This is a genomic window from Sphingomonas sp. (assembly GCF_017745215.1).
GTDB lineage: Bacteria > Pseudomonadota > Alphaproteobacteria > Sphingomonadales > Sphingomonadaceae > Sphingomonas.
On the sequence record NZ_JAGHZV010000011.1, the window covers coordinates 1 to 55,687 of the forward strand.

The window sequence follows — 55,687 nt, forward strand, 5'->3', positions numbered from 1 at the left end:
CTTCAAGCTACTCGCGTGCTTCGCCCGGCTCTCCCTCTCCAACTCGTGTGGGGCCGTTCGCCCCAAAACCGTCATCCCGGCGAATCTGGTCCAGCTCGATGCTCTCGAACAGCGCCTGGAAATTGCCGTTGCCGAAGCCCTCGTTCCCCTTGCGCTGGATGATCTCGAAGAAGATCGGACCAAACATCGTTTCGGTAAAGATTTGAAGAAGAATGCCTTCCTCGCCGACGTTGCCGTCGATGAGGATGCGGTTCGCCTTGAGCCGGGCGAGGTCCTCGCCGTGGCCGGGCACGCGCTTGTCGACCAGCTCGTAATAGGTCTCGATCGTGTCCTGCAGCTTCACGCCGCGGGCGCGGAGCTTCTCGACCGTGCCGTAGATGTCGGGCGTGGTCAGCGCGAGGTGCTGGATGCCCTCGCCATTATATTCGCGGATGAATTCCTCGATCTGGCTCTTGTCGTCCTGGCTCTCGTTCAGCGGGATGCGGATCGCCTTGTCGGGCGCGATCATCGCCTGGCTGAACAGGCCGGTCGCCTGGCCCTTGATGTCGAAATACTTCTGCTCCTCGAAGTTGAAGAGCGTGCGGTAGAATTCGCTCCACACCCGCATCTGGCCGCGGCGGACATTGTGAGTGAGGTGGTCGAGCAGGTCGAGCCCGACGTTGTTCGCCGCCTCGGCTTCCCGCCAGCCTGGGAATTCGGCCCAGTCGGCGTAGAGGTCGATACCGTCCTCGATGAAATAGAGGTAGCTGCCGCCGATGCCCATGATGACGGTGTCGTCCTCGTCGGTGGGCTTGGCGCCGTGCTCGAGCGCCCAGGCCATCGCCTTGGCGGGATCGGCGACGCGGAAGGCCATCGCGCTCGCCGAGGCGCCATGCTCGCCGCGGAAGCTGGCGACGCGGCCGGCCTCGTCGCGGTTGAGCATCAGGTTGATGCGGCCCTGCTTGTAGCGCGTGACGTTCTTGGTCGGATGCCGGTGCGTCGGCACGAAGCCCAATTGCTCGAACTGCTTTCCCATCGCCTCGGGATCGGGCGACGTGAATTCGACGAACTCGAAGCCGTTCAGACCCAGGGGGTTGGCGGCGGGGCGGGCGAGCGTGGCGCTGTCGGTCATGAGGCGCGCCGATAGCGGAAATCGGCATATAGTGTCAAATGATACTAGGTTGCCGGAGCAGAAGTTGGGACGGATTGTTCGGTCGGACAATCGTTCCGTTCCATTGTGGACAAGTCCGACAAAATATGACCATAGTCAGTCATGACGTCGGTCGGCCTCCGCGAGCGCAAACGCGCCGGCACGCGCACGCGGATCCTCGATTCGGCGTGCGATCTCTTTTCGCTCAGGGGTGTGGACGCCGTGACGGTCGACGAGATCGCCACCGCGGCGGACGTGGGGAAGGGCACGGTCTACAATTATTTCGCGGCCAAGGAGGACATCGTCGTCGCCTATCTGGTCGCGCTCGACCGGCTGGCGCTCGACCGGATCGCGGCGCTGCCCCGGCCGGGGATGAGCGTCGCCGAGGCACTGGACGCTGCGGCGTGGAGCCTGCTCGAGGAGAAGCCGCCCTATGCCGGCTTCGTGCGGATCGCGCTGGCGCAGCGCTTCCTGTCGGAACAACCGTCCTTCGAGCTCGCCGAGTTCGACGCTGAATTGGACGATGTGCTCGAGGCGCTGTTCGAGCGCGTGATGGCGCGGCCCGGCATGCGGCGCTCGACGCCGATCCGCGAGCTGGTGCTGTCGTTTCGCACGATGCTGCTCGGGCTGATGTCGCTCTGGGCGACCGAGGGGCCGCCCTATATCGGCGCGCGAATGCTCACGCGCCGACACATGGCGCTGCTCGCCAAAGGGCTGGAGCTGTAGGAAGCTCGGATCGAGTTTGACCGAACCCCACCGTCATCCCGGCGAAAGCCGGGAACCAGGGTTGCAGAGGACGTCGCTCGTGGCCCTGGGTCCCGGCTTTCTCCGGGATGACGATTCGATGGGATGACGGTTGAAAGCGCGGCCTAGGATCCACGCTCCGGCGCCTTCCCGCCGCACGCCACCGAATAGCCGCTCATGGTCGGCTCGTCGGGGCCGCCGAGCGTGGTGATCGACATCGCGGCGAGGCGATCCGCCGCGATCCAGGTGAAGCCGCATTCGCCATAGCCGGTGCCGGCGCAGCTGTCGGTTTCGGGGAAGCGCTTGCGCAAGTCCCCGCCGAAGTCGACCTCCGCCTTGCTCGGCAGCGGCGACCAGCCCGCGGCCGCCAGCGTGCGGCGGGCCTCGGGATAGGTCTGGCTGAGGATCGCGGTAGGCACGCGGTACTTGCCGCCGCACACCAGGTCGTCGCCAGTGACGCGGTCGAAGCTGAGGTTGGCGCCGCTGAGGTTCACCTGGCCCTGCGCCACCGGATCGGGGCTCCAGACGCGCAGATGGTCGCCCACCTGCTCGACCGAGTCGATCGCGACCCCGTCCTTGCCCTTGGCGAAGAGCACGCCGACCAGCCTGTCGCCCTCGAAGAAGGCGAGGTTGGCGTCGATGCCCTTGCAGCGGCCGCTGGTCATCGCTTCGAGCCCGCGGACGACGAGCACCACCTGGAACTGGCGGAAAGTCGCTTCCTGCGTCACGTGCCAGCCCTTCCCGGAGGCGAGCTTGCCGGCGGCGGACTTGGGCGCGATGAAGCGCTCATCGCACCAGCTCTGGTCCGCCGGAAGCGGCTTGACGCTGGGCAGTTCGGCCAGCCGTACCAGGCTGGCGCCGGTGACGTTGGAGCGCAGCGCATAGCCCGCGCCCGATTGCGCCGGCTTCGAGGTCGAGCCCTTGCCCTGGTCCGGACCCGAGGAACAGGCAGCGATCGCCAGGGCCAGGAACGGTGCGGCTCGCTTCATCGTCCTATAGTCCTTCGCCGCCCACCCAATGCGCGTTCGAGAGCCGGCGGGCGAGGCTCCAGGTCTGGGTGCGGATGTCGGGCACCGCGACGATCTCCCAGAAGGCGCCGCGGGTCATCGGCCCAAGTGCATAGAGCTCGGGATTGATCCGGCCGTCCGCCGCGATCGTCTGCGCCTGGTTGTCGACATCGATGCCGAGATGCGCCGCGTCGGGCCGCAGCATCCCGCGCTCGGCGAGGCGGCGGAGCAGCGGCTCGGTGGTGCGCATCAAGTCGCCCTGGGGGCCGGTGCAGTTGACGATGCGCTGGACCGCCATCGTCTCGGCCGCAGCGGCACCGCGCGGGCGCCAGTTCAGCCGGATGTCGGCGTCGCGCTCGGTGAAGCCCAAAGTCTTGCCGGCGATCACGCTGAGCTGGCCTGAGTCGATCAGCCGCTGGAGCCGGTTGAACACCTCGGGCGCGAGGCGGTGGCGGTGGACGTCCCACCAGGGGCGCAGGTGCCGCAGGAAGCGCGCGCGCTCGGCCTCGGTGGCGTTGCCCCACATCGCCTGGGTGAAGGGGCGGAACTCGTCGACGGCGTTGCGCCAGCCGATCGTCTCGGCGCGGCGGCGCAGGTTGCGGACGAGTTCGGATGCGACGGTGGCGGGACGTTCCTCGAGCTTCTTCCACTCGGTCGCGGGCTCGTGCATCCGCGGGAGCAGCCCGCGGCGCGAGAGCGCGACCATCCTGCCCCGGAAGCCCCGCGCCTCGAGCATCAGCGCGACGTCGACCATGGTGAGGCCGGTGCCGATGATCAGCACCGTATCGTCGTCGCCGAGACCTTGCGAGACGTCGGGCGCCCAGGGATCGCCCTTGTAGCGCGGCGATGCGAGCATCGCGGCGTCGAGCCCGGGCGGGTCGTGCGGCGGGAGATTGCCCACCGCGAGCACCGCGGCGTCGGCGTGGAGCGTGCGGTCGCCGAGGTCGAGCGTGACGCCGCCATTGGTGTGGAGATCGCGGACTTCGCCTTGCACCAGCGTCAGCCGGTCGCCCGAGTTGCGGAGCGCCGCCTGGAGCAGCTCGCGGAGATATTCGCCGTAGACCAGCCGCGGCACGAAGGCCTTGGCCGCGTCGACCATCCCGCGCCCCTCGAGCCAGCGGACGAAATGGCCGGGATCGTCGGGGAAGGCGCTCATGTTGCCGGCGCGCACGTTGAGGACATGGCTCGGGTGCGCGGCGCCATAGGCGAGGCCGATGCCGGGCTGCGATCCGCGCTCGATCAGCGTCGCGCGCGGGCCCTGGTGGCGGAGGAGGTTGATCGCCTGGAGCGTGCCGGAGAAGCCCGCGCCCACGATCGCGACGTGGTTGATCATCGCTGGCCTGTCAGATTTCGTATTCGAGCTGCCACTCGGGCTCTTCATAGGCCGGCTTGCGCTCGGTGAAGGCCGGCTGGCGCGCGAGCATCTCGCCGTAGAGCTGCTTCACCCGATCGCTCGCGGTGCGCATGAAGACCGTGGGCAGGACGGCATGGACGATGCAGGCGAGCCCCCCGACCACCATGATCGCGCCGAAGCGCGCGGCGGTATGGGCATGCTCGGCATAGCTTTCGCCGACGCTCCGGGGATGGGCGAGGAAATAGCGCTCGATCATGCGCCCTTCCTACCCAGCATGTTGCAGCGCCGCAACGGCTCTGGCTTGGCAAAGCGGCTCGGGCGTGGTTTTGTGAGCGGTAACAAGAACACAGGGGAGGGGACCCATGGCCACGGCCGCCGACGAGCAGCCCACGCATCATCGCGCCACCACCAACGAGAAGATGGTGATCGCCGCTTCCTCGCTGGGGACGGTGTTCGAATGGTATGATTTCTATCTCTACGGCCTGCTCGCGACGACGATCTCGACGCAGTTCTTCTCGGGGGTGAACGAGACGACGGGGTTCATCTTCGCGCTCGCCGCCTTCGCCGCGGGGTTCGCGGTGCGGCCGTTCGGCGCGCTTGTCTTCGGGCGGATCGGCGACCTCGTCGGGCGCAAATACACCTTCCTGGTGACGATGAGCATCATGGGCCTCTCCACCTTCGCGGTGGGCCTGCTGCCGAGCTTCGCGTCGGTGGGCGTGGCGGCGCCGATCGCGCTGGTGAGCCTCCGCGTGCTCCAGGGCCTCGCGCTCGGCGGGCAATATGGCGGCGCGGCGACCTATGTCGCGGAGCATGCGCCGAACCACAAGCGCGGGCTCTACACCGCCTGGATCCAGACCACCGCGACGCTGGGCCTGTTCGCGTCGCTGCTGGTGGTGATCGGCACGCGCAGCGCGATCGGCCAGGCTGCGTTCGACAGCTGGGGCTGGCGCGTGCCCTTCCTCGCCTCGGCGGTGCTGCTGCTGGTGTCGCTGTGGATCCGCCTCCAGCTCAACGAGAGCCCGGTCTACCAGCGGATGAAGGCGCAGGGGGCCACGTCGAAGGCGCCGCTCACCGAGGCGTTCCTGCGCTGGGGCAATTTCAAATATGTCCTGATCGCGCTGTTCGGCGCGGTCGCGGGCCAGGCGGTGGTCTGGTACACCGGCCAGTTCCAGGCGATGTTTTTCCTCGAGAAGCAGCTCAAGGTCGACAATGCGACGACCTGGACGCTGATCGCGACGGCGCTGGCGATCGGCACGCCCTTCTTCATCTTCTTCGGCTGGCTGTCGGATCGGATCGGGCGCAAGCCGATCATCCTCACCGGCTGCGCGCTGGCGGCGGTGGCCTATTTCCCGCTGTTCGCGATGCTGACCCAGGCGGCGAACCCGGCGCTGGCCGAGGCGCAGGCGAGGGCCCCGGTGAAGGTGATCACCACCGAGGCGAGCTGCTCCTTCCTGTTCGACCCCGTCGGCAAGAACAAGTTCGACACCACCGGATGCGACGTGGCGCGCGCGTTCCTTGCAAAGGCGGGCGTGCCCTATACTCGCCTCGAGCAGGCGGCGAGCGCGGCCGCCCCCAAGGATTCGGTGACGGTCGAAGTCGGCGGCAAGCAGATCCTCCCGCCCGACAGCTTCGCGCTCGAGGACCCGGCGCACCGCAAGGAACTGATCGGGCTGTTCGAGGGCGAGATGAAGGGCGCGCTTTCCGCCGCCGGCTATCCCGCCAAGGCCGACCCGGCGCGGATCGACCGGCCGCGGGTGATCGCGATCCTGGTCGCGCTCGTGCTGCTGGTGACGATGGTCTACGGCCCGATCGCGGCAATGCTGGTCGAGCTCTTCCCGAGCCGGATCCGCTACACCTCGATGTCCTTGCCCTATCACATCGGCAACGGCTGGTTCGGCGGTTTCCTGCCGGCGACGGCCTTCGCGATGGTGGCGGCAAGCGGAGATATCTATTTCGGGCTCTGGTACCCCGTGGTGATCGCCGCGGCGACGGCGGTGATCGGGCTGCTGTTCCTGCCAGAGACGCGGAAATGGAATATCGACGATTGAGGTTTCCCCGCCGCGTTCCGGCAAGCACCGGGACGCGGCGGGGAGCGCGAACGATCGATCATCTCGACGCTTGACCCGCCCCGCGGCTTTCCCTAACGGGCGGCTCCACGCTTCGGCATTGGCCCCTTCGTCTAGCGGTTAGGACGCGGCCCTTTCACGGCTGAAACACGGGTTCGATTCCCGTAGGGGTCACCAACGTCAAGTGGAAAATGGCGGAAATCCGCCGTTTGGGACGATTTGAATAAAGTCGTCCCCACTGTTGGTCCCACATTTTTTGGCAGCTTCAGTGACATGAACTGACATGCCATTGGACCGCGTTGCGATTCTCTTCCCGAAAGCTGGATATACATATCGACTGCTTTCGGGCCGCAAACTGAAAGATCGGTTTCAGCGGTAAATCGCGTGAAACGGACATTGGTCCCCGATGATGGACCAGTCGAACTCAGTCTCTTCGATTAGAGAGGCGGTAGGTCCCGCTGGTCTCCGCTGAAGTCCAATAGATACCCGTTATTTCGTCTTGCAACGTCGGATCTAGATCGAGAATTGCCGCGCCTCTGTAGCTCTTACTCGCTGCGCCGGGTCCCGGGTTGGTGGTGACCAGGAATATATAGTGTAGTTGCGGCAATCCCGACTCCGGATCCTTTTTCGGCGCCGTGGAAAGCGTTACGGATCGTGAGCCTGGCGCGATCACCGTCATGCTAACCTTCAGGAAATCCTGTTTAACGATCGCTTTGGCCGCGATCTTGCGCCCCTGGCCCTGCGCGCCGCCCAGCGCAATCTCCATATCCCATTGGCCATGTATATCCGGATAGAGCCATGCATTGAGCTTGGGTATGCGGCGCCAGAACCATCGCCATCCAACGGTGAACCAAAAGAAGAGGATGAGCTGCAAAAAGCTCGATCCCCCGAACGCGAAGGTTGCCGCCGGCCACAGCCCTATTTCCTTGCCGCCAAAGCTGACCAGCGCCGCGAATAACAGCAAGGCCAGGCTAGCATAGATCACCGCGATCCAGCAGATTACGATACGGACGGGCAAAAGGCCGATCACCGCGTGGATCCGAACCAGATCTCGTGGCCGCGCTCGAAGATCGCTATGCCGAAGTCTCGGCTGGCAATCCCGGTCGCGCGCACCCCCGGCAATGCCGAACCGAACAGGGCAGCGACATAACGCCCGCCAAAATGCCGGCTGCGGTCCAGCACGATGCCCCGCACGATCGGCGGCGAGAAATATTGCGCGATGGCAAGCGGATTCAATGCACTCGATAGGACGTGGAAACCGTCATGATAGGGGCCAGCCTGTTGCGATATCGCTGCCAGGAAGCCGCCGAGCTGGTCGCCGGTGGCCAGTTGGGGCGTGCTGTCGCGCAGCGGCAGGATAGGCAGGCGCTCCGGCGCGTCGCAAATGATCAGGCCGATCCCGGAAAACCCATCGCCGGCCCGGCTCGCCACGTCCGCGAGCAGTCCGGCGAGCGCGCCGACCAAGCCGACAGGGGGGGGCTGCGTGTTCATGCTGTTTCCAGGCTCTTATCCCCATTGATCGGCCTCTCCCAGAAGGACCGCCAGGGCGTCACGCGAGTGAGGCGGACATTGGCCGCCGTATTCATGCCGCGCCGCCACATGCGATCGTTCCACATGCGTCCATGCAGCACATTGGGATCTTCTCGGTCACGCACGATCCAGGCAGCACCTTTGAAGCAGTTGGTATCGCTCGGTGTATCGGTCTCGTTCTGTTGCTCGAAAATATAGGCGAGGCCGTGCTTGCCCTGCCGGCCGCGGAACGGCTCGACGACGATCGTGTCCGACTGCTTGATCGGCCCGTCGCCGTCCGGGTTCCAGACCTCCATGTCCATGCTGACCCACCCTTGCGTGATCTTCGCCCGTAACCGGCTGGTCTGGAGGGGCGGCAGAACATCAGACGGGCACAGGCGCATGTCGAGTGTGACCGTGGAATCCATTGCAGCGTCAAGGATCGCCTCGATCCGCGAGAAATTGGACTCGAGCTCGACGATCCACTCGCCCGACAAATCCGGATAGAACCAGCGGTTGAGCGGCGGCACGAGCTTCCAAAGCAGCTTCCAGGCGGGGGTCAGGAAGAAAAGCGCTACCACGCCCTGAATGACGAGCACTACCCAGCTGTTGGTCGGCGACAGCCCGATTGCCTTCAGGCTGGGAGAAACAGCGTTCAAACCTATCAACAGGAAAATCGCCAGCCAGGCGACCGGCACTGCCAAAAAAGTAGGGGGGAGCATCTTGAACATATGATGAACGAGCCTACGTCATTCAGGGGGGAGGAGCAACAAGCACCACTGAAGCCGCGTAGCGGTCGGGGAGGCAAGATATGGGGTTTCTCGCGCGTACAAGCGCATTGTTCGTCGGCGCTTCGCGCTTCCAGAGCTATCATGAAGCCTTGCTGGTCGAGGACGACCGCGAGGCCGCGCTCAGGAGCGCGCAGCGGGAGATTCGCCAGACGCTGCGCGAAGCGGCCCGCAAGATCCCGCTCGAAGGCCGTTTCTGGCGCGGCCGGTTCGTGACGGTTGCGGCAAGCCAGCGGCCGTCGATCGTACCCAAGTTCAAGACGCAAGGATCGGTGGACTATGATCTGCTGGTCGAGCCCTGGCACCTGCCGCCCCAGCAAATCGACCTGGACGATGGGGTCTACTTCAACGTCGAGTATCTCGATAGCGGCGAGCCTGCGCTGGTCGCCGAAGCGCTTTACCAGTTCATCGAAGAAGCGCTGGGGCCACTTTGCAAGGCGCGTGGCTGGTACATGCCCGAGAAGGATTGCTGCGTCCGCGTCCAGATCGCGCGCGATGCCCACATCGATCTGCCGATCTATTCGGCGCCTCGGCGAGTGACCGAGGCGATCGCATTCCAGGCGCAGGATACCGCGCTCGCGAAGCGTTCGGGCGAACGCTATGAGCGCCTGCCCTCTGACAAGATCATGCTGGCCTATCGCGACGGGACCTGGACCCAGTCCGATCCTCTGCGCATGAAGGATTGGGTTGAGGCATGCGTTACGCGCTATGGCCCGGACTTCCGGCGGGTGTGCCGCTATCTCAAGGGCTGGCGCGACCAGCGCTGGGCGAAGCCCTGCCTGACTTCCATCACGCTCATGGTCGCTATCGAGAAGGCACTCGGTATGCTGAACGGCGGGCACCGGGCACTTCCAGATGATCATCTTCTCTACGAGGTGGCTCAGCGCCTGCCCGGGATCCTGCGCGGCGAGCTGCTCAACCCGGTCTTCCCCGGGCAGCGCATCATTCTCAACGATTGGTCCCCGGAGGACCGTGATGCGGTCATCGGCAGCGCCGAGGCGTTGGCAGCGGACCTGCACTCGGCGTTGAAGGGCACGCATGACGCAACGCTAGTGGTTGAGAGCCTTAGACGTGCGCTCGGCACCCGCATCCCCTATCGTCCCGACGCTGTGGAGATGATGCCGACCATCGCAGCCACGGTGGCGGCGGAGCGTCCGGCGAAGGTTGCTTCTCCTGCGGTGAGCGCCTCCACCTCCGGATGAACGCGCCCGATCCGATCTGGACGATCCATGCGACCCTCACCGCCAAGGGGTTCACCTATATAGGCCCGCCTGCCACCTATCAGGGCCCTATCAAGGTCCATGGCAAGACGGTGACCGTCGAGGCAGCGTTCTCCGACCCGAGCTTCGCGACCTTGCCCGTCGTCCGTCTCGTCGAAGGCGCCGCACTCGGTGACCGGCAGATCGCCCACCTGCTGGTCGGGGGCGGCATCTGCTACACCGACGAAGGCGGACTGGTGCTCGACCTCTATGATCCGGGCGGCGCCGCCCTTCGCGTCCTCGACGAAGCAGCAAAGGCACTGGAGCGATCCTTCGGCGCCAGGTCGAGCCATGAATTCGACAATGAGCTCGCGGCCTATTGGCGCGGCCGCTATTTCTATTCGGCGCTATCGCTGCCGAGCTCGCCCGCGATTGTCGCCGCCGATATCGTCAAGCTGGGGACAGGAAAACCGTTGGGGCTTGTGCTGGTGGCGCGGGGTGCCTGGCAAGCCAAGGGGAATACACGCGAGCAGGCCACCGTGCTCGTTTTCGACCGGCCGCTTCGTCACGCCGATGGCTTTCCGCCGGAACGGCTCGACCAAGCCATTGCCTATATCGCGGGCCAGGAGAATCCGCCGCCCGGCTGGCGGGCAGCGGTCCTCGATGCCTCCGCACGGCTCGAGGACATTCTTTTAGCAGCCCCCAATGCCATCGTCGGCTGGCGATCCAGGCTGGAGGGGACGCTCGCGCTCATCCATGCCAAGCCCAAGGGCTTTCGCCCGAATTTCCTGCGGGCAACGCTTGCCTCGAGAACCAAGGAAGTCATGCTCAAACATGAATCGGCAACGGAAGCGGATTTGCGCTTTTGCGTTGGCCGCAATCTGGATGGACGCACCGGCCTGATCGGAAAGCGGGTCGCCTTGATCGGGTGCGGCACGATCGGCGGCTATCTGGCGCACCTTCTCGTCCAGAACGGCGCGGGCTGCGATGCCCCCCTTACGCTTTACGATCCCGATACCCTCAAGCCGGGGAATCTGGGGCGCCATGTGCTCGGTTTCGGCGATCTTGCCAGGCCGAAGGCCGAAGCGCTCGCGGCGTTCGTGCAGGGCTTTCATCCCGATGTCGATGTCACCTATCGTCAAGGTAACGCGCTCGCCGATTGGGACGCTCTGGCGCGATGCGACCTGGTCATCGATGCAACCGGCGACGCCAATGTGTCCACTGCTCTGAATGACCTCTATTTGAGGGCGAGACGGGACGGCCAGCAACTGGCCCTGCTCCACGCGTGGGTTTTCGGCAACGGCGTTGCCGGCCAGTCCTTCCTGAACCTAGGCGACGAACTCGCCTGTTATCGCTGCCTGCGTGCCGGCTTTGGAGGGCAATGGCGATACAATCCGATGCGAGATCCGGATGCGGAGGTGCGCCGGGCGCCGGCGCACTGCGGCGAAGGTGGTTATGTCCCCTTTCCGTCCGATGCCCCGGTCGCAGCGGCGGCACTGGCCGTGCGCGCGGCGGTCGATTGGGCGGGCGGCGAGCCTGGCCATCGGCTGCGCACCACGATCGTCGACCCTGTGCATGGCCGGGACCGGCTTGCCTGGGTGTCACCGACTCCACTGGCCCAATGCGCAGCCTGTAGCGGGTGAGTGCGTCGCTGATCCTTTTCGAGGAAGCGGTTATGGCGTCACTGATTGCGGATGTTGCGCATCTTGGCGGCCACGAGGAGCGTGGTGGCATTCTGCTTGGGAGCCGGCGCGGCGCGCACTTTCATGTTGTGGACGCCACCCTGCCGATGATCGGAGACCGGGGTTCGCGCTTCGCTTTCCGGCGGGGACGGGCGGGGCATAGCGAAATCGCTCGCAAGCGTTGGCTGCAGTCTCGCCACGTCGTCGACTGGCTGGGCGAGTGGCACTCGCATCCGCAAGCGATTCCCACCCCCTCGAGCATTGATCTGCACAGCTGGCGTCGAATCACTGACCGGCGCCACGCGCCAATGCTCTTTCTGATCCTTGGCTATCAAGCGTCCTGGATCGGCGTGATGCAGCCCGGCTGCACGCAGCCGACCGTATTTGCCGAACGAGAACGCTCCCCGGCCGGAATCGGCTTCGCACCAGCTTAGTAGCAACAAGATGTCGCCTTTTGGGATCGCCGAGTGGTAGGGCTGAACTACCGAACTGGGGCGCAAAGCGGTCGTACCCGGCGTGGTAGCCCCGCGTGCATTAGGTCGGCTTGCCAGCGCCTCAGACGTTGAAATCCCAAGAAAATTCGGTCGTGGAGACGGCAGCCTCTTTTGGGCGACTGCGCTAATCATCTAATTTTCTCAACCACATGCGGCCCGACCGACGGCGGCGCTTTTATCTTGCCGTCAATCCGATCGTACTCCAGGCAACAAGCGGCAGAGACATGTCGGGAGGGTAAAAGCCGTTCAGTCCGCGGCCAAACGGCGCTCGCAAACCTCGCGGACCAGCGCCTGAAGTGCCGCTACACGCTCAGCGAGCCAGCGCAGCTCATCGTCACGGATTTGATAGTGCGGGGAGTAGCGGGCGTTCACATAAGCTTGCCGCAGCAACTCGAAACAACGCCGGCTAAACTTGTCCGCGCGGGGCCACGCCGCGATCAGTTCCGGTGCAACCTCCTCCGCATGCGAGCGAAGGAAGTTCAGCTTGTGGGACTTGGGGCTGTAGAGGGTCAGGACGAGCAGGACGCAATGGTAGAAGCGCTCGCTTGCCTGATGGAGCAGGAAGGCCGCCAGATTTCGATCGCCGTCATTGATCGCGTAGCCGGCGTTACGAGCGAAGCCACCGGCGCTATCGAACCATTCGTCGAAATACTTCTGAGCCTCGGCCCTCGCCTCCTCAGGCGGCAGGTCACGCGGCTGCGCGAACGGAAAACCCTCAGCCTCGTACAGCGCGATCCCTTGGGCGACGATGTCCTTGAAGAAGGGCCGCCCCTTCTCGAGCTGGGCGTTCACATCGGTCAGGGAGTGGACGATGAAATTGACCGGGGCGCTCAACGCCTGGTTGATCGTCGTATCGCGCATCAACCGGTCCTCGGCGGCCGACCAGAATTCAAACTCGGTCAACCGCTCATCGTTGACGACGATGAGGATGTCGTAATCGGACTGATAGCCGCCGATCGGATCGTCCACCCAGTCACCGCGCGCGAACGAGCCGTAGAGCACGATCTTGAAGATGCGCCCGGCCTTCTTCCACGCCTTGGTCCCCAGTGCGTGCGCGGCCTCGAACTCCTCAAACAGCACACGCACGACATGGGCGAGTTCACGCTGCCGGGATGCGGGAAGGTGATCGAGAGAAGTTCGCAACATCGTGTCGGAATCTGTGGCATGCGCGGACGCGAAGGCAAGGCCTATCGCGTCCGCGTCTGTTCAATCGCCGGAGCTCGCGCGGACCAGCCCGGACATCGCCCGCGCGATATGCTCCTGAACTTCGCCCACGCTGATCCCCAGCCGCTCGGCGATCTCGGGATAGCCCAGGCCGTCCAGCCGGTGCAGCAGGAACACCTCGCGAGTGACGGCATCCATGCCTCGCAGCGCATGCTCCATCCGCGCCAGGACCGGATCGACTGGCTTGGCGCGGCGCCAGAACTTCCACCGCATTTCCTTCCTCCTTCCTTCAACCACACCGGCCCCGGAAAAGGGGGTGGGCGGCAAGGAGCGGACCGGCAGTCCTGCCGATGGAGACGGGCCGCACCCGCAGGGCCGCAGCGCAGCGAAGGACCCGGGCATCGCCCGGGTTGCGGCACGTCGTGGCAGGACTAGAGGGTAGCGACGCCCACCCCCTTGGCCGAGGCCGCGACGAGCGCCATCGCGCAGCGATGTCCGCATGCCGGATCGAAGATCCGGCTAAGCGTCAGTGATCGTCACCCGAATGGGCCGAGGCGCGCAGCGACTCGGCGGCGCTACGCGCCGTAGAGCACGATAGAGCGATAGCGCTAGACGCCGAGGGACATGTCCGCTCGCCTCGGAGTTACGCCACAATCTGTTTTCCTATCCGGGACTTCGATAGGCCCGGAGATCGCTTGCGGAACCGATAGCGACAAGCGACGCCCAGGCTTTGACCAGAGGCCCAACCATGACCGAACCCTTCGACAGGATGCTTCGCCTCAACACAGTCCTCGACCGGACCGGCCTGAGCCGCTCAACCCTGTACCGAAAAATGCAGGACGGCAGCTTTCCCAAACAAGTGCCAATCAGCACCCGTTGCGCGGCGTGGCGAGAGTCTGCGATTAACGAGTGGCTGCGTAATCCGAAGTACTATTGCGAGAAACGGTGACAGAGTAGTCTGCCGGTCTCTCGTGTGGCCAATGGTTTCCGAGCAACCGCGTTAATAGCGAAGGCTGTGCCCCACCCGCGACGCCGAATTGAATCGAGGCGCCACGACCGCTCGGCAGCTTCGCCTCTGATGACTCCGCGTCTTAGCTGTTGAGAGGCACTTCAGGCCCATGGTGTACGAACAACAACATTGGCCTTCGACCACCCTTGCGAATGAAAGAGCAGTATGTCTATCGTTAAGCGGGGGGGGGTATAATGACGGGCAATAAGTACGGTCGCATCGTTGGCGCTCAAGTCGATGTGAAGGAGAGAGCGCGGATCGCACCCTGGCGTCCGGCAAGCTCATGATCGTTGTTCGTGATTCAAAGCGGGTGACGCCCCTAAGCTCACACTACGCACTTTCATGACCGCTAACGTGCAGCAAATCGCTCCACTGCCCAAGTGTACTTGCGGCAATGACATACCCATTCCCGCGCTCAACTGCGTAGTCTGTGGTCGAAGCGCCGGCTTCCCAAACGTTCGCTACGCCGGACGACCGGAAGAACGGGCTGCGCTCGAGCGACGTCTCGCAGACGCGCGTATTTCTGCAGCCGCGAGAGGGAGCCTTGAGCGGCTTGAAGCTTTGGGGCTGGCGGTCACCGGGTCCAAAGCGGTGGTGAGTCGCACCCAAGGTGACTTGGATGACATGCTTAAAGGGGACGGCAAGCTAATGCAGGCTTACTTCCCCGCCGTCAGAGCCGGCCTGCGCGTCCCGCAAAACAACGAGTTTGATCCAAACCGCGACGCGAACGACAGCCGGATCAATCCGCACTTCTACGACAAGCTTCACTTCGGCGCGTTGACCCTCGACGGTCAGGGCGTACCCCATTATGGGCCCTTCGCAATCACTCTTAGAACCGAGATGATCAGCAACCGAGCAACGTTGTTCGAGGAGAATCCCGTCAAGTTCAACGAGGACCACCCTCCCGGACGGAACAAGCCTGTGCCGTATGGGTATCGCTCGGTATGGGACGAACGGAACAAGCTTGCGATGGCGAAGCTACAGCCCAAGATTGATCCGGAGACAGCCGATTCGGAATTCGCCGACCTGCTGCTCGAAAAAACCGACGCTCCGGATGGCTTTTCCGATTTCATAGAGGTGCATATCTATGGTGACGTGCACCCCCGAGCGTTCGAGCATATCATGGCCGAAGTTCCACAGGATGATCTGGACAAGCTATTATGGGATAGAATGAAGGGACGCCTCAACCACTTCGGAATCAGCTACCAGGAAAACGCTACATGAAGGCGCGTATCTCCGGACGGGCCGCAGCTTTCGCCGTTAGGCGGGCGAAGGGATGGCAGCTGAGTTATCGCGGCAACCCTACGGTGTTCAACGTCAAGGAAATGGACGTGGTCCGCGCCTTGGGCAGGACTGCCGACACCATAGAAGTTGACGTAAAGACGATCGGCGAGGTCGAGCGGCGGCTTGAGATCGAATGGGCGAAGGACAGGGCTCTTCGGTTTGCCGTGCTGCTTTTGGATCCTAACGAAGTCACTGAGGGTCTAGAAAAAGTGGCGGCAGTTTTGGAAGATCTGCTCGCCCGCGACTATGTGATTTCGCATCTAGAATCGCAGTTCTATCAGCATGAGTTACCGCCAGAAGCCGACCTCGGCCGCGCAACCAGTCTTTCGGACGCACTACCCAGACTCGGTGAACTGCTCTCCAACCTTAAGGAGCGGCAGCAAATCATCGGTCAGGTGTTTAATAGCTTTGAGGCGCTTCCTGACAGTCTGTTCGGCGGCACGGACGAAAAGGCTGCATATCGGGAAAGGGCGGTTGCAGCCGGCGCCTTTCGTTCGCTCGTAATTTTGAGCCGAGACGGCATCCTTGACGATCCAGCAATATTCGATTTGCATGAGAGGCTCGCCGGGTTGCCGGATGCGCGCAGGATCGTGGCGGCTTGGACGTCGAGTTTCGGTCGGACGGTTTCTAATCTTCCCCCGATGCGGCCGGATCTCGCTGATTTAACCGATGACTATGACAAGGATGTTGTAGACTTCGGCGGAGGGCCAGGCGGTCATCAGAGACTACGTAACGCCCTGGAACAGCAGGCCGCGATCCTAGATCGTGTGGCTGACGGCGATTACGATAACGCGCGCCGTTTTGCGCGTGACCTAGTTCAACAGCAGCTTGCTACGGCGGGCCCGAGTTACTTGGCCAAATCGCTCACTCGTCTAAGCCAGCGGGCGCGGGAAATGGATGCTTTCGAGCTCGAGCTCGAATGGGCATACGAAGCCGCCGAAATTCAGCCGGACGATGCTAGGGCGCGCACTCAATTTGCAGACGCGCTGCTCCAAGCCGATCGTATCGAGGAAGCGCTCGAGGAGTTCGGACGTGGCTACGAACTGGGGGAACGCGTTTACGCAATAAATGGACGCGCGCGGGCCATGCGAATGTTGGGGAGGTTTGACGAGGAGCTAAAGCTTTATCAGGAAGCATGCGATCTCAGCGAAGGTTCCCCCGAGGGAGTTCACTCGCTCGTTGGCATAGCGACTGCCCGAACCGATCTCGGAGATATCGACGGTGCGATCGAAGAACTTCGCGGCGCTATCTCAAAGTTTCCATTTGAGCCGTTACCTAGGATTGCCTTGGCCACCACGCTCACCCAGCGCGGGCGTTTCGAGGAAGCTTGGACACAGTTCCAGGAAGCAGCGACCTTATCGGCCGACAAGCTTCCTTCGGTGAACGGCCTAGCGGATATTTGTCTCCGGATAGGAAGGCTCGATGAGGCGCGGCGCCGATATTCCGACATTGCGAACCGATATCCACGAGATATCAGCGGCCATATAGGCCTTATCGATACATTGCGGGCGCTAGGTGAGCTCAATCAGGCGGCGATGTATGCGCGACGGACTGCAGAGCGATTTCCAGGAAGTCCCAAAGCTATCGTGAAGTTTGCGGAAACTGCCAGCGAACTCGGGCGTCACGCACTAGCTCGCAAAATCCTTCAAGCGGGCATCGAGAAATTTCCGAAGCATGCTCGGCTGCTGATTGCGCGCACATCCGCTTTCAGGCGAGAGGGACGGTACGACCGGGCGCTCCAGTTTGCCGAGGCCGCTGCGGCGCGCTTTCCATATAATCGTCAGCTCCAGCGTGTACGAGCCGACATGTTAAGGCGGCTTGGACAGAACGATCTCTCGGCTAGGATATATCGGGAACTGGTGTCCTCTGACGAGACAGATGTACGTTCTCGCAATGGGCTAGCCAGTGTCCTCATTGTTGAAGGGAAGACTTCCGACGCGCGCAGCCTTGTCGAAAACGATAATCCTCAAACGAAGGACGAGTGGCGGGGATTTCTGCTGTTCGCGTCGTTAATTGAACGGCTAGGTGACAGACAGGCCTCTTGGGAACGTCTTAATTGGGCCAAAGATCATTGCCCATTCGCAGTCGAGCGCCGCCTCTTTGCCTGTGCTCTCGCCGGTCAATCGGCCCGTATGGGAAGAGCGCGTCAGGCGCCTCGTATCGAGCATATAGCTGAGCGAGATATTGGCAACGTAATCGACTTCCAAATCGCGGCCATGACTCGGCGGAGCAGCGCCAAGATCGCTTATGGCGCGTTGACTCGAAATTTGCCGACAAACCTGGAAATAATTCGCGACGAAATCGCAAAGACCTATGGCATAGTGGAAGGCCGCCCACGTCGTTCCAAAGCCTGGATTGGTCGCCAGATTGCCGACAATTTACTTCTCGCTGCGTAGTTGGCGGCGCGAAATTCTGTCTCATCGTGTGGCGCGAGTGTTGACGTACTCTCCCCATTTACTCATGAGAACGCGACGCCTGTCGAAGAAGTCCGTCCGTCGATAAGCCGCCTCGACGGCGTTAGACACGCGATGCGCTAGTGCCTTTTCGGCAATCTCCTTCGGGAAGCGCGTGCATTCTGCGGCCCAGTCGGCGAAGCTGCTGCGGAAGCCGTGCACGGTAACCTCGTCGATGTTCATGTCGCGGATCGCCTTCAGCATCGTCGTATCGCTGATCGGCTTCTTGCCGCTGTGGGTGAACAGCATCCGGCCCATAAGGTCAGGTCCGTGGAGAGCCTCATGCTCCTTCCTGAGGCGCTTCAACAGGGTCAGCGCGGGCGCGGCGAGCGGCACGACGTGCGGCTGCTTCATCTTCATCCGTGCAGCGGGGATAGCCCACGTCGCCGCCTCAAGGTCGAACTCGTCCCATGTCGCGAAGCGGGTCTCGTTGGATCGCACCGCAGTCAAAATGGTCAGTTGGAGCGCATCGCGACCGACGGTGGCTGGTTGCTGGGCCAGCTTTTGCAAGAAACCTGGCACTTGCGCATACGGCATCGCAGCGCGATGCGTGACCTGCCGGGTCTGACGCGGCAAACCACGCGTCACGGAGCGCAGCGACACTTCGCTGGGGATAATGCCCTTGATGTGTGCGAAGTCGAGAACCGCGCCGATCCTCTGAAGGACACGCCGTGCGGTGTCGGGTTTTTCCAACCAGATCGGCTCCAGCACCTTAAGAACCTGTACGCTGTCGATTGCATCGATGCGTTGCGCCCCAATCTCGTCGAACACATGGTTCTCGAAACTGGTCAGCCACGACGCGTTTCGGCGGTCCTTCCAGCCGCCTTTCATCGCGTCGTAGCAGCGCCGCGTGACCATCTCGAACGTCGGCACGTTTGCGCGGCGAAGTCCTCTTTCCTTCACCGGGTCCAAGCCGTTGCGAACCATCTTGCGAAGCTCGATCGCGAGGCAGCGCGCGTCAGAGAGAGAAACATCGTGGACCGGGCCGAGGCCGAAGTCGCGGCGGACACCTTTGTGCTGCATCCTGAGAACCCAGGATCTGGACCCCGTGGGGCGAACAACAAGATAGAGACCGTGTGCGTCGGCATGGCGCCCAGGCCGGGCCGTGCGGACCTTGAGGACTGTGAGTGCCAAGTCAGGATTCCCTTGTTTTCCTGTACCTCGCGCGCTCCCACAAATCGTACGCGCTTTGGCGGTTCGCAGTGGGATTGCGAGGCACACATCCAGCAGGCCTTTTCACGCAATCTCAATAGGTTGAGACGGCGTGAAACGTTCTGCTACAGGGGTATCTTGCTCGTAGGGGTCACCAAAGACTCGAAATCGCGCGGGTAATCGGCGAAGCCGTCACCACCTTCGACAGGTACATTGGGAGCAGCGGCATGAAGCTGGCCTTTCTCGGTCTCGGCAAGATGGGCGTGGGGATTGCGGCCAACCTGCTCCGCGCCGGCCATCAGCTTGGCGTCTGGAACCGCTCGCCCGGCAAGGCCGACCCGCTCGTCGCCGCCGGCGCAGCCGAAGCCGCGACCCCGCGCGAAGCCTGCGAAGGCGCCGACGCGGTCTTCACCATGGTCGCCGACGATGCCGCGCTGATGAGCGTGCTTGAAGGGCCCGACGGGCTGCTCGCGGGCCTGCCCCGGGGCGCGATCCACGTCTCGCAGAGCACGATCGCCGTCGCGACCGCCGAGCGGATGGGTGAGCTCCACGCCGAGCGCGGGCAGGTGCTGGTCTCGGCGCCGGTGTTCGGCCGTCCCGCCGCGGCGGAAGCCGGCCAGCTCTGGGTGGTCGCCGCCGGGCCCGAGGACGCGCTCGCCACGCTCGCCCCGCTGTTCGAAGCGATCGGCCGCGCGACCTACGGCGTGGGTGCGCACGCGCCCTGCGCCAATCTGGTCAAGCTCGCCGGCAACTTCATGATCCTCGCCAACACCGAAGTGATGGCCGAGGCGATGCGGCTCGCCGAGCGTGGTGGGGTCGACCGCAAGGCGCTGCTCGAGGTGCTCCAGGGCACGCTGTTCAACGGCAACTACTACAACATCTACGGGCCGCTGGTCGCCGAGCAGCGCTGGCGCCCGGCGGGCTTCTCCGCGCCGCTCGGGCTCAAGGACATGCGGCTCGCGGGCGAAGCGGCGGAAGGCGTCGGCGCGAGCCTGCCGGTGCTCGAGATCGTCAAGCAGCACCTCGCCGAAGTCATTGCCAGGGAAGGCGAGGATATCGACGTCGCCGGCCTGGCGGCGATCCTGCCCTAGCTGCGGTCAATCCGCCCAGGCGGCGTCGTCGAGGTGAAGTTCCGCGGCGGGGCGGGCGCCCCAGTCGTCGATCTTCGCGCGGCCGGCGAGCCAGAGGCTGCGGTGACGCGGGGCAGAGAGCAAAGCCTGGCCGAGCGCGCTGTCGGCCTGGCGAAAGGCGACCGTCTTGAGGCTGCCGCCGTCGGGCCCGCTGACGATCGCGCGGACATGGCCGCCCGAGCCGACCACGTCCGCCTTGATCACTCGCACCGGCCCGGCCGCGACGCGCGGGGCGGGCCAGCCCATCCCGTAAGGGCCGCCGGCCTCCATCGCTTCGACCAGCTTCGGATTGACGCCGCCCGCGGCCACCACGGCATCGAGGAGCAGCGCGCGATCGCCCATCGCCTGGGTCACGCGCTCCGACAGCCGCTCCTCGAGGAAGTCGGCGAAGGCGTCGACGCTGTCGGCGGCGATGGTGACGCCTGCCGCCATCGCATGCCCGCCGCCTGCGATCAGCAGCCCCATGTCCTTGGCCGCGAGCACCGCGGCGCCGAGGTCGACGCCGGCGATCGAGCGGCCCGAGCCCTTGCCGACGCCGGTCTCGTCGAGCGCGATGACGATGCTCGGGCGGCCGAGCTTCTCCTTGATGCGCCCGGCGACGATGCCGATCACGCCGGGATGCCAGCCGGGCCCGGCGATCACCGCGACCGCGCGGTTGCCCTGGCGCTCGCACAGCGCCTCGGCCTCGGCCTGGACCTGCGCCTCGATCGCGCGGCGCTCCTCGTTGAGCCGGTCGAGCTCGGCGGCGATCGCGCGCGCTTCGTCGGGGTCGCGGGTGGTGAGCAGGCGGACGCCGAGGTCCGAGCGGCCGACGCGCCCGCCGGCGTTGATCCGGGGTCCCAGCGCAAAACCGAGGTCGCTGCACAGCGGCGCGCGGCTGAGGCGCGAGGCTTCGATCAGCGCGTTCATGCCGAGGTTGCGGCGTTGCGCCATCACCTTGAGGCCCTGCGCCACGAAGGCACGGTTGAGCCCCTTGAGCTGGGCGACGTCGGCGACGGTGCCGAGCGCGACGATGTCGAGCAGGTCGAGCAGCCGCGGCTCGGGGCGGCTGGCGAAGAAGCCGCGGGCGCGCAGCGTGCGGACCAGCGCCGCGCCGAGCAGCCAGGCGACGCCGACCGCGGCGAGATGGCCGTGCTGCGCGCCTTCCTCCTCGTCGAGGCGGTTGGGGTTGACCAGCGCATGGGCGTGCGGAAGCGCGGCGGCGCATTTGTGATGGTCGACGACGATCACGTCGAGCCCGGCGTCGCGCGCCATCGCCAGCGCCTCGAACGCCTGCGCGCCGCAATCGACGGTGACGACGAGGTCGGCGCCTTCGGCCTTCAAACGGACGAGCGCTTCGCCGGAGGGGCCATAGCCTTCCATCAGCCGGTCGGGGATATAGGCGCCGGCCTCGAGGCCGAGGTCCCTCAGAAGCAGGATGAGCAATGCCGCCGAAGTGGCGCCGTCGACGTCGTAATCGCCAAAGATGGTGACCGACTCGCGGCGCTCGACCGCTTCGGCGAGGCGCTCGGCGGCGGCGTCCATGTCGCGGAAGATCGAGGGGTCGGGCATGAAGGCGCGGATGCTCGGCGCGCGATACGCCTCGACGTCGTCGCGGGTGCAGCCGCGGGTGAGGAGCAGCTGCGTCACCAGGTCGTCCGGCGCGAAGCCGGGGTCGCGCGCGTCGGCCGCCAGTCCCCGCCAGCGCCAGGGCTGGCCGAGGATCGAGCGTTCGACGTTGAGCACGGTGGACATGGCCGGACCTTGGCGTGGGGAGGGGGCGGTGTCGAGGGCTCGCCTTCGAAACCGTCATCCCGGCTTTCGCCGGGATGATGGGCAGGGGAACAGGGAGCTACCTCTCAGGTCGCCCGCTGGTTGCCGCCGTAATAGGTCGGCACGGGGCCGCGGATCCAGGGGTTCTCGCGAAACCACTTGGTCACGACATATTTGGTCCCCGCGATCACGCGCATACCCTCGTGGAGCGTGTCGTAATTGGGCTTTCCGTCGGCGAGGAGGTTGTTCCAGATCAGCAGCGTGCCCGGCTTGGGCGGCACGCGCATGCCGGCGCGGGGGAACCAGGTCGCGCCGCCTTCCTCGACTTCGTTGAGGAAGGCCATTGCCGTCCAGGTGCGCTGGCCGCCCTGGGTCTGCATCGCGGGCCAATAGGCCTCGCCCTCGTGGAAATAGTCGCAATGCGCGCGGAACTGCTGGCCGGGGGCATAGCGCTGGCCCTGCAGCGTCTCGCCATATTCGGGCGCGATGCCGAGCAGGTGCGCGATCCGTTCGTCGATCGGACGGACCTCTTCCGACCAGCGATCGAGGTCGCAGCTCTCCGAGGTGCGGAACTCGGGATCGTCGTGCGTCGCGAGCAGCGTCGAGGGCCGGCGGTTGGCGTCGATCAGCCGGATCAGCGTGTCGCACTCGGCCTGGCTGAGATAGTTGGGGAAATAATAGATCTGCGCGAGCGTCACCGGCGCGCGCTTGACGAAGGGATTGGCGTCGAGCCGCGCGGCGACTTCGCGCGAGAAGCGCACGCGCGACGGGTTGCTCGAGCTGCCCTTGGGCGAAAACAGGCTCATGGCGCCAAGTTGCTCACTGGCCTTGTGAATGCAAGAGCCCCGCCGCACGATCGCGCGACGGGGCCCCGGCTCTCCTCAAACCCTCCGGCTCTCACCAGAAGATGTCGTACTCGACGTCGACGACTTCGCCGCTGTAGATGTCGACGAGAAGCGCGTCGTTATAGTAGCGGACCCAGCGATAGGGGCCGTACGCAGGCGGAAGCCGGTAGTAGAACGGATCCTCGATCCAATACTGCTGGCCGAAGAGCAGCGACGCGATGATGCTGCCCGTCGAATAGCGCCGGTAGCCGTAACCCCAGCCCGACGGCGCATAGTAGCGCGGCAGGCGATAGACGTTGCGGTTGCTGTTGCGATAGCCGCGCCAGTCGTAGCGGTTGTCGCGGCGCCAGTCGTTCGACCAGCGACGGTCGTTGCCGCGGTTCCAGCCGCCGCGATCCCAGTTGCCGCCGTTGCCGCGGTTCCAATCGCCGCGTCCCGGGCCGCCGCGATCGCCGCGCCACTGCTGCTGCTGGGGCACCGGCGCCGGCCGACCCTGCGGCTGCTGGCCGCCACGGTTCCAGCCGCCGTTGTTGCCGTTGTTGCCGCCGTTCCACTGGCCGCGTCCCGGGCCGCCGTTGCCGCCCTGGCCATTGCCGCCGCGCCACTGCTGCGGCTGCTGCTGGGGCTGCGGGACCGGACGCGCCTGCTGCTGTTGCTGCGGCTGGCCGCCGCGGTTCCACCCGCCGCCGCCGTTGCCGCCGTTCCAGCGCGGCTGGGGCTGGGGCTGAGCCTGGGGCTGCGGGGCAGGGCGAGCCTGCTGCTGCTGACCGCCGCCGTTCCAGCCGCCGCGCTGGCCGTTGTCGCCGCCGCGCTGCCCATTGTCGCCGCCGCGATCGCCGCGATCGCCACCGCGGTCACCGCCCCACGAGCGATGCCCGCCGCGGTCCTGCGCGGACGCCGCCGCGGGGACCAATGCCGTGGCGGCGATGAGCGCCGCCAATAGGGTCTTCTTCATTCCTCTTGCCTCCTCCGGTGCCGGCAAGGCGCCGGGTTTCCGTAGTGTGTCTATGGCGGAGTCGCGCTGACGCGTTTCTGAATTGGGCTGTCAGCCAATTGTAAGCTTGGTTAACCCGCCGGCGCGGCGCGACTGGCAGCGGGGGCGTCCTCGTCGTCGCTGCCCGGACCGGGCTCCTCGCCGCGCGCGATCCGCGCCGCGCGTCCGATCGCGTCGAGCAGCCGCGGGTAAATGCCGCAGCGGCAGATGTTGGGGATCGCTTCCTTGATGTCGTCCTCGCTCGGGCTGCGGTTGGTGCGCAGCAGGATCGAGGCGGCCATGACGATGCCGGGGATGCAATAGCCGCATTGCGGTACGTTGCCGGCGATCAGCGCCTGCTGGACGGGATGGCTGCGGTCGGCCGAGAGCCCCTCGATCGTGGTGACGAACGTGCCTTCGAGCGATTCGATCGTCTCGAGGCAGGCGTAGCGCATCTGCCCGTCGACATCGACGATGCACGCCCCGCAGTCGCCGGTGCCGCAGCCATATTTGGTGCCGGTGAGGTTCGAGGCGTCGCGCAGCGCCCAGAGCAGCGGCGTCTTGGGGTCGAGCTTATAGGCGACCGGCTTGTTGTTGACCGTGAAGCGAGTCATGCGCGGGGTCTAGCGTGATTTATCGGCATTCCGAAGGGCGTTGTGCCCGCGTCCGCTCAGCTACCATCGTCATCCCGGCGAAAGCCGGGATGACGACTGATGGGCGGGGACCCTCGCTCAATTCCGCCAGCTCGTGTCCTTGCGGTCGAGCAGCCGGACCATCGCGGCGAAGTCGGGCGCGCCGGGGCCGCCGGGGAGCTGGACCTTCGAGATGTCGCGCTGGTGGATCGCCACGACCTCGTCGGACACCAGGATCGGCGCGCCCATCGACAGCGTCGCCATCTGGATCTCGCAGGCGCGCTGCAGCGCCCAGTGCATCATGAAGGTCTCGGGCACGCTGCGGCCCATCACCAGGATGCCGTGGTTCTTGAGGAACATCACGCGCTTGCCGCCGAGATGCTCGATCAGCCGCTCGCCTTCCTCGGCGCGCACCGTGACGCCTTCGAAATCATGGTAGGCAATCTGGCCGACGAAGTTGCACGCGTAGAAGTTGATCGGCTGGAGCCCGCCCTCGAGCGCGCTCACCGCCATGCCCGCGGTCGTGTGCGTGTGCGCGATACAATGCGCATCGGGCAGATGGCGGTGGAACACCGAATGCTGGGTGAAGCCCGCGAGGTTCACCGGATAGGGATTGTCGTCGAGCTTGTTGCCGTCGATGTCGATCTTCACGAGGTTGGAGGCGCAGACTTCGCTGAAGTGCAGGCCGAAGGGATTGATCAGGAACGCGCTATCCTCGCCCGGCACCTTCAGCGTGATATGGTTGTAGATCATCTCGGACCAGCCGAGCATGTCGAACACGCGGTAGCAGGCGGCGAGCTGCTGGCGGGCCTCCCATTCGGCGTCGCTGACGCGCGGGCGGTCCTGGAGCGCGGTGGCCATGATCCTCTCCTCAGAGTCTTTTTCGTGATTCGGGTATGCCATGAGGGGAGGGGGCGTGCCTAGAGCCCTCCCAAGAATCGTCATCCCGGCGAAAGCCGGGACCCAGGCAGCAAGCCGTGTCGCTCGTGGCTCTGGGTCCCGGCTTTCGCCGGGATGACGGTTGGAAATGGGATAGGCGCTGGTTTCCACCGGACGGGGCGCGACGGTGAAGCCCTTAGTTTCGGATCAGCGGCGGGGCGGCCCAGGGGGCGAGCCAGCCCCGGCGGACGCGGCGGAGCCTGTCCGCGCGGTCGCGCAGCGCTTGTGCCTCAGCCAGCGTCCTTGCCTCTCCGGCGAGGATGTCCAGCTCACGTGCCAGATCGAGCCTCTGTCCCATGTCCACGAGTTATCCACAGATTTGTGAACATGTCATGACATTTAACGCATTGGAATCGTAAAATATCGCCTCGAATGTGGACAAGTTCCGCCGTGGACAGTCCCAATGCGCGCCGACTCTGACAATTCGTCAGTCACCGACGCCGATATCGGGCGAAGTTCTTACGATTTCGGGTCAATCAACCGGCAGCGAGGCGCCGAAGTTCCGCTCGACGAGCGTCTTGTGGCGGATTCGTCCGCCGAGCGCCGAGACGATCATGTGCAGTGCAGCATCGAGATCATGCGCGCGGCTGCACAGGAAGATGTCGACGCAGGCCGAGCCATGTTCGGGCCATGTGTGGATCGAGATGTGCGATTCGGCGAGCAGCGCGACGCCGGTGACGCCTTGGCCGGGGCCGAAGCCGTGGAGGCGGATCTCGAGCAGGGTCGCCGCCGCGGCGGCCGCGGCACGCGCGAGGCAATCGGCGATCAGACCCTCGTCGGCGAGGTGCGAACAGCCTTCGAGGTCGGCGATCAGATGGTGGCCCTGGTGCATGCTACTCACAACAGACTCGCATGCGCATGGCCGAGCCGCGCCATCGCGCCCTCGGCGGCGCGCACGCCATGATAATGGGCTTCCTCGAACAGCGAGAGGCCCGAGAGGTCGCTGTGCGCGAGGAACAGCGGCGGCTCGGGCTGGACCCCGTCGCCGCGCCAGAGGAAGCCGGGCGTGGGGCGGATCATCGCATGACCCCAGCGCCACAGGTCGATCCGCCGGATCGCGCCGTCGAGGTCGGGGTTGGTGAGGAGGAGGTCCTCGCGGACGATGCGCTTCCAGTCCTCGGCGGGCCGCGCGAGCAGCAGCCGGCGGGCGTCGGCAGGCGGCATGTCGGAGAGCGGGAGGTACCAGGTGAGCACGCTCGCGCCCGCAATCGCGTCGGGGCCCTGGTGCGTCGCGACGACATAGCCGAGCGAGTTGCTCGTGCTCGACACATTGTCCCAGGCGAGCGGCACGCCGGGGCCCTTGGGGAGCCGGTCGACGGTGACGTTGGCGATCAGCCAGGGCGCGTAGCTGAACCCGTCCGCGCTTCCCAACTCGGGGCAGACGCGGACCGCGACGAAGTGCGGCATCGCGAGGATCGCGGCCCTGGCGCGGGTGCGGGTGGTGGTGTTGGTCGCGACGTCGAAGCTGTCGACGAGGATCGCATCGTCGTCTCGCAAGACATGATGGACGATGCGGCCGCCGGCGATGCGGTCCGCGAACAGCCCTGCCATGCGCGCGACGAGCCGGCCGTTGCCCTCGGGCCAGGTCAGCTCGTTGCCGCCGGCACCTTCTGCCGCCCAACCGCGGCGCGCGGCGAAATAATGGATGCCGGCCCAGGCCGAGACTTCGCCCGGCTCGGTGCCGTAATCGTCGCGCATCGCGTAGCGGACGTGCGCGCGCAGCACCGGCGAGTGCCACCCCTGCGCGTCGAGCCAGACGGAGAAGCTCTGCCGGTCGAGCGCGGTCAGGTAGGCATCGCGCGAGCTGTAGGCCATCGGCACGGCGAAGGCCGGCTTGCCGTCGGTGCCGATGCGCTTCGAATAGCCGGCCATCGCGGCTTCGAACGCGGCGAGGTCGCGCCGGTCCGTCGGCGAGAGGCCGGTGCGCGGGATCAGCCCTTCCTGCCAGCTGCCCTGCCAGAACAGCCGCTCTTCGAGGTCGGCGCAGAGCTGGGTCGGGTCGTAGACCGGCACGCCGTTCGCTTCGCCGGTGATCATCCCGAACTGGCCGAGCATGTTGCGGAGCGCCCGCGCTTCCTGATTGGGCACGGGGAGGTAATGTGCGCCGAGCGGATAGGCCGAGACCGCGTTGCGCCCGCTGCGCGCATTGCCGCCGACGCGGTCCTCGAGCTCGAGCAGCCTGAAGCGCGTGAAGCCGGCGTCGTGCAGCCGCCAGGCCGCCGAGAGCCCCGCCACGCCGCCGCCGGCGATCAACACGTCGACCTCGTCGGTCCGGCTCGGCGCGGGGAAATCGCCCTGGCGGAGGCGATGCCCGCGCGCGAGGTCGGCGCCCTCGAGCGTGCCTTCGGGCAGCGCCGGCTCGTGCAGCGCATAGGCGATCCCGCCCGCGCCCGCCGCGCAGGCTGCGGCGGCGCCCAGGCCCAGCACCATCCGCCGGTCAGCCTTCATAGCGGCTCCAGGCGTCGGCGAACTCGCGGACGAGGATCTGGTTGTCGAGCCGGTTCACCGGCGTCGGCCGCCGCGCCATGTCGGGCGGGAAGTCGAACATCAGCGGCTCGCTCACCGGGGTGAGGAAGCGCCCGCGGGGGAAGCGCACGGTCGTCGGGATCGGCCCGGCGGCGGCGAGGACGAAGCCCCATTCGCCGAAGCTGGGCACGTAGACGTGGTAGCCGCGCGTCTGCAGCCCGGCGGCCTCGAGCGTCGACGCGACCGTCCAGAAAGCCATCGGCGCGACCAGCGGGGAGGTGCTCTGCACCACCATCACGCCGCCGGGCGCGAGCAGCCGGCGGACGCCGCGGTAGAAGGTCTCGGTGTAGAGCTTGCCCACCGAATAATCGACCGGATCGGGGAAATCGACGATGATCGCGTCATACTGCCGCCCCTGGTGCTCGCGTACCCAGCGGAAGCCGTCGGCGTTGATCACGTGCATCCGCGCGTTGGTGAGCGAGCCATGGTTGAGCTGGGTGAGCATCGCGGTGCGCGAGAACAGGCTGGTCATCTCGGCGTCGAGGTCGACGAGGGTGAGATGCTCGACCTGCGGGTAGCGGAGCACCTCGCGCGCCGCGAGCCCGTCGCCACCGCCGAGGATCAGCACGTTCCTGGGGTTGGCAACGCGGCCCATCGCGGGGTGCACCAGCGCCTCGTGGTAGCGATATTCGTCGCGCGACGAGAATTGGAGGTTGCCGTTGAGGTACAGCCGGATGTCGTCGCCGTGGCGGGTGAGCACGATCCGCTGGTAGCGCGTCGTCTGCGCATAGATCACCGGCTCGCCGTAGACCGCGACTTCGGCCCAGCGCTGGAGCCGGTCCGACGCGACGAAGCCTACGCAAAGCAGCAGCAGCACGACGATCGCCAGCACCTTCTCGAGCCGGAAGCCCGAGGCGCGCGGCAGCACCATCAGCAGCGCCAGCGCGACGCCGCCGTTGGCGATGCCGAACAGGAAGCCGGTGCGCATCAGTCCCAGGTGCGGCATCAGCAGCAGCGGGAAGAGCAGCGACGCCGCGAGCGCGCCGACATAGTCGAAGGTCAGCACGTTCGACACGACTTCGCGGAAGTCGAAGCCCTTGAGGATCCGCATCAGCAGCGGGATTTCGAGCCCGACGAGGAAGCCGATCGCGAGCACGAGCGCGTAGAGCGCCACCCGGAAGTCCTGGACGAGCGGGAAGAGCAGGAACAGCGCTGCCGCCGAGCAGCCGCCGATGAGCGCGATCAGCAGCTCGGTGCGGACGAACAGACGGAGCTCGTCGCGCTTCACATAGCGCGAGCACCAGCTGCCCACGCCCATCGCGAACAGATAGGTGCCGATGACGGTGGAGAACTGCGTGACGCTGTCGCCGAGGAGGTAGCTGGCGATGGTGCTCGCGAGCAGCTCGTAGATCAGGCCGCAGGTCGAGACGACGAAGGCCGAGACGAGCAGCGTCGTCGCCGGCGCGGAGGCAGTGACCCTGGAAGGCGGCGGATCGCCCTCAGCCATGAATCGCGGCGGCGACGATGATCGCGAGCCCGATCGCCACCGAGCCGGCGAAGATGCCCACCGCGACATTCTGCTTGGCCTGGATCTCTTCCCAGAGCTTGCCCGGCGTCAGCAGGTCGAGGATCAGGAATCCCGCCGCGAACACGACGATGCCGATGAAGGCATAGAGCAAGGTGCTGAGCAGCGCGGGTAGCGTGGTGACCATGTCCGTCTCCCCTTTTACTTGTGGGTGGGTCCGTAGAAGCCCGAGCCGCGCGGCGCGCGGCCGCCGTCGGCGAAGGGCGAATAGGCGAAGCTGCCGGCGACCATGAACAGCGCGACGACGCCGAGGCACCAGAGCGAGAACAGGAAGGTGCCGCGGTTCATTCGTCGTCGTCCCCGCTGCTATTGACCATCGCGGCGATGCCGGTGGCAGGGAAATCGCTCTGGCCCTGGCGCGCCTGCTCGAAGCGCAGATGCCGGTAGGCGCCCCATATGAGCGGCAGGAACAGGATGATCAGCGCCAGGATCAGATTGCCGAAGAACAGCCCGCCGCGGCTCACCTCGATGGCGATCTCGGGCTGGTTGTCCCGCGCCATCCAGCCCTGCGACGGGCCCTGGAGCAGATAGTCGTAGGTCGCGCCCCAGACATTGCCCTTATAGTCGACCACCAGGTCGTAAGTCCCCGCCGGCACGGTCGCGACCGCGACCTGCGCGCCGCGGCTGCCCTCGGTCCAGTAGCCGTCCGAATCGTGCCCCGAATAGCGTTCGGCGGCGGCATAGGCCTGGTAGCTCTGCTGCGTCTTGCGATCGACGAGCGAATAATCGAGGTCGACCCAGCCGTTCTCGAGCTTGGGCACCTGCGCACGGATGTTGACGCGCTGATAGGCCCCGCCCAGCACGATCGGCCCGATCGTCGCGGTCTGGTCGTGCCCGTCGGCGGCGATCGGCAGCGCGCCTTGGGCGAGTTGGGTCGAGCCGCTGAGGAACACGGTGACCAGCATCAGCAGCAGCGCCACCGCGATCCCGATCAGCACGCCCTGGCGGACCCAGGGCCCGTGCGGTGAGGATGCGTGCGGGGGCGGGGGCCAGGGGTTGCGCGGCGCGTCCACGCCGAACGCCGCCTTCATCACCCTGGCGTCGAGCAGCTCGAGCAGGGTCCAGCTGACTTCGTTGCCATTGCTCTCGCGCGAGAGCATCCAACCCGGGCGCACCCAGTCCGCCCCCTCGACGCGCTCGCCGACGCGGACCTGCCAGTAGAATTCGCCCACCACGCTGTCTACGCTCGCGCTGCTGTCCGCGAAGAAGCGCGTGAAGTTCTGCCCGCCGACGCCCAGCGTGTCGTAGGTGACATAATCCGGATTGACGGCGAGCATCTCGCCGAAGCTCCACGCGCCATTGGCGTTCACCAGCCAGCGATAGCCGTGATAGGGGTTGAACAGCAGATATTCCTGCCACGGATAGGCGCCGTCGATCGAGCGGCGCATATGGCCGATCGCTTCCCATTCGACGCCCTCGATCGTGCCGCGCGTGCCGAGCGGGATGTCGAGCCCCCACGCTTCCTCGGCATAGCGCGTGATCAGCCTGACCGCCGGTTCCGAGACGTCGAGCACGCTGGAGCAATATTGGCAGCCGACCGACACCGAATAGCCCGCCGCGCGCAGCTCGATCGTGCCGCCGCACGCCGGGCAGCTCAGCGCCTGCGCCGCGGGGGCGGGCGGCAAGGCGATGTCGTCAGCGGGCATAGTCGGGCATCGCCCAGCCTTCGAACGTGCGCAGACCCTTGGGCTTGAGCTCGGCCAGCGTCACATAGCGGCCGGTGTAGAAGGTCGCTTCATTGGCGTCGCGCTGGAGCGTCGCGCATTCGCCCGCGCGGCCCTTGAGGTCGACGCTGTAGAGCTTCCAGCCAGGTGTGGGCGTCCAGGGCAGCTCGCCCTCGGCAGCGAGCAGCACGACGCGGCGGGCGTCGGAGACCTGATATTTGGTCCCGTCGATCTGCGCCTCGGTGCCCGGCAGGGCCTCGCCGCCCGAGATGACCCGCTTGAGCGCCTTCGCGCGCGCGGTCTCGATCGGTGCGTCGCGGAGCAGCATGAACTGGCCCATCGCGTCGCCGAGCCAGGCACTGCTGCCGTCGGCGAACAGCAGGAACCATTCGTTCCACGACCCGTCGGTCCACGCCCAGCGCACGCGGCCCAGCACGTCGAAGCTTTGTCCATCGGCTTCGCCGCGCATCCCGACGCGTACCGGGCTCACGTCGAACGGCACCGCCGCGCTCTCGCCGGCGACGCCGACGCCCGCGTCGCTGCGCACCAGCAGGCTGCGGCAATAGTCGCAGACGCGCGACGGCAGCGCGGCCGAGCGGAACACGACTTCGGCGCCGCAATTGGGGCAGTTGACGGTCAGGCTCATGGGGTGTGTTTCGGCCTCAGCGGATCCGGCCCAGCAGCTCGGCCTTCTTCGCGTCGAACTCCGCCTGGGTGATCGCGCCGACAGTGAGCAGCTTGTGGAGCTTCTCGATCTGGCCGAACGCGTCCTCGCCCGCCGGGCCGCCCATCGCGGCACCACCGCCACCGCCGAGCCCGCCGGCGAGCACCTGGCCCATCGCGAGCCCCGCCGCGGCGCCCGCACCGGCGCCGGCGATCCCGCCGGACTGCGCCGCCGCGGTCTCGATCGCCTGCGCGCTCTGGAAGCGGACGAACCGGTCGAGGTCGCCGACCAACCGCATCGAGCTCGCCTTGTCGAGATATTCCTGGACCTCGTCTGGCAGCGACAGGCTCTCGACGAAGAAGCTCTGGCAGCTGAGCCCCCATTGCGCGAACGCAGGTTGCACAGCAGCCTTGAGCTTCTCCGAGAGCGCGCCCTGGTTGGCGGCGAGGTCGAGGAAGGCGATGTCGCCGCCGCCGAGCGCGCTCGCCAGCTCCGAAGCGATCGCGCCGCGCAGCTGCGGCTCGATATCGGTGACGGTGAGCCGCTCGAGCGAGCCCATCATCTTGGTCTCGAACACCGGCACGTCGCCGATGCAGAAGCTGTAGCTGCCGAAGGCGCGAATGCGCAGCGGCCCGAACTCCTTGTCGCGCACCGTGATCGGCTGCGCGGTGCCCCACTTCAGCCCGATCTGCTCCTTCAGCGAGTAGAAATAGACGTCGGACTTGAACGGCGAGGCGAAGCCCTTGTCCCAATTCTGCAGCGCAGTGAGCAGCGGCAGGTTCGAGGTCTCGAGCTTGTAGAGGCCAGGCGTGAAGGCGTCGGCGATCTGGCCTTCGTCATGGAAGAAGGCGATCTGGCCGGCGCGCACGGTCAGCTGCGCGCCGTTCTGGATCTCGCGATCCTGCATCGGATAGCGGATCGCGAGCACGCCGGGCTCGTCGACCCATTCGATGACGTCGACGAACTGCTTGGAAAGAAAGTCGAGAATGCCCATCGGGTCCCTCCATGAGGCCTGCGATGATAGAGGCTCGGGGGAGGGGGCGAAATAGAAATCGGTTCGCGGAGGGTCCGGTTTCCCCCGCGGCGCTTCAGATCGCGAAGCGCGCCGCCAGCAGGGACAGCAGGAAGGCGGCGAGCGTCGCGGCCGCGAGGACGAGCAGCGGCCTGGGGCCGGTCTCGAGCAATTTGGGCAAGGGGGAGCGGATCGCCGTCGCCGTGACGGCGGCCGCGAGCATCACCGCTGCGGCGTCCGAGGACAGCGTCGAGGCCAGGGCGGGAACGAACCCCAGCGAATTCGCGCCGGCAAGAAGGAAGAAGCCGAGCACGAACCAGGGAACATGACCCGCCCCGGCGCCGCCGTCCCCCCTGGGAAGGAACAGCGCGACCACGGCCAGCACGGGCGCGAGCAGGGCAACGCGCGTCAGCTTGACGATCGCAGCGATCTGGCCCGCCTCCTCGGAATAGGCATAGCCAGCACCGAGCGACTGGGCGACGTCGTGGATCGAGGCGCCGAGCAGGAAACCCGCGCGCAAGTCCGACAGGCCGAGGGCGTGCGCCGCGATCGGATAGGCCACCATCGCGGCCGCGCTCATCGCCGAGATGCCGACGAGCACGATCGTCAACTGCGACTCGCTGGCGCGGCGCGGGCCGAGCGTGGCGGCGAGCGCCATCGCCGCGCTCGCTCCGCAGATCGCGACGGATCCTCCCGCGAGGATGCCGAAGGCGGTATCGAATCCCAGCCGCCGCGACGCGACGATCCCGACGCCGATCGTCGCGGTCACGATCCCCATGATGCACAGCAGCGCGACTGGCCCGAGGCCGACGATCTGGCCGATGGTGACGCGTGCGCCGACGAGCACGATGCCCCAGCGCAGCAGGGCGCGCGATGCGAAGGCGAACCCCGGCTCGAGGCGCGCGTCCGCGGACAGGAAGTTGAGCGCGAGGCCGAGCAGCAGCGCCATCAGGGTGAGCGGCGCGCCATAATGGTCCGCGATGAAGCCGGCCGCGAGCGTCCCCGTCGCGACCACGGTGAGCCCCGGCACCAGGCTGCGCCACCCGACGCGGATGTCCGGGGTCCCCTCGCCGTCGAGGCCCGCAGCCGTCGTGGTCGGCACGGCGCGCTACTCGCCCGTCTCGGATGCCGGCACGTTGCCGTCCGGCATCGGCTCGCGGCGGCGATGCGTGACCATGTGGCGGTGCAAGCGGCGGATGATGTCGCTGCCGGTCGTCCTGAACAGGCCGGGCAAGATCGCATGGATCATGCAGGCGAAGCCGGCCGCGAACAGCATGGCTCCGAAACCCGCCGCCACCACGAGATGCTCGCGATAGCTCTCGCCGACGGAGCGGGGATGATCGAGGAATAAGCGGTGTAGCATCCGGAACTCCTGCTGGATGCCGCGATCCTAAACGTCGTCAGCGGTCGCTTGGTTCTTTTTTCATCCCCATTCCTTCGATATGGGAGAAGGCGATCTTGGGATTACGGGGTGTATGGAGGATATTGTTCTCGACTCTATGGATCGTCGCATCCTGGCGATTCTCCAGGAGGATGCGACACTCCCCATTTCGGAGGTCGCCGAGCGCGTCGGCCTGTCGCAGACGCCGTGCTGGAAGCGGATCAAGCGATTCGAGCGCGATGGCGTGATCGAGCGCCGCGCCGCCATCCTCGACCGCGAGAAGCTGGGACTGGGTGTCACGGTGTTCGTCGCGGTCCGCACGGCGCACCACACCGACGAATGGCTGCAGGCCTTCTCCGAAGGCGTGTCGCTGATGCCCGAGGTCGTCGAATTCTATCGGATGAGCGGCGACATCGACTATCTGCTCAAGGTCGTCGCCCGCGACATCGCCGATTACGACCGCATCTACCGCAAGCTGACCAAGGTCGCGCCGCTGCACGATGTCAGCTCCTCCTTTGCGATGCAGGAGATCAAGTCGACGACCGCGCTGCCGCTCTCGGCCTGAATGTCCCCGCTATGGCGGGCTCCCGCCGAATCTCGCCCCACCTTGCGCGGGACCCTGGCCGGGCCTATGGTCCGCCCGCCTATCGAGAGGCATACGGTCCGCGTAAAGGGCACAGCCCGCTCGAACCTGTGGTTGGGACCTGCTGTGCCTGACTTCCTGCCCGATCGTGCGGACCCCGGGCGCAACGGAAGAAAGGTCCGTCGTGTCCAGCCGTTCCGCGGCAGCTGCCGTGCAACATCTGCCTGAGCGCCCGAGCCTCGAGCACCTGAAGCATCAGGCGCGGAGGCGTCTCGGCGAATTGCGTGCCCTCGATGCGAGTGTCAAGCTTGTCGAGGCGCAGCTCTCGATCGCGCGCGATTACGGATTTGCGAGCTGGCGCGCGCTCAAGGCGTTCGTCGATCGGGCGTCGCCCGACGGGCCTCGCGCAAGCTGGCTGGGCTTCTACCGCCACGATCCCCGGATCATGACCAACGCGGCCGTCGCGGTCGTGCGGCACGAGGGGAGACTGTGGTTCGAGACGGCCACCGGCGAACGGCTCGAGTTGCGGGACCCGGGGGATGGTCGCGCGCTGATCAGCGGGCTCGAGGGCCATTTCACCTTCGAGGCCGACGGTCCCGGGCCGGCGCGCGCGCTCCTCCACCATCGCGCGGATCGGACCGTGCGGCTCGAGCGCACCGATGCGGCGACCGGCAAGGCCATGCGCGCCGCGGCGCGCGCTAGCGAAGCAGACCAGGCCAGGCCGCGCGTCGAGGTTCCGCTGCCGCTCGAGATCCTCCAGCGCTATGTCGGCCACTATGCCTCCGCGGTGGGCGTGGCCCTGCGGACGGGCATTCGATACGGCCGGTTGATCGTTCAGGTCGCCGGTCAGCCCGAACTCGAGGTGATCCCGGAATCGGAGACGCGCTTCTTCTATCGCCAGCTGCCGGTACAGCTCAGCTTCCTCGTCGCCGAGGATCGGGCCACCGCTCTGATCGTCCACCAGAACGGCATCGAGCAGCGGCTCGACCGCGTTTCCGCCGAGGAAGCCGAGCAGGCGACGGCCGGCATCCGCGAGCGCCTCGCCGAGCAGCAGCGCCCGCGGATTCCGGTCGCGATCGATCGGGCGATCCTCGGCCGCTATGTCGGCCGCTACCGCGTCGATGCGGCGCGGACCCTCGACGTCACCGCCGAGGACGGGCGGCTGTTCATCGAGATCACCGGCCAGCCCCGCTTCGAGGTTCATCCCGAATCCGAGAGGCGCTTCTTCTGGACCGTGGTCGCGGCCCAGATCAGCTTCGTCGCCGATACCGCCGGCGCCGCGACCCATGCGGTACTGCACCAGAACGGGCGCGACCTGCCCATCACCCGACTGCCCGACGAAAGGACCCCGGCATGAATGCCCCTGTTCTCTTGCTCGACGACGTGACCAAGCGCTTCGGCGACTTCACCGCGGTCGATGCGTTGAGCTTCGCGGTGCCTGAGGGCGGCGTTTTCGGGTTCCTCGGCGGAAACGGTGCGGGCAAGACGACGTCGCTGCGCATGACGCTCGACATCGTGCGCCCGACGTCGGGACGGATCGAGGTGCTCGGTGCCGCGCCCAGCCGCGAGCATGCCGCCCAGATCGGCTTCCTGCCCGAGGAGCGCGGCCTCTATCGCGGGATGAGCGTGCTCGACACCGTGATCTACTTCGCGCGGCTGAAGGGCATGGATGCGGCATCGGCGCGCAAGGCGGCGACCGCGCTGCTCGAGCGGCTCGATCTCGCCGACCGCCTCAAGACGCGGATCGGCAAGCTCTCCAAGGGGCTCGCGCAGAAGGTCCAGCTCGCTACGGCGATCGTGAACACGCCCAGGCTGGTGCTGCTCGACGAGCCCTTTTCGGGGCTCGACCCGGTCAACCAGGGCGTGCTCGAGGACGTGATCAAGGACCTCGCGCGCGGCGGCTCGACGGTGATCTTCTCGACGCATGTCATGCAGCATGCCGAGCGGCTGTGCGACCGGCTGCTGTTGCTCGCGCGCGGCAAGAAGGTGTTCGAGGGCACGCAGGACGAAGCGCGCGGCGCGCTGCCCAGCCGGCTGACGCTGACCAGCCGCGGCGATCCGGCCGCACTGCCCGGCGTTGCTTCCGCCACGCCGACCGGGGCCGCGGCCGACGGATGGACGAACTACCAGCTGGCCCTCGCCCCCGGTGCTTCGCCCGGCGACCTGCTCGAGGCCTGTACCGGCCAGGGCTTCGCGCTGCGCAGCTTCGACATCCATCGACCCACGCTCCACGAGGTGTTCATCCATCTCGTCGGCGGCGACCAGGAGATCGTGAAATGAAGGCCGTCCTGCTCGTCGCAGTCCGCGAGATCCGCCAGATCCTGGCGACGCGCGGCTTCTGGGTAATGCTGCTCATCGTGCCGGTGGCGCTCGCCGCCTCGATCGTCGCGAGCACGCTGATGGCGCCGCAGCCGACGGTCGCCTACACGCTGGTCGACGCCTCCGGCCGCTTTGACAAGCGGATCCAGCAGCGGCTTGAAATCGAGCACCAGCGCGACGTGCTTCGTGCGCTTTCGTCTTATGTCGAGCGCTGGAAGCTCGGCGGGGTGGCGCCGGGCGAGCCCTGGGCGCAACCGGGTGCGTGGATGGCCGATGGCGCCGTGCAGCGCTTCGTCGCCGAAGGCGGCGTCGCGGCGGCCGAGCGCAGGATCGCGCCGCATGTTCCCCGTGAGGCACCCCCGTTTAAGGCGCCGGCCCGCGACTTCGTGCGTATCCCGCCGCCGCACGGCGCTTCCGCAGGCCAGGGCGCTGCCGCGTTCGGCGCGGCGGTCGCGGATCCGCTCAAGGGGGATGTCGAGACTCCCGAGGGCAAGCGGCCGTTCGCGCTCGCGGTCTATATCCCCAAGGATTTCGGCACGTCGCCGACGGCAGTCGTGCAGATGTGGACGAGCGGGCGCTATCCCGCCGGGCTGATCGAGCCGATCCGCGCCGAGCTGACGAGCGCCCTCCGCCTCCAGGCATTGCAGGCCGGCGGCCTGTCCCCGCTCGCTGCGGCGCAGGTCGAGACGCTGGTCGCGCCGGTGCGCGTCGCCGAGCCGCCGGCGGGGAAGGGCCGAGGCCCGATCGTCACAAAGTCGTTCGTGCCGCTGGCCCTGGTCTATCTGCTGCTGATCACGGCGATCACCACCGGCTCGATGATGCTCCAGGGCGTCGTCGAGGAACGCTCGAACAAGCTGCTCGAATCGGTGCTCGCCTGCGTGCGACCGACCCAGCTGATGCAGGGCAAGCTGCTGGGCCTCGGCGCGGTCGGGCTTGGCATCATCGCGGTCTGGGCAGGCTGCGCGGTCGCGGCGGCCTTCTCGTCGAACGGCTTCGTCGCCGACGTGCTCCGTCCGTCGATCGAAGCGATCGAGGGGCCGTGGATCGTACTCGCGATGCTCTTCTACTTCCTGGCCGGCTATCTGGTGCTGGCGATGCTGTTCCTCGCGATCGGATCGCTCAGCGATTCGATGCAGGATGCGCAATCCTATCTGATGCCGGTGCTGCTTCTGGTGATGATCCCGGTGATGATCATGATGCAGGCATCGCTGCGCAGCCCCGACGCGCTGATCACGCAGATCCTGTCGTGGATCCCGCTCTACACGCCGTTCGCGATGCTCGCGCGGCTCGGCACCGGCGTATCGCTGGTCGAGGTGATCGGCACGACGATCGTGCTGCTCGCCTTCGTCGCGCTCGAACTGGTCCTGCTCGGCCGCCTGTTCCAGGCGAGCCTGCTCAGCACCGGCCAGCCCGTCAGCATCGGCGCCTTCACCAGGTTGCTGCTGCAGGCACCGGAGAAATGACCTTCCGCTTCGCACGCCGTGCGCACTGATCCGGTTCGAGAGGACATCGAAATGCCTTCCTTCCGATTGCTCCTGCTGATCATGTCCCTCTTCGCGGGGTTCGCCGTGAGCAAGCCCGCGCTCGCCCAGGCGGTGCCCGATCCCGTGGGGGATTGGAACGGCGTCCTGACGACGCCGCGCGGCGGCCTCACGCTCATCCTTTCGATCAGCCGCTCGCCCGACGGTTCGCTCAAGGCCGACCTGGAGAGCCCCGACCAGGGCTCGGGCAAGATCCCCGCCATCGCCGCCCAGGCGCCGGACGGGCAGCTCTCGGTCGAGATCAAGGCGATCGGCGCCACCTACAAGGGCAGCTGGAGCGTCGCCGACCAGGCCTGGAACGGCACCTTCGCACAGGGCATGGACCTGCCCCTCAAGCTCGTGAGGGGGCTGCCCCCGGCCAGGCCGGTGATCGCAGGGTTGGACGGCGTGTGGTCCGCCAAGGTCACGCCCAACGGCGCCACCCTTCGGCTCGTGCTGCGGATCGTCACCGGGCCGCGGGGCACGATCGCCTCGCTCGATTCGCCCGACCAGCTCGCTTATGGCCTGCCCGTACAGGATCTCGCGCGCGACGGCAGGAAGATCCGCTTCAGGCTCGCCGTCGTGGGGGCGAGCTACGAGGGCACGCTGTCGGACGATGGGCAGCGGCTTGCCGGCACCTGGACCGCGCCCAACCGGCCCGCCGACGACGTCGTCTTCACGCGCGGCGTTGCCTCGGCCGCGAGCACGCCGCCGAAGCGCCCGCAGACGCCGCGGCCGCCTTTCCCCTATTCGGCCGAGGACGTCGCGTTCGACAATCCCGCCGAGCGCGGCGTCCATCTCGCCGGCACGCTGACCCTGCCGGCGGGGAAGGGGCCGTTTCCCGCGGCGATCCTGATCACCGGATCGGGCCAGCAGGACCGCGACGAGACGCTCATGGGGCACAAGCCCTTCTGGGTGATCGCCGACTATCTCTCGCGCCGCGGCATCGCGGTGCTGCGCGTTGACGATCGAGGCGCGGGCAAGTCGACCGGCGAAGTGGCGAAGGCGACTTCGGCGGACTTCGCCACCGACAGCAACGCCGCCTTCGCCTATCTGCGCGCCCGCAAGGACATCCGGCCCGACGCGATCGGGTTCATCGGCCACAGCGAGGGCGGGATGATCGGCCCGATCGCGATGGCGACGAACAAGGAGGTCGCCTTCCTGATCATGATGGCGGGGCCAGGCACCGGACTCGAGCAGCTGATGCTCTCGCAGCGCCGGCTGATCGGCGCCAGCATGGGCCAGAGCGAGGCCGAGCTGGATCGTGCCGCACCCGTCTGGGCCGCGCTGTACAAGGCCGTGGCGAGCGGCGCCACCTATGAGGAGGGGCGCTCCGCGGCGCTGGCGGTGCTAACGCCCGAGGCGCTGGCGGCGATCGGCGTGCCGGCCGGCACCGACAGGCAGCTCATCCTCGCCCAGCTCGCGACGCCCTGGTTCCGCTATTTCTTCCGCTACGATCCGGCGCCCAATCTGCGCGCGATCCGGGTGCCCGTGCTGGCGATGAACGGCAGCCTCGACCGGCAGGTCCCCGCCGGGGAAAACCTGCCTGCGATCCGGGCCGCGCTGAAGGACGACAAGGACGTCACCATCGTGGAGCTTCCCGGCCTCAACCATCTGTTCCAGACGGCGAAGACCGGCGCGGTCGGCGAATATGCCGAGATCGAGGAGACGGTGGCACCGGTCGCACTGGAGAAGATGGCGAGCTGGATCAACGCGCGCTTCCCGGCGAAGTAGGCGACCGCAGCCGGATTGCCCACCAGCTGTGTTGCTCGGCCAGCGGAAGCCAAGGCGCGCACGCGGATAATGCGCGGAATCCTGTTCGCGCTGCTTCTCGAGAGCCCCGCGCCGTGCTGGAGGCACCCCAAACGACGCGGACGATCGCGGAACATTTCGCGATCGAGCCAAATTAAGCGGAGAATTGGCTCGAACGGGCCTGTAGCCTCGGAGAAGTCGCGCTCGACGGCGACCGACGATGGGTGCGAGCCGGGGCGTAGACAGCCCGGCGAACTTTAAGTCATTGAAATCGCTGGTGACCCCTACGGGACTCGAACCCGTGTTTTCGCCGTGAGAGGGCGACGTCCTAGACCGCTAGACGAAGGGGCCGTGCGGCGGAGAGGCGGGCATCTAGGGGGGCGCGGCGGCGCCGTCAAGCGCCCAATTCCGGGCTCAGGCCGCCACTTTCCGCCGCTCCGCCATCTCCTCGTTGAGCATCTCCGCCAGCAGGAACGCCAGCTCCAGGCTTTGCGCCGCGTTCAGCCGCGGGTCGCAATGCGTGTGGTAGCGGTCGGCGAGGTCCTGCTCGGTCACGTCGATCATGCCGCCGGTGCATTCGGTGACGTTCTGCCCGGTCATCTCGCAGTGGATGCCGCCGCCGAACGTCCCCTCGGCGCGATGCACCGCGAAGAAGCCGCGGACTTCGGCGAGGATGCGCTCGAAGGGGCGCGTCTTGTAGCCGTTTGCCGCCTTGACGACGTTGCCGTGCATCGGGTCGCAGCTCCATACCACCGGATGCCCCTCGCGCTTCACGGCGCGGACGAGCGCGGGGAGGGCGGCCTCGATCTTGTCGTGGCCGTAGCGCGTGATCAGCGTGATCCGCCCCGGCACGCGGCCCGGGTTGAGCGTGTCGAGCAGCCGCAGCAGCGCGTCGGGCGCAAGGCTGGGGCCGCACTTCATGCCGATCGGATTGCCGATGCCGCGCAGGAACTCGACATGCGCCGAGCCTTCGAAGCGCGTGCGGTCGCCGATCCACAGCATGTGCGCCGACGTGTCGTACCAGTCGCCGGTGAGGCTGTCCTGCCGGGTCAGCGCCTGCTCATAGGGGAGGAGCAGCGCCTCGTGGCTGGTGTAGAAGTCGGTCGCCTTGAGCTGGGGCACGCTGTCCGCGTCGATCCCGCACGCCTGCATGAAGTCGAGCGCCTCGCCGATCCGGTCGGCGACATCGGCGAAACGCTTCGCCCAGGGGCTCTTGCCCATGAAGTCGTGCGTCCATTTATGGACTTGGTGGAGGTTGGCATAGCCGCCCTGCGCGAAGGCGCGGAGCAGGTTGAGCGTCGCCGCCGACTGCGAATAGCCCTGGATCATCCGCTGCGGATCGGGGGTGCGCGCCTCAGGGGTGAAGGCGATGTCGTTGACGTTGTCGCCGCGGTAGCTCGGCAGCTCGACGCCGTCGATCGTCTCGGTGTCGGCCGAGCGCGGCTTGGCGAACTGCCCCGCCATCCGCCCGACCTTCACCGTCGGCAGCTTGGAGGCGAAGGTGAGCACCACCGCCATCTGGAGGAGCACGCGAAACGTGTCGCGGATGTTGTTGGGGTGGAATTCGGCGAAGCTCTCCGCGCAGTCGCCGCCCTGGAGCAGGAACGCCTTGCCCTCGGCGACGCGCGCGAGGTCGGCGGTGAGGTTGCGCGCCTCGCCGGCGAAGACCAGCGGGGGGAACTTGCCGATCGTCGCGGTGGCGGCGTCGAGTGCGGCACGGTCGGGGTAGGTCGGCAGCTGCCGCGCCTCGAAGCCGTCGCGGCGCCAGCTGTCCGGCGTCCAGGCCGTGCCGACTTCATGATCGCGGACATGGACATACCAGTCCTGGTGATGAGCGATCCCGTTCGCGGCAATCTGGTTGACCACGGCAGCAGAGGCGCGCTTGCCCTCTTCTTCCCACCCCTGGATGGTGCTTCCGGGCGTGCCGAACCATGCGCCGAACGCCGCGCGGGAAAGCGAGCGTTCCTCGCGGAACCGGCGAATCTTGGAGCCTGCTAGCGTCGTCATGGCCGGGTCTTACTCAGTCTGGGTAAGCTGCGCAAGCTTTCCCGAGCGAAGAGGGGATTCAATGGTATTGCCGAGGCAGAAAATGGGGTGAATCGAGTGGCCGTGCCAGCTACAAGGAGGCGTATCACTTGTCTGCCGCCTTTACGCTCGCGGGGTGAGTTGTCCTACATGAGGCCCCCCGAACACGTTGGCGTCACGTACAAGCTGTCATACAGATGGGGGTTCAAGGCTCTGCGTCGCGAGGCGGCCAGTAATGTGAACGTTCACAATCAGCTTGTGCCGATCGGGATCACGAAAGCAACGAGCACTGATTCGCCATTTGACTTCCATGTTAACGTTCGCATTCGCAGCATTATGCGCGGCATGCTATGCTGCGCTGCAATATGACGTCCCTCATATTGCTTCAAAGCGTGTATATTTGCCACAGCCCGAAGGAAATCCGACGCCTCGGTAAGATAGTTGCGCCAAAACCGAACGATCCTTTCCAAATCGTGTTGACAACGTTGGCTGCGCTGATAGCGGTAACATCCGGGTGGGGTGCAATCCCGCTTATAAACCTGCCGGCGACCGTAAGGCGTACGCCGGCGTCTTGGAGGGACCTATATGAAGGGCTTTGGGCTTTCGCCGGCGCTCACGCGCTCGGCTTCTGCGCTTGCACTTGCCGTCAGTCTGGCAGTGCCGGGGGTGGCATTCGCGCAGGACAATCCGGCTCCGGCGCAATCGGACGACTCGCAGGGCGAGGAAATCGTCGTCACCGGCATCCGCGCCAGCCTCAACGCGGCGATGGACATCAAGCGCGACTCGAACGGCGTCGTCGACGCGATCTCGGCCGAGGACATCGGCAAGTTCCCCGACACCAATCTGGCCGAATCGCTGCAGCGTATCCCGGGCGTGTCGATCAACCGCACCAACGGCGAAGGCTCGCTGATCACCGTCCGCGGCTTCGGCCCGACCTACAACATGGTCACGCTGAACGGCCGCCAGCTCGCGACCTCGACCATCCAGGTCGTCGGCGGCGACGAGAATGCCGACGGCGCGCAGGGCACCAGCCGCTCGTTCGACTTCTCGAATCTCGCCTCGGAAGGCGTGAAGACGCTCGAAGTCTACAAGACCGGCCGCGCCGCGGTCCCCTCGGGCGGCATCGGCGCGACGATTAACGTCGTCACGCGCCGCCCGCTCGACAGCAAGGAAAGCGGCTTCAGCGGCAGCATCGGCGCCAAGGCGGTCTATGACACCAGCGTCAACGGCTGCCTTGATTGCGGCTCGAAGGTGACGCCGGAAGCCTCGGGCGTGCTCAACTGGGCCGATCCGTCGGGCACCTTCGGCGTCGCGCTGTTCGGCAGCTACCAGAAGCGCAACTACACGTCGATTTCGGCCACGTCGAACGACTGGAACATCATGCCTTACAGCACCTTCGTCTCGGGCGGGTTCATCCGCTCGGGCGGTGTGTGCTCGGGTGCGCCGAACTCGACCTGCTCGGTGGTGACGGGTGCGCCGTCGAACTCGAGCCAGCTGGTCGCGATTCCGAACGACAGCCGCTACCACTATGCGGAAGGTACGCGCGAGCGCATCAACGGCCAGGCGGTGGTCGAGTTCAAGCCGGCCGACAACATCACGGTCACGGCCAACGCGCTCTATGCGCAGAACAAGCAGTCGGAAGAGCGTTCGGACCTTTCGAACTGGTTCAGCCGCCCGTTCGACGAAGTCCATTTCGACAATAATCCGGTCGTCGCCACCGCCGTCTATCTTCACGAGACGCTGGGCGGCACGAAGGACGAGGGCATGGAAGCCCAGTCGCGCGCCCAGAAGGGCAAGCTGCAGGACTACGGCCTGAACCTCGAATGGGGCTTCACCGACACCTTCTCGATGAAGCTCGACGGCCATTATTCCAAGGCGTCGAGCACGCCGGACAATGCCAATGGCTTCAGCTCGACGCTGGTGGGCATGGGCGCCAACATCGTCGCGTCGCACTCGGTCGACTATAGCGGCGAGATCCCGAAGCAGGACATCACGCTGCCGGCCGGCAAGACTTTCACGGTCAACGACGTCGGCTCGCAGGTGGGGCGCACCAACACCTCGACCCAGGGCCAGAAGATCTGGGAAGGCCGCGCCGATTTCGAATGGGATCTCGGCGGCGACAGCAAGTTCGAGTTCGGCGGCAACTATCGCACGACCGACATGCTGCAGACCTTCCGCTCGACCCAGCAGACGCTGGGCGACTGGGGCATCGCGCATCCGGGCGATGTGATCCAGAAGGTGCCGGGCGGCCTCACCGCCTTCTGCCTCGAGTGCAAGTTCAGCCACTATAATCCGGGCGGGGACGCGGATTCGCAGCTGACCTTCCGCGGCAACGCGGCCAAGATCTACTCGGTGCTGTCGCCCTATTATAAGTCCCAGGGCAACAACATCGGGACGACCAACTTCCAGGACAACCGCGTCAAGGAGAAGATCTGGTCGACCTATGCCCAGGTGACCTGGAATGGCGAACTCGGCGGTGCCAAGGCGCAGATGGTGGCCGGCGTGCGCTATGAGCGCACGCAGTCGCACTCGATCTCCAACGCCGACTCGCCGGCGGGGATCATGTGGGTGTCGGACAACGACTTCACCGTCTATGGCCTGGACGGCACGCACATCACGCACCTCGAAGGCGAGCACAGCTACGACAACATCCTGCCGTCGCTCGACTTCCGGGTCGATCTGACCAGCAACCTCGTGGCGCGTGCCTCGTACAGCAAGACGATCGCCAGGCCGAACTATGGCGATCTGTTCCTTGCCACCACGGTGGGCGGTCCGCCGCGTCCGACCTTCAACGGCGGCGTGCCGAACGGCAGCACGGGCAACCCGGCGCTGAACCCGCTGGTGTCGGACAACTTCGACGTCTCGCTGGAATGGTATTTCAAGCCTGACAGCTACGTCTCGGTCGCCTTCTTCGACAAGCGCGTGCACAACTTCATCGGCCGCGGCCAGGTGACGCAGACCTTCGCGGGCCTGCGGGATCCGAGCTCGGGTGCCACGGGGTCGCGTTCGGGTTCGGCGAAGACCGCGCTCCAGGGCCTCGGCCTCGACACGAGCGACGAGAATCTGTTCGTGATGACGGCGCTGATCAACCAGACCGGCTCGGTCGCCGCCGCCACCGCGACGGTCTCCGCGCACGTCGTCCCGGGCAACCGGATCGATCCGGCCTATATCCAGACGATCAACAACACCTACGACGTTCAGGCGAATGCCCAGGACCCGCTCTACCAGTTCCTGGTGTCGCGTCCGATCAACAACAAGGACGCCGAGATCTACGGCGCCGAGTTCGCGGGGCAGTATTTCCTCGGCAACACCGGCTTCGGTGTCGCCGCGGCATACACGCTGGTGCGCGGCGACGTGGGCTTCAACAACGGGGCCGATCCGAGCCAGGATCAGTTCGCGCTGCTGGGCCTCTCGGACACGTTCAGCGCGACGCTGATCTACGAGAAGTACGGCTTCTCGGGCCGCATCGCGTACAACTGGCGTGACAAGTTCCTGTCGGGCATCAACCGCCAGGGCTCGCGCAATCCGGAGTATACCGCGGCGTTCGGCCAGCTCGATGCCAGCTTCGGCTACGACATCACGCCGAACATCACGGTGACGCTGGAAGGCATCAACCTGACCAAGGAAAATGTCCGTACCTACGCTCGCGACGAGAAGGAGCTCTGGTACGCGCAGGAACTCGATCGCCGCTTCCTGCTGGGCGCGCGCTTCAAGTTCTGAGGTCCGCCGTATCGAAAGGGGAGGGCCGCTGTTCGCAGCGGCCCTTACTCTTTTACCGGTCCGCTGCGGCGGCTTTGCCGGTTGAGCCGGTTCGCCGCTTGTTCCATGATGCCGCAGCATCCCGCGCGCCTGGCGCGGGCAGGGGAGGCGGTACGTCCGTTCCACATCGAGTAGCCCGATGACCAACCGCGTCCTCCTCAACAATGTCGACCACCCGGACCTGACCGTCGCGGTCCGCCACGGCGCCGAGTTCGGCGACCAGGTGAACCAGTTGCTGGTCTTCCCCACCGAATTCGCCGAGATTCAGCGCGAATTCCCGATCCTGTTCCAGCCGGACGGCGACGGCGGCTACAACCCCGTCGCGTTGCTGGGGCTCGAGCGCGACGAGAACCTCTTCCTCGGGCCAGAAGGCTGGGAGTCGCGCTACATTCCCGCGATCCAGCGGCGCGGGCCGTTTTCGATCGCGCTCAAGCCGGGCGAGGACGAGCCCGAAGTGATGATCGAAGTCGACCTCGACGATCCGCGCGTCGGCCGCAATGCCGGCGAGCTGCTGTTCCTCGAGCACGGCGGAAGCACGCCCTATCTGCTCCACGTCACCGATGCGCTGCGCACGATCTATGAGGGGCACCAGGCGATCGCGCCGATGTTCGCGGCGTTCGAGGCGCATGGACTGCTTCGCCCGGTCGACATCGAGATCGCGCTGAACGAAGAGCGCCGCATCCGCGTCACCGGCTATTTTGCGATCGACGACGAGCGGCTGGCGAGCCTCGACGGCGCGGCGCTCGAAGTGCTCAACCGCAGCGGCTTCCTGCGGCTGGCGATGCTGGTGAGCGCATCGCTCGCCAATCTCCAGCGGCTGATCGAGCGCAAGGGCGCGCGGGGATGAGCCTCGCGCAGGTCGCCGCGATCGAGGGCGTCGCGCCCGACGCGATCCCCTATGGCGAACTGATGGGGCGCCAGGCGCCGGTGATCCTCAAGGGTGTCGCGCAGGGCTGGCCGCTGGTCCGGCGCGGGCTCGAGAGCGCGAACGCGGCGATCGACTATCTCAAGGCGTTCGAGACGTCGCGGCCAGTGACGGTCTATGCCGGCGCGCCCGATATCCGCGGGCGCTTCTTCTACAACCAGTCGCTTACCGGGATGAACTACGACTCCGGCCGAATGCCGCTGGGCGCGGTGCTCGAACGCGTCGCGGCGCATTTCGACGACGCCGAGCCGCCAAGCTTCTACATCGGCTCGACCGACATCGACACTTATCTCCCGCGGCTGCGGTCCGAGAACGATCTGATGCTGAACGATGCGATGTTCGAGGGCAATCCCCCGATCGTCAGCATCTGGATCGGTAACCGCACCACCGCCTCGGCACATTACGACATGTCGCACAACATCGCCTGCTGCGTGGTGGGCAAGCGGCGCTTCACGCTGTTCCCGCCCGACCAGGTCGCGAACCTCTATCCCGGCCCGCTCGAGCCGACGCCCGGCGGTCAGGTGGTCAGCATGGTCGACTTCTGCGACCCCGATTTCGACCAGTATCCGCGCTTCCGCGACGCGCTCGCGGCGGCGCGGGTCGCCGAGCTCGAGCCCGGCGACATCCTCTTCTACCCCGCGCTCTGGTGGCACCATGTCGAGGCGCTGGCGCCGTTCAACGTGCTGATCAACTATTGGTGGAACACCAGTCCGCGCTTCATGGACACGCCGCAGAACACGCTGCTCCACGCGATGCTGAGCCTGCGCGACCGACCCGAGCCCGAGAAGGCGGCGTGGAAGGCGCTGTTCGACTATTATGTCTTCGGCCCTGCCGATCTGGCGGCGGCGCATCTGCCCGAGCATGCGCATGGGCCGCTGGGACCGCTCGACGAGGTGAAGGCGCGCCGGCTGCGCGCACAATTGCTCAACAAGCTCAATCGCTGAGGGGATGATCTTGGAACAGGTTGTGAAGCGCGTGGTCATCGCGGGCGGCGGTACCGCCGGGTGGGTGGTCGCGGCGGCGCTGGGCAAGCACCTGGGCCGGCTTGTCGAAGTCACGCTGGTCGAGTCCGAGGAGATCGGCACGGTCGGCGTGGGCGAATCGACGATCCCCACGGTGCGCAGCTTCCACGCGTTGCTCGGCATCGACGAGCGCGAGTTCCTCCGGGCGACCAGCTCGACCTTCAAGTTGGGAATCTCCTTCGAGAATTGGGCCGAGATCGGCGACCGCTATTTCCACGCCTTCGGCGTCGTCGGCCGTGCGATCTGGATGGGCGACTTTCACCATTTTTGGTTCCGCGGCCGCGAGCAGGGCTTCGCGGGCGACATCGGCGATTATTGCTTCGAGCTCCAGGCCGCGCTCGCCGAGAAGTTCGCGACGTCGGAGAAGGGCGGGATCAACTACGCCTATCACCTCGACGCGGGGCTCTACGCCAGGTTCCTGCGCAGCTTCGCCGAGGCCAATGGCATCAAGCGGGTCGAAGGCAAGATCGCGCGCGTCGAGCAGAACGGCGAGACCGGCTTCATCGAAGCGCTCGAGCTCGAATCGCACGAGCGGATCGAGGGCGACCTGTTCATCGACTGCACGGGCTTCCGCGGGCTGCTGATCGAAGGCGCGCTGCAGGCCGGCTATGAGGATTGGACGCACTGGCTGCCGACCAACAGCGCGCTGCCGCTTCAGACCCGGGCAGTGGGCCCGGCGCTCCCCTATACGCGCGCGATCGCGCATCGGGCGGGGTGGCAGTGGCGGATCCCGCTCCAGCACCGCGTCGGCAACGGCCTCGTCTATTGCAGCGACTTCATGAGCGACGACGAGGCGCACGACCTGCTCCATTCGAGTGTCGAGGGCGAGGTGATCGTGGCACCGCGCCCGATCCGCTATCGTGCGGGGATGCGTAGGAAGGCGTGGGTGAAGAACTGCGTCGCCTTCGGTCTGTCGAGCGGGTTCGTCGAGCCGCTCGAATCGACGAGCATCCACCTGTTCATGATCGGGGTGACGCGGCTGATCCAGCTCTTCCCCTTCGCGGGGATCACCGATTCGCTCGCCGAGCGCTACAACGAGCTGTCGCGCGCCGAGCTCGAGCGCGTCCGCGACTTCATCATCCTCCACTACAAGGCGACCGAGCGCGACGATTCGGACTTCTGGCGCCAGTGCCGCGAGATGAGCATCCCCGATACCCTCGCCGCGCGGATCGAGCTCTTCCGCGAGAACGGCATCGCCTATCAGGCGCAGGACGATCTGTTCCGCGTGGACAGCTGGGTGCAGGTGCTGCTCGGCCAGCGCGTGACGCCGAAGCGCTACCACGCGATGGGCGAGCTGCTCGGCGACGCGCAACTCGAGGAAGCGCTGGCCGACCTGAAGGGCAATATCGCCCGCGCGGTGGCGGGGATGCCGACGCACCAGGCGTTCGTCGAGGGGTATGTGACCTGACCTCCGTCATCCCGGCTTTCGCCGGGATGACGGCTCAAAGGTCAATCCGGCAAAGTCGCTCCCAGCTTGTCGATCTGCCAGCCCACGCCGTGCGCGCGGCTGCCGGCGTCGTCATAGCCGTCGAGGTAGATGCCGTGCTCGGTGAGCAGCAGCTTCGTCCCGCCCTCCGCGGGCATCAGCTCGATCGAGGTCATGCTTACCGAGATCGGCTTGTGGTCGATCGCCATGCGATAGGCATAGACGATGCGGCGGTCCGGCACGATGTCGTGATAGACGAGGTCCATCCGCGTCACCGTGCCCTCGGGATGATGCTGGCCGCTCTTCCAGCGGCCTTCGATCGTCTCGATCCCGCCGACGCTGAAGTCGAACTTGCGCTCGACCATCTCCCACATGTCGTTGGGGCCCGAGAACCAGCGTTGCTTGCCGTCCTCGGTCGAGAAGGCCGCGAACACCTTGGCAGGGGCGTGCGGGAACACCCGCTCGATCGTGAAGCGGTCGTGGACGGCGGGCGTGTCAGGCATCGGGGATCTCCAGTTGGTCGAGGTAGGTGCCGAGGCGGTTGAGGCGGGCTTCCCATTCCTGGCGGCGTTCGATGATCCAGCGCTCGACCGCGAGCAGCGCGGGGGCTTCCAGCGTGCAGCGGCGGACGCGGCCCTGCTTCTCGGTGCGGATCAGCCCCGCCGCCTCGAGCTGGCGGACGTGCTGCAGGAAGCTGGGCAGCGCGATCGGATGGTCGCCCGCGAGCTCGGTGACGCTGGCGGGGCCGCGGACGAGCCGCTTGACCACCGCGCGCCGCGTCGGGTCCGCGAGCGCGGCGAACATCCGGTCGATCTGCGCTTCATCGGGTGAATGGTTAGTCATACGGCTAAGTATCATACCGCGAAGCGCACGCAAGCGAAAAACTTAGCCCAAAGCCTAACTGATGCCGGCTCAGCCGCGATCGGGGCTGGTGCAGCTCCAGTGGACGAGGTCGAGCAGCTCGGGAATGTCGCGGAATTTCCGGACGTTCCAGTGGAAGGTGACCGGGGAGGCGCCCGGCTCGAGCGCAAGCTCCAGCCTGGCGGTTTGAGTCTCGGCGAGAATCTCGACGAAGCGATCGGGGTCGCCGGTGAACAGGAGGTCGGGGCCCTCGGCCTCCGCCTTGCGCACGAAGGCGAAGCTCTGTGGATTGTCGTCGAGGCTGAGCGTCGCCGAAGCGACGCGCGCAGTCAGCGCCGGGTCGCCGAGATCGATGCCGAGCGGCTTGGCAGCGACGCCGAACGCGCCGTTGCCGCCCTGGAGGAATAGGAAGAGAAGATTGACCCGACGATTCGCGCCGGCCTCGATTGCATTGAGCTCCCAGACCGCGCCCGGCGCAGCGCCCAGCGGTTCCGAGAGTTGCAGGCCGGAAACGCCGTTGAAGCGGCACATGGTGCCGTCAGCGGATTTCGTCACCTCCGACCGCCGCGTGTCGACGCGTTGGGCAAGCGCCGCCGACGGCAGCAGGACGAGCACGGTAGCGGCGAGCAGGCGGATCATCGGCAACTCCAGTTGAGGATCTGCAGCAGCTCGGGCGCGCGGCGGAGGCCGCGGATGTCCCAGCTGAAGCGGCCGAGTTGCGCGGCGGTGGCGTCGACCAGATCGATCTCGACGATCGAGGCGCGCATCAGTTTCTGCGCGAGGTCGGCGCGCTGGCGCTCGAGCACGACGAGCGAGACCGAACTGCGGCTTCCCTCGAGCGTGAGCACGCTTGCATCGGGCTTGCCGTCGATGCGCAGGTGGGCGACGACAGGTGCCGCGCGCAGCGGCGTGCGGTCGAAGTCGAGCTGGAACCCCATCAGCAGGCTGACCGTGCCGAAGGGCGCCGCGGGATCGGGCGTGAAGGCCGCGCGGATGCGCATGTCGTTGCCCCCCGCCTCGCGCGCGCCCATTTCCCAGCTCGCCGCGCGGTCGCCGTCGCGCCAGTCGTGCGAGAGGCGCAGCTCTGGCAGCTCGCGCGCGCGACACGAGAAGCCGTCGCTCGATTCGGCCACGTCGGTGACGCGCAGCCCGCCGTCCTGCGGCGGCGCGCCCGCTAGCAGCGCGGCGGCGAGAAGGAGGCCGGCCTGCATCAATAGCCTGCCGCGAGATCGACTTCATTGCGGAGCGGGCGACCGTCGACGAAGGCGTGGATGTTCTCGGCGAAGATCGTTGCGGCGCGGATGAACATCTGGGTCTGGCTGCGGCCCGAGAGATGCATCGAGAGGATCGCGTTGGGCGTGGTCCACAGAGGATGTTCGGGGGGCAGCGGCTCGGGCGAGACGGTGTCGAGGAACGCGCCGCCGATCCGGCGCTTGTGGAGCGCCTCGATCAGCGCCTCCTGGTCGATCAGGTCGCCGCGGCCGACGTTGACGATCCACGCCGAGGGCTTCATCGCCTTCAATTCGGCCTCGCCGATCATGTGGCGGCTCTCGCCGGTGGCGGGCGCGGCGAGGAAGACCCAGTCGAACTCGCCGAGCCGCGCGCGCCATTCGTCGGGCCTGAGCGTCCCGTCGCGGCCCGAACGAGTGACCGCGGTCACCTTTGCTTCGAACGCCGCGATGCGATCGCCGATCAACTTGCCGATCGTGCCATAGCCGAGGATCAGCGCGGAACTCTGATAGAGTTCGAGCTTGCCGGGCGCCTCATAGGGCCAGACATGCGTATCGGCGATATGGACGACCTGATCGTAGCGCTTGGCGGCGACGAGGGCGCCGAGCACGGCATATTCGGCGACGGTGTGAGCGTTGACGCCGCTGCCGTTGGTGACGCGCGTGCCGCGGTCGAGCAGCAGCCTTGTGTCGAGTGCGTCGAGCCCGGCGTAGATCGTCGACAGCCATTTGAGCTTGCCGCCCGCCGCGACGACGCGCGCCCATTCGGCGGGCTGGTTGATGTCGACCCAGCCGATGTCGGCGTCGGCGACCATCGCGACCGCTTCGTCGGTTGTGGAAAACCAGTGGACATCCACGCCGGCGGGCAACCTGGCCTCGATCAGCGGGCGGGCGAGGGCGGGGAGGACGGCTTTCACGGGGGCGGGACTCAGAACCAGGACTTGTTTCCCTGCACATAGAGCCGGTCGAACTCCGCGTCACTGCGCACGAGGTAGAGGATCGCCTCGATGATGCCGATCAGCGCCATCAGCCCCGAGGGCACGCCGGCGACCGCGATGCCGGCGAGGCTGATCAGCAGCATGACGAGGCCTGCGCCGTTCCTGTCGAGGTAGAATTTGTGGATGCCGAGCGCGCCGAGGAAGAAGGCGAGCAGCGCGGCGCTGATCCGGCTCTTCCCGCGCGCGTGGAGCTCGGGACCGAGCGGATAGACTGCCTGCGCCTCCCGCCCGTCGGTCTCGAAATCGACCTGCAACCCGGCCGAAGGCGCGCCGCGCGGGCGCCATTCGGCGGCGGCGAAGCGATAGCGCTGGCCGTCGTCGCCCGAGATGTGACCCTCGCCGAGGCGATCGTCGAACGCCAACACCTTGCCGCGCATGGCCCCTCTCTCCGTGGTTCGGGGAGGAGGATTGCCATGCGTTGAGGCGGGAGGGAAGCCCGAAGCCGTCGACTTGGGTTCGGTCGTTTCATCGTCGCGATTTCAACCGTCGTCCCGGCGAAAGCCGGGACCCAGGGGTTGCGGAGGTCATAGCTCGTGGCCCTGGGTCCCGGCTTTCGCTGGGGATGGCGACTGAAGGCTAGGGATCGGCGGCCGGAACCAGATCAGTGCTGGCCCGGACGGCCGCGATCCGGGCGGTCGTGGCTGCGCGTCGGCGAGGGGCTCGGCGACGGTGTGGGGGTCGGGCTGGCATGGTCGTCGCGACTGCCGCGACGGTCGTCGGGACGGCGGGCGTGGTCGCGCGCCTGCTCGGCCTGGCCGTGCTGCGCGCGCGCATCCTTCGCGGCGTCCTCGGCCTCACGGCTGCGGCCGGCGTCGGGCCTGGTCGCGCGGCCATCGTGGTCGAACTCGCGGACCGGCTTGTCGCCCTGATAGGCGAAGGCGCGGTCGCCGCGCTGGACGAGGAACGGCTTGTCCTCGCCGCGGCGGAAATAGGCGATGTTCCTGCCGTCGCGATCGGCGGTTCGGACGATCCGGCCGCCCTGCATCCAGGCCCAGCCCTCGCCGTAGCGGACGCGCTGGATGCCGCGCGCTTCGCGAATGTCGGTCTCGATCGTCGATGCCTCGGCGAGCGGCGCGGCGTCGGTGGCCGGCGTGTTCGCCGCGGGCTTGGGCAGCGCCGCCACTGCCACCGCCTCGGTCGAGCCGGCAGCGACATTCTCGATCACCGGCACTTCGTCATTCTCGGGCGTGTCGCCGAGATCGGTGGCGTTCTCGACGTTCACCAACGCATTGTCGGTGGTCTGGGGCGCCTGGTTGCACCCCGCCAGCGCGAGCGCGGCGGCGAGCGAAATCAGCGGAAGCGTCGGGCGGACGGCCATGCATGCTCTCCTCGGGCAATGGTTCCGAGGGAGTGGAACGCACGCATGTCCCCGATTTATCCCGGCTGCGTCAGAGGAGCGGCTTCCACTCCCAGCCGAGCGGATCGCCGTCCATGACGTCGATACCCGCGGCGGCGAGTTCGTCGCGGATCGCGTCGGAGCGGGCGAAGTCCTTCGCCGCGCGCGCTTCCCTGCGCTCGGCGAGCCGCCCCTCGATCGTGGCGGCGTCGAGCGCGGCGTCCTTGGGCTTCAGGCGCAGGTCCTCGCGCGTGAGGTCGAGCAGCTTGAGCCCGAGCACATCGTCGAACTCGGCGAGCGCGGCGAGGCGATCCTCGACGCTCAGCGACTTCTCGGCGAGCAGTTCGTCGAGCACGGGCAGCGCCTTGGGCGTGTTGAGATCGTCTGAAACCGCTTCGTCGAGCCGTTTGAGCCAGGGATAGGGCGCGGTGCCGCTGCCGCTCGCCTTCGCCTTGAGCGCCTGCACCGTCATCACCAGCCGCTTGAGCCGCGTGAGCGCCGCGCCGAGGTTCTCCGCGCTGAACTCGAGCTCGCTGCGGTAATGCGCCGAGAGGCACATCAGGCGATAGGCGAGCGGATGCACGCCCGCGTCGATCAGCGACTGGAGCGTGGTGAAGCCGCCGGCCGACTTGGACATCTTGCCGCCGCGCCCATCCGTATCTCTGGCCACCAGGAAGTTGTTGTGCATCCAGAAGTGCGAGCCGCTGTCGGCGCAGCCGCAATAGGCCTGGTTCTGCGCGATCTCATTGGGGTGGTGGATTTCGCGGTGGTCGATCCCGCCGGTGTGGATGTCGAACGGCGCGCCGAGATACTTCAGGCTCATCACCGAGCATTCGAGGTGCCAGCCCGGCGCGCCCATGCCCCAGGGCGAGTGCCACTCCATCTGGCGCTGCTCGCCCGGCGGCGACTTGCGCCAGATCGCGAAGTCCTGCGGATGGCGCTTGCCCGCGACCGGATCGATGCGCCCCTCGGCGGCATCGTCCTGCGCCCCAGCGAGGCGACCGTAATCGGGAACGGTCGAGACGTCGAAATAGAGGCCGTTGTCGAGCTCGTAACAATGATCGGGCGCGATCTTCTTCGCAAAGTCGATCATCTCCGCGATGTGGTCGGTGGCGACCGACCAACGCGAAGGCTCGCGGATGTTGAGGTCGGCGACGTTCGACTTGAACGCCGCGGTGTAGTGCGCCGCCACGTCCCAGATGCTCATCGCCTGCGCGCGCGCGGCCTTCTCCATCTTGTCGTCGCCGCTATCGGCGTCCGAGGTGAGGTGACCGACGTCGGTGATGTTGATGACATGGGTGAGCTTGTGGCCCTTCCAGCTCAGCACCCTGCTCAGCGTGTCGGTGAAGACGTAGGCGCGGAGATTGCCGAGATGGGCATAATTGTAGACCGTCGGGCCGCACGAGTAGACGCGCACGCCGCGCGCCGGATCGAGCGGCGCAAAGGCCTCGAGGCTGCGCGAAAGCGAATTGTAGAGCGTGAGCGGCGCGGAAGGCTGAGCGGTCATGGCGCGCGCCTATAGCGACACTGCGGACCGAATTCATGCGGAAATGGAAACAACCGTCTTTGACAGCGTTGTTACGGTTCCAATACGGTTTCGACGACGAAAGGGTGAGGATCGCCCATGGCCTACGCAACGCCGATTGTGATTCTTCTGATCTTCGGCGTCTTCGGATATTCGCTGTGGGAGAAACGGACTGCCCGCAGGTTGGAGATCAAATCGCGCCGCCGTCGTGACGCCAACATCGCCGCCGAGCAGGCGTGGCACGAGCGGTTCGAACGGCGCCAGCCGCCGCAGTCGGACGACGAGCCGGAATGAGGCGCTTTCCGGCGGCTCTCAAGCCGCCATCTGCGT

At 66.4% G+C, this 55,687-nt stretch carries 54 protein-coding genes and 2 tRNA genes (1 of these 56 cut by a window edge); 20 read left to right on the forward strand and 36 right to left on the reverse strand.

The window, feature by feature from the left end; translation table 11 throughout:
- Positions 1-7: 7 nt before the first annotated feature.
- Positions 8-1,111, reverse strand: coding sequence for a 4-hydroxyphenylpyruvate dioxygenase (hppD, locus tag J7495_RS12400; RefSeq protein WP_294056830.1), 1,104 nt, complete (start codon positions 1,109-1,111; stop codon positions 8-10).
- 141 nt (positions 1,112-1,252) lie between these two features.
- Between hppD and J7495_RS12405 the strand changes: the two genes are divergently transcribed.
- Positions 1,253-1,855: a TetR/AcrR family transcriptional regulator gene (locus J7495_RS12405; protein WP_294056831.1), complete on the forward strand. Its 603-nt coding sequence runs from the start codon at positions 1,253-1,255 to the stop codon at positions 1,853-1,855.
- Between the two features lie 143 nt (positions 1,856-1,998).
- Here J7495_RS12405 and J7495_RS12410 read toward each other — a convergent pair whose 3' ends face one another.
- Genes J7495_RS12410 through J7495_RS12420 form a run of 3 tightly spaced genes read right to left on the reverse strand, consistent with a single transcriptional unit; the run spans position 1,999 to position 4,490 of the window.
- Positions 1,999-2,862, reverse strand: a complete 864-nt coding sequence (locus J7495_RS12410) for a hypothetical protein (protein WP_294056832.1) — start codon at positions 2,860-2,862, stop codon at positions 1,999-2,001.
- Positions 2,863-2,866: 4 nt separating this feature from the next.
- Entirely contained in the window at positions 2,867-4,213 is a 1,347-nt protein-coding gene (locus J7495_RS12415) for an FAD/NAD(P)-binding protein (protein WP_294056833.1), read from the reverse strand.
- A 10-nt stretch (positions 4,214-4,223) separates the two neighbouring features.
- A complete protein-coding gene (locus tag J7495_RS12420) occupies positions 4,224-4,490 on the reverse strand; it encodes a DUF6356 family protein (RefSeq protein ID WP_294056835.1) in 267 nt (88 codons plus the stop codon).
- A gap of 106 nt (positions 4,491-4,596) precedes the next feature.
- Here J7495_RS12420 and J7495_RS12425 point away from each other — a divergent pair, with 106 nt between their 5' ends.
- Positions 4,597-6,282, forward strand: a complete 1,686-nt coding sequence (locus tag J7495_RS12425) for an MFS transporter (RefSeq protein WP_294056836.1) — start codon at positions 4,597-4,599, stop codon at positions 6,280-6,282.
- Between the two features lie 120 nt (positions 6,283-6,402).
- Positions 6,403-6,477, forward strand: a tRNA-Glu gene (locus J7495_RS12430).
- Between the two features lie 247 nt (positions 6,478-6,724).
- Here J7495_RS12430 and J7495_RS12435 read toward each other — a convergent pair.
- From J7495_RS12435 to J7495_RS12445, 3 genes are read right to left on the reverse strand one after another with little or no spacing between them, the layout of a single operon-like run.
- On the reverse strand, positions 6,725-7,330 hold the full coding sequence (locus J7495_RS12435; protein ID WP_294056837.1) for a hypothetical protein: 606 nt from the start codon (positions 7,328-7,330) through the stop codon (positions 6,725-6,727).
- On the reverse strand, positions 7,327-7,791 hold the full coding sequence (locus tag J7495_RS12440; RefSeq protein ID WP_294056838.1) for a hypothetical protein: 465 nt from the start codon (positions 7,789-7,791) through the stop codon (positions 7,327-7,329). Before J7495_RS12440 ends, J7495_RS12435 begins: the two co-directional genes overlap by 4 nt.
- Positions 7,788-8,540: a hypothetical protein gene (locus tag J7495_RS12445; RefSeq protein ID WP_294056839.1), complete on the reverse strand. Its 753-nt coding sequence runs from the start codon at positions 8,538-8,540 to the stop codon at positions 7,788-7,790. Before J7495_RS12445 ends, J7495_RS12440 begins: the two co-directional genes overlap by 4 nt.
- Before the next feature lie 80 nt (positions 8,541-8,620).
- On the opposite strand from J7495_RS12445, the gene J7495_RS12450 reads away from it, so the two are divergent.
- The 3 genes from J7495_RS12450 to J7495_RS12460 are packed head-to-tail and all read left to right on the forward strand — an operon-like array spanning position 8,621 to position 11,912.
- Complete coding sequence (locus J7495_RS12450; protein WP_294056840.1) at positions 8,621-9,799, forward strand: CBASS cGAMP synthase; 1,179 nt, start codon at positions 8,621-8,623, stop codon at positions 9,797-9,799.
- Entirely contained in the window at positions 9,796-11,439 is a 1,644-nt protein-coding gene (locus J7495_RS12455; RefSeq protein WP_294056841.1) for a ThiF family adenylyltransferase, read from the forward strand. Before J7495_RS12450 ends, J7495_RS12455 begins: the two co-directional genes overlap by 4 nt.
- Before the next feature lie 32 nt (positions 11,440-11,471).
- Positions 11,472-11,912 carry a Mov34/MPN/PAD-1 family protein gene (locus tag J7495_RS12460; RefSeq protein ID WP_294056842.1) on the forward strand — a complete coding sequence of 147 codons (441 nt, stop codon included), beginning with the start codon at positions 11,472-11,474 and terminating at the stop codon, positions 11,910-11,912.
- Positions 11,913-12,218: 306 nt separating this feature from the next.
- Here the strand turns inward: J7495_RS12460 and J7495_RS12465 are convergent, their stop codons facing one another.
- Both J7495_RS12465 and J7495_RS12470 read right to left on the reverse strand, forming a co-directional pair.
- On the reverse strand, positions 12,219-13,115 hold the full coding sequence (locus J7495_RS12465) for a HEPN domain-containing protein (protein WP_294056978.1): 897 nt from the start codon (positions 13,113-13,115) through the stop codon (positions 12,219-12,221).
- A gap of 63 nt (positions 13,116-13,178) precedes the next feature.
- Positions 13,179-13,409, reverse strand: coding sequence for a sigma factor-like helix-turn-helix DNA-binding protein (locus J7495_RS12470; RefSeq protein ID WP_294056843.1), 231 nt, complete (start codon positions 13,407-13,409; stop codon positions 13,179-13,181).
- A 475-nt stretch (positions 13,410-13,884) separates the two neighbouring features.
- On the opposite strand from J7495_RS12470, the gene J7495_RS12475 reads away from it, so the two are divergent.
- From J7495_RS12475 to J7495_RS12485, 3 genes are all read left to right on the forward strand, one after another.
- Complete coding sequence (locus tag J7495_RS12475; RefSeq protein ID WP_294056844.1) at positions 13,885-14,085, forward strand: AlpA family phage regulatory protein; 201 nt, start codon at positions 13,885-13,887, stop codon at positions 14,083-14,085.
- Between the two features lie 621 nt (positions 14,086-14,706).
- Complete coding sequence (locus J7495_RS12480) at positions 14,707-15,369, forward strand: hypothetical protein (RefSeq protein WP_294056845.1); 663 nt, start codon at positions 14,707-14,709, stop codon at positions 15,367-15,369.
- A complete protein-coding gene (locus J7495_RS12485; RefSeq protein WP_294056846.1) occupies positions 15,366-17,825 on the forward strand; it encodes a tetratricopeptide repeat protein in 2,460 nt (819 codons plus the stop codon). The genes J7495_RS12480 and J7495_RS12485 overlap by 4 nt, the downstream gene beginning before the upstream one ends.
- 21 nt (positions 17,826-17,846) lie before the next feature.
- Here J7495_RS12485 and J7495_RS12490 read toward each other — a convergent pair whose 3' ends face one another.
- Positions 17,847-19,016 (reverse strand): integrase arm-type DNA-binding domain-containing protein, encoded by a 1,170-nt coding sequence (locus J7495_RS12490; RefSeq protein WP_294056847.1) that lies wholly within the window; start codon positions 19,014-19,016, stop codon positions 17,847-17,849.
- A 245-nt stretch (positions 19,017-19,261) separates the two neighbouring features.
- Here J7495_RS12490 and J7495_RS12495 point away from each other — a divergent pair, with 245 nt between their 5' ends.
- Entirely contained in the window at positions 19,262-20,125 is an 864-nt protein-coding gene (locus J7495_RS12495) for an NAD(P)-dependent oxidoreductase (protein WP_294056848.1), read from the forward strand.
- 6 nt (positions 20,126-20,131) lie between these two features.
- On the opposite strand, the gene recJ is transcribed toward J7495_RS12495, so the two are convergent.
- The 15 genes from recJ to J7495_RS12570 all read right to left on the reverse strand — a co-directional run bounded on the left by recJ (position 20,132) and on the right by J7495_RS12570 (position 34,059).
- On the reverse strand, positions 20,132-21,898 hold the full coding sequence (recJ, locus tag J7495_RS12500) for a single-stranded-DNA-specific exonuclease RecJ (protein ID WP_294056849.1): 1,767 nt from the start codon (positions 21,896-21,898) through the stop codon (positions 20,132-20,134).
- 104 nt (positions 21,899-22,002) lie between these two features.
- Positions 22,003-22,722 carry a 2OG-Fe(II) oxygenase gene (locus J7495_RS12505; RefSeq protein WP_294056850.1) on the reverse strand — a complete coding sequence of 240 codons (720 nt, stop codon included), beginning with the start codon at positions 22,720-22,722 and terminating at the stop codon, positions 22,003-22,005.
- 91 nt (positions 22,723-22,813) lie between these two features.
- Positions 22,814-23,716 (reverse strand): RcnB family protein, encoded by a 903-nt coding sequence (locus J7495_RS12510; RefSeq protein WP_294056851.1) that lies wholly within the window; start codon positions 23,714-23,716, stop codon positions 22,814-22,816.
- Between the two features lie 110 nt (positions 23,717-23,826).
- Complete coding sequence (locus J7495_RS12515) at positions 23,827-24,348, reverse strand: (2Fe-2S)-binding protein (protein WP_294056852.1); 522 nt, start codon at positions 24,346-24,348, stop codon at positions 23,827-23,829.
- Positions 24,349-24,465: 117 nt separating this feature from the next.
- The gene (locus J7495_RS12520; protein ID WP_294056853.1) at positions 24,466-25,227 is read right to left on the reverse strand and encodes a class II aldolase/adducin family protein; all 762 of its coding nucleotides are present in this window, start codon (positions 25,225-25,227) and stop codon (positions 24,466-24,468) included.
- 550 nt (positions 25,228-25,777) lie between these two features.
- Complete coding sequence (speD, locus tag J7495_RS12525; RefSeq protein ID WP_294056979.1) at positions 25,778-26,137, reverse strand: adenosylmethionine decarboxylase; 360 nt, start codon at positions 26,135-26,137, stop codon at positions 25,778-25,780.
- Positions 26,138-26,142: 5 nt separating this feature from the next.
- Entirely contained in the window at positions 26,143-27,753 is a 1,611-nt protein-coding gene (locus tag J7495_RS12530; protein ID WP_294056854.1) for an FAD-dependent oxidoreductase, read from the reverse strand.
- Complete coding sequence (locus J7495_RS12535; RefSeq protein WP_294056856.1) at positions 27,743-29,278, reverse strand: polyamine aminopropyltransferase; 1,536 nt, start codon at positions 29,276-29,278, stop codon at positions 27,743-27,745. Before J7495_RS12535 ends, J7495_RS12530 begins: the two co-directional genes overlap by 11 nt.
- Positions 29,271-29,483: a DUF350 domain-containing protein gene (locus J7495_RS12540; RefSeq protein WP_294056858.1), complete on the reverse strand. Its 213-nt coding sequence runs from the start codon at positions 29,481-29,483 to the stop codon at positions 29,271-29,273. The genes J7495_RS12535 and J7495_RS12540 overlap by 8 nt, the downstream gene beginning before the upstream one ends.
- 14 nt (positions 29,484-29,497) lie before the next feature.
- Complete coding sequence (locus J7495_RS12545; RefSeq protein WP_294056860.1) at positions 29,498-29,644, reverse strand: hypothetical protein; 147 nt, start codon at positions 29,642-29,644, stop codon at positions 29,498-29,500.
- Positions 29,641-31,002 carry a DUF4178 domain-containing protein gene (locus J7495_RS12550; protein WP_294056861.1) on the reverse strand — a complete coding sequence of 454 codons (1,362 nt, stop codon included), beginning with the start codon at positions 31,000-31,002 and terminating at the stop codon, positions 29,641-29,643. Before J7495_RS12550 ends, J7495_RS12545 begins: the two co-directional genes overlap by 4 nt.
- Positions 30,992-31,666: a DUF4178 domain-containing protein gene (locus tag J7495_RS12555; RefSeq protein WP_294056862.1), complete on the reverse strand. Its 675-nt coding sequence runs from the start codon at positions 31,664-31,666 to the stop codon at positions 30,992-30,994. The genes J7495_RS12550 and J7495_RS12555 overlap by 11 nt, the downstream gene beginning before the upstream one ends.
- A gap of 16 nt (positions 31,667-31,682) precedes the next feature.
- Positions 31,683-32,678 (reverse strand): SPFH domain-containing protein, encoded by a 996-nt coding sequence (locus J7495_RS12560; protein ID WP_294056864.1) that lies wholly within the window; start codon positions 32,676-32,678, stop codon positions 31,683-31,685.
- Between the two features lie 94 nt (positions 32,679-32,772).
- A complete protein-coding gene (locus tag J7495_RS12565; protein WP_294056981.1) occupies positions 32,773-33,750 on the reverse strand; it encodes a putative sulfate exporter family transporter in 978 nt (325 codons plus the stop codon).
- Positions 33,751-33,804: 54 nt separating this feature from the next.
- On the reverse strand, positions 33,805-34,059 hold the full coding sequence (locus J7495_RS12570; protein WP_294056865.1) for a DUF6356 family protein: 255 nt from the start codon (positions 34,057-34,059) through the stop codon (positions 33,805-33,807).
- A 121-nt stretch (positions 34,060-34,180) separates the two neighbouring features.
- On the opposite strand from J7495_RS12570, the gene J7495_RS12575 reads away from it, so the two are divergent.
- The 5 genes from J7495_RS12575 (at position 34,181) to J7495_RS12595 (ending at position 40,233) form a co-directional block, all read left to right on the forward strand.
- Positions 34,181-34,642 (forward strand): Lrp/AsnC family transcriptional regulator, encoded by a 462-nt coding sequence (locus J7495_RS12575; RefSeq protein ID WP_294056982.1) that lies wholly within the window; start codon positions 34,181-34,183, stop codon positions 34,640-34,642.
- Positions 34,643-34,808: 166 nt separating this feature from the next.
- On the forward strand, positions 34,809-36,017 hold the full coding sequence (locus J7495_RS12580; protein WP_294056866.1) for a DUF3471 domain-containing protein: 1,209 nt from the start codon (positions 34,809-34,811) through the stop codon (positions 36,015-36,017).
- Entirely contained in the window at positions 36,014-36,940 is a 927-nt protein-coding gene (locus J7495_RS12585) for an ATP-binding cassette domain-containing protein (protein ID WP_294056867.1), read from the forward strand. The genes J7495_RS12580 and J7495_RS12585 overlap by 4 nt, the downstream gene beginning before the upstream one ends.
- Positions 36,937-38,442 (forward strand): ABC transporter permease, encoded by a 1,506-nt coding sequence (locus J7495_RS12590; RefSeq protein ID WP_294056868.1) that lies wholly within the window; start codon positions 36,937-36,939, stop codon positions 38,440-38,442. The genes J7495_RS12585 and J7495_RS12590 overlap by 4 nt, the downstream gene beginning before the upstream one ends.
- 81 nt (positions 38,443-38,523) lie before the next feature.
- Complete coding sequence (locus tag J7495_RS12595; protein ID WP_294056869.1) at positions 38,524-40,233, forward strand: alpha/beta fold hydrolase; 1,710 nt, start codon at positions 38,524-38,526, stop codon at positions 40,231-40,233.
- A 293-nt stretch (positions 40,234-40,526) separates the two neighbouring features.
- Here the strand turns inward: J7495_RS12595 and J7495_RS12600 are convergent.
- Both J7495_RS12600 and J7495_RS12605 read right to left on the reverse strand, forming a co-directional pair.
- Positions 40,527-40,602, reverse strand: a tRNA-Glu gene (locus J7495_RS12600).
- A gap of 63 nt (positions 40,603-40,665) precedes the next feature.
- A complete protein-coding gene (locus J7495_RS12605) occupies positions 40,666-42,258 on the reverse strand; it encodes a class II 3-deoxy-7-phosphoheptulonate synthase (RefSeq protein WP_294056870.1) in 1,593 nt (530 codons plus the stop codon).
- Positions 42,259-42,861: 603 nt separating this feature from the next.
- Here J7495_RS12605 and J7495_RS12610 point away from each other — a divergent pair.
- The 4 genes from J7495_RS12610 (at position 42,862) to J7495_RS12625 (ending at position 49,390) form a co-directional block, all read left to right on the forward strand.
- The gene (locus J7495_RS12610) at positions 42,862-45,996 is read left to right on the forward strand and encodes a TonB-dependent receptor (RefSeq protein ID WP_294056871.1); all 3,135 of its coding nucleotides are present in this window, start codon (positions 42,862-42,864) and stop codon (positions 45,994-45,996) included.
- A gap of 178 nt (positions 45,997-46,174) precedes the next feature.
- The gene (locus J7495_RS12615; protein WP_294056872.1) at positions 46,175-46,882 is read left to right on the forward strand and encodes a SapC family protein; all 708 of its coding nucleotides are present in this window, start codon (positions 46,175-46,177) and stop codon (positions 46,880-46,882) included.
- A complete protein-coding gene (locus J7495_RS12620; protein WP_294056873.1) occupies positions 46,879-47,904 on the forward strand; it encodes a cupin-like domain-containing protein in 1,026 nt (341 codons plus the stop codon). Before J7495_RS12615 ends, J7495_RS12620 begins: the two co-directional genes overlap by 4 nt.
- 4 nt (positions 47,905-47,908) lie before the next feature.
- Complete coding sequence (locus J7495_RS12625) at positions 47,909-49,390, forward strand: tryptophan halogenase family protein (protein WP_294056875.1); 1,482 nt, start codon at positions 47,909-47,911, stop codon at positions 49,388-49,390.
- Between the two features lie 41 nt (positions 49,391-49,431).
- Here J7495_RS12625 and J7495_RS12630 read toward each other — a convergent pair whose 3' ends face one another.
- From J7495_RS12630 to cysS, 8 genes are all read right to left on the reverse strand, one after another.
- Entirely contained in the window at positions 49,432-49,911 is a 480-nt protein-coding gene (locus tag J7495_RS12630; protein ID WP_294056876.1) for an SRPBCC family protein, read from the reverse strand.
- Positions 49,904-50,251: a metalloregulator ArsR/SmtB family transcription factor gene (locus tag J7495_RS12635; RefSeq protein ID WP_294056877.1), complete on the reverse strand. Its 348-nt coding sequence runs from the start codon at positions 50,249-50,251 to the stop codon at positions 49,904-49,906. The genes J7495_RS12630 and J7495_RS12635 overlap by 8 nt, the downstream gene beginning before the upstream one ends.
- 69 nt (positions 50,252-50,320) lie before the next feature.
- The gene (locus J7495_RS12640; RefSeq protein ID WP_294056879.1) at positions 50,321-50,908 is read right to left on the reverse strand and encodes a hypothetical protein; all 588 of its coding nucleotides are present in this window, start codon (positions 50,906-50,908) and stop codon (positions 50,321-50,323) included.
- Positions 50,905-51,480: a hypothetical protein gene (locus tag J7495_RS12645; RefSeq protein ID WP_294056880.1), complete on the reverse strand. Its 576-nt coding sequence runs from the start codon at positions 51,478-51,480 to the stop codon at positions 50,905-50,907. The genes J7495_RS12640 and J7495_RS12645 overlap by 4 nt, the downstream gene beginning before the upstream one ends.
- The gene (locus J7495_RS12650) at positions 51,480-52,415 is read right to left on the reverse strand and encodes an NAD(P)-dependent oxidoreductase (protein WP_294056882.1); all 936 of its coding nucleotides are present in this window, start codon (positions 52,413-52,415) and stop codon (positions 51,480-51,482) included. Before J7495_RS12650 ends, J7495_RS12645 begins: the two co-directional genes overlap by 1 nt.
- 11 nt (positions 52,416-52,426) lie before the next feature.
- Positions 52,427-52,873 (reverse strand): TM2 domain-containing protein, encoded by a 447-nt coding sequence (locus tag J7495_RS12655; RefSeq protein WP_294056884.1) that lies wholly within the window; start codon positions 52,871-52,873, stop codon positions 52,427-52,429.
- A gap of 224 nt (positions 52,874-53,097) precedes the next feature.
- A complete protein-coding gene (locus J7495_RS12660; protein ID WP_294056886.1) occupies positions 53,098-53,814 on the reverse strand; it encodes a hypothetical protein in 717 nt (238 codons plus the stop codon).
- A 70-nt stretch (positions 53,815-53,884) separates the two neighbouring features.
- Complete coding sequence (gene cysS, locus J7495_RS12665; protein ID WP_294056888.1) at positions 53,885-55,339, reverse strand: cysteine--tRNA ligase; 1,455 nt, start codon at positions 55,337-55,339, stop codon at positions 53,885-53,887.
- Between the two features lie 117 nt (positions 55,340-55,456).
- Here cysS and J7495_RS12670 point away from each other — a divergent pair, with 117 nt between their 5' ends.
- Complete coding sequence (locus tag J7495_RS12670; protein WP_294056889.1) at positions 55,457-55,651, forward strand: hypothetical protein; 195 nt, start codon at positions 55,457-55,459, stop codon at positions 55,649-55,651.
- A gap of 18 nt (positions 55,652-55,669) precedes the next feature.
- On the opposite strand, the gene J7495_RS12675 is transcribed toward J7495_RS12670, so the two are convergent.
- Positions 55,670-55,687: the 3' portion of a hypothetical protein gene (locus tag J7495_RS12675; protein ID WP_294056891.1), read on the reverse strand. The gene runs 207 nt beyond the window's last position; only the last 18 of its 225 coding nucleotides appear in the window; its start codon lies off the right edge, out of view; its stop codon occupies positions 55,670-55,672.

Bases quoted from the DNA above. Each gene is read 5' to 3' on its own strand.
- hppD (WP_294056830.1), bottom strand. From the start codon at position 1,111: ATGACCGACAGCGCCACGCTCGCCCGCCCCGCCGCCAACCCCCTGGGT.
- J7495_RS12405 (WP_294056831.1), top strand. From the start codon at position 1,253: ATGACGTCGGTCGGCCTCCGCGAGCGCAAACGCGCCGGCACGCGCACG.
- J7495_RS12410 (WP_294056832.1), bottom strand. From the start codon at position 2,862: ATGAAGCGAGCCGCACCGTTCCTGGCCCTGGCGATCGCTGCCTGTTCC.
- J7495_RS12415 (WP_294056833.1), bottom strand. From the start codon at position 4,213: ATGATCAACCACGTCGCGATCGTGGGCGCGGGCTTCTCCGGCACGCTC.
- J7495_RS12420 (WP_294056835.1), bottom strand. From the start codon at position 4,490: ATGATCGAGCGCTATTTCCTCGCCCATCCCCGGAGCGTCGGCGAAAGC.
- J7495_RS12425 (WP_294056836.1), top strand. From the start codon at position 4,597: ATGGCCACGGCCGCCGACGAGCAGCCCACGCATCATCGCGCCACCACC.
- J7495_RS12440 (WP_294056838.1), bottom strand. From the start codon at position 7,791: ATGAACACGCAGCCCCCCCCTGTCGGCTTGGTCGGCGCGCTCGCCGGA.
- J7495_RS12445 (WP_294056839.1), bottom strand. From the start codon at position 8,540: ATGTTCAAGATGCTCCCCCCTACTTTTTTGGCAGTGCCGGTCGCCTGG.
- J7495_RS12450 (WP_294056840.1), top strand. From the start codon at position 8,621: ATGGGGTTTCTCGCGCGTACAAGCGCATTGTTCGTCGGCGCTTCGCGC.
- J7495_RS12455 (WP_294056841.1), top strand. From the start codon at position 9,796: ATGAACGCGCCCGATCCGATCTGGACGATCCATGCGACCCTCACCGCC.
- J7495_RS12460 (WP_294056842.1), top strand. From the start codon at position 11,472: ATGGCGTCACTGATTGCGGATGTTGCGCATCTTGGCGGCCACGAGGAG.
- J7495_RS12470 (WP_294056843.1), bottom strand. From the start codon at position 13,409: ATGCGGTGGAAGTTCTGGCGCCGCGCCAAGCCAGTCGATCCGGTCCTG.
- J7495_RS12475 (WP_294056844.1), top strand. From the start codon at position 13,885: ATGACCGAACCCTTCGACAGGATGCTTCGCCTCAACACAGTCCTCGAC.
- J7495_RS12485 (WP_294056846.1), top strand. From the start codon at position 15,366: ATGAAGGCGCGTATCTCCGGACGGGCCGCAGCTTTCGCCGTTAGGCGG.
- J7495_RS12495 (WP_294056848.1), top strand. From the start codon at position 19,262: ATGAAGCTGGCCTTTCTCGGTCTCGGCAAGATGGGCGTGGGGATTGCG.
- recJ (WP_294056849.1), bottom strand. From the start codon at position 21,898: ATGTCCACCGTGCTCAACGTCGAACGCTCGATCCTCGGCCAGCCCTGG.
- J7495_RS12505 (WP_294056850.1), bottom strand. From the start codon at position 22,722: ATGAGCCTGTTTTCGCCCAAGGGCAGCTCGAGCAACCCGTCGCGCGTG.
- J7495_RS12510 (WP_294056851.1), bottom strand. From the start codon at position 23,716: ATGAAGAAGACCCTATTGGCGGCGCTCATCGCCGCCACGGCATTGGTC.
- J7495_RS12515 (WP_294056852.1), bottom strand. From the start codon at position 24,348: ATGACTCGCTTCACGGTCAACAACAAGCCGGTCGCCTATAAGCTCGAC.
- J7495_RS12520 (WP_294056853.1), bottom strand. From the start codon at position 25,227: ATGGCCACCGCGCTCCAGGACCGCCCGCGCGTCAGCGACGCCGAATGG.
- speD (WP_294056979.1), bottom strand. From the start codon at position 26,137: ATGCACCAGGGCCACCATCTGATCGCCGACCTCGAAGGCTGTTCGCAC.
- J7495_RS12530 (WP_294056854.1), bottom strand. From the start codon at position 27,753: ATGAAGGCTGACCGGCGGATGGTGCTGGGCCTGGGCGCCGCCGCAGCC.
- J7495_RS12535 (WP_294056856.1), bottom strand. From the start codon at position 29,278: ATGGCTGAGGGCGATCCGCCGCCTTCCAGGGTCACTGCCTCCGCGCCG.
- J7495_RS12540 (WP_294056858.1), bottom strand. From the start codon at position 29,483: ATGGTCACCACGCTACCCGCGCTGCTCAGCACCTTGCTCTATGCCTTC.
- J7495_RS12545 (WP_294056860.1), bottom strand. From the start codon at position 29,644: ATGAACCGCGGCACCTTCCTGTTCTCGCTCTGGTGCCTCGGCGTCGTC.
- J7495_RS12550 (WP_294056861.1), bottom strand. From the start codon at position 31,002: ATGCCCGCTGACGACATCGCCTTGCCGCCCGCCCCCGCGGCGCAGGCG.
- J7495_RS12555 (WP_294056862.1), bottom strand. From the start codon at position 31,666: ATGAGCCTGACCGTCAACTGCCCCAATTGCGGCGCCGAAGTCGTGTTC.
- J7495_RS12560 (WP_294056864.1), bottom strand. From the start codon at position 32,678: ATGGGCATTCTCGACTTTCTTTCCAAGCAGTTCGTCGACGTCATCGAA.
- J7495_RS12570 (WP_294056865.1), bottom strand. From the start codon at position 34,059: ATGCTACACCGCTTATTCCTCGATCATCCCCGCTCCGTCGGCGAGAGC.
- J7495_RS12585 (WP_294056867.1), top strand. From the start codon at position 36,014: ATGAATGCCCCTGTTCTCTTGCTCGACGACGTGACCAAGCGCTTCGGC.
- J7495_RS12590 (WP_294056868.1), top strand. From the start codon at position 36,937: ATGAAGGCCGTCCTGCTCGTCGCAGTCCGCGAGATCCGCCAGATCCTG.
- J7495_RS12595 (WP_294056869.1), top strand. From the start codon at position 38,524: ATGTCCCTCTTCGCGGGGTTCGCCGTGAGCAAGCCCGCGCTCGCCCAG.
- J7495_RS12605 (WP_294056870.1), bottom strand. From the start codon at position 42,258: ATGACGACGCTAGCAGGCTCCAAGATTCGCCGGTTCCGCGAGGAACGC.
- J7495_RS12610 (WP_294056871.1), top strand. From the start codon at position 42,862: ATGAAGGGCTTTGGGCTTTCGCCGGCGCTCACGCGCTCGGCTTCTGCG.
- J7495_RS12615 (WP_294056872.1), top strand. From the start codon at position 46,175: ATGACCAACCGCGTCCTCCTCAACAATGTCGACCACCCGGACCTGACC.
- J7495_RS12620 (WP_294056873.1), top strand. From the start codon at position 46,879: ATGAGCCTCGCGCAGGTCGCCGCGATCGAGGGCGTCGCGCCCGACGCG.
- J7495_RS12625 (WP_294056875.1), top strand. From the start codon at position 47,909: ATGATCTTGGAACAGGTTGTGAAGCGCGTGGTCATCGCGGGCGGCGGT.
- J7495_RS12630 (WP_294056876.1), bottom strand. From the start codon at position 49,911: ATGCCTGACACGCCCGCCGTCCACGACCGCTTCACGATCGAGCGGGTG.
- J7495_RS12635 (WP_294056877.1), bottom strand. From the start codon at position 50,251: ATGACTAACCATTCACCCGATGAAGCGCAGATCGACCGGATGTTCGCC.
- J7495_RS12640 (WP_294056879.1), bottom strand. From the start codon at position 50,908: ATGATCCGCCTGCTCGCCGCTACCGTGCTCGTCCTGCTGCCGTCGGCG.
- J7495_RS12645 (WP_294056880.1), bottom strand. From the start codon at position 51,480: ATGCAGGCCGGCCTCCTTCTCGCCGCCGCGCTGCTAGCGGGCGCGCCG.
- J7495_RS12655 (WP_294056884.1), bottom strand. From the start codon at position 52,873: ATGCGCGGCAAGGTGTTGGCGTTCGACGATCGCCTCGGCGAGGGTCAC.
- J7495_RS12660 (WP_294056886.1), bottom strand. From the start codon at position 53,814: ATGGCCGTCCGCCCGACGCTTCCGCTGATTTCGCTCGCCGCCGCGCTC.
- cysS (WP_294056888.1), bottom strand. From the start codon at position 55,339: ATGACCGCTCAGCCTTCCGCGCCGCTCACGCTCTACAATTCGCTTTCG.
- J7495_RS12670 (WP_294056889.1), top strand. From the start codon at position 55,457: ATGGCCTACGCAACGCCGATTGTGATTCTTCTGATCTTCGGCGTCTTC.